The organism is Lactobacillus sp. B3795, assembly GCF_026535805.1.
Taxonomy (GTDB): Bacteria; Bacillota; Bacilli; order Lactobacillales; family Lactobacillaceae; genus Apilactobacillus; species Apilactobacillus kunkeei_C.
The window spans coordinates 57,672-115,342 of sequence record NZ_JAFNPE010000001.1 but is presented as its reverse complement, the minus strand read 5'-3'; the positions used below and the strand labels follow the sequence as shown (position 1 = coordinate 115,342).

Here is a 57,671-nt window from a genome sequence, read left to right as displayed (position 1 = left end):
ATGGCAATGTTTTCGTAATCAGCCAAGAAGTCTTGTAGCCATTCAATGGTATGGTTATCCAAACCATTGGTAGGTTCGTCAAGAAGTAGAATGTCTGGGTTACCAAATAAAGCTTGAGCTAATAAGACCTTCACCTTTTGTCCTTCGGAAAGTTCACTCATCTTTTCGTAATGTAGTGATTCATCAATTCCCACGCTTTGTAGCAATTGTGATGCGTCGGCTTCGGCGTTCCATCCGTCCATTTCGGCGAATTCACCTTCTAATTCAGCAGCCTTAACACCATCTTCATCAGAAAAGTCTTCCTTAGCGTATAAAGCATCCTTTTCCTTCATAATTTTGTATAGCTTTTCGTGTCCTTGAATTACAGTATCTAGAACTTCGCAATCTTCAAAGCCATAGTGATCTTGGTTTAAACTAGAAATTCGTTCATTCTTACCGATTGAGATACTACCACTAGTGGGTTCAATCTTTCCTTCTAGCATTTTTAGAAAAGTTGATTTACCAGCACCATTGGCCCCGATAACCCCATAACAGTTACCAGGTGTGAATTTTAGGTTTACATCTTCATATAGTTTTTTACCAGAAAAATGTAATCCCATATTAGTTACAGTTATCATTTCATACCTCCATCCAATCAATTAAGATAAAAAGGGCCCTTGTTTCTCAATTGAATCAAGGGCGTTTTTATTTATTGATTCTATTAATAACTCAGATAACCATATCATATGAAAACTACTTAGACAAGTTAATTATTATAGAACAGCGTTAATGTCGCTACTTCCACTTGTGATTTCATAAATGTGGTTAATGGTCTTGTCGTCGTGTAATACAGCAACAACGAAGTTAGCAACATCTCTTCTAGGAATGTTCATTCCAGCTACTCGTTGTTCGATTACATCGACCTTACCAGTTTCTTCATCGTTGGTTAAAGCTGATGGTCTAACAATGGTGTATTCTAGGCCACTATTTCTTAGTTCAACGTCTGCGTAGTGTTTGGCGATGTAGTAGCCATGCAAACCAGAATCAGCCCAGAAGCTTCTATCGTCAGCACCCATGGCACTAACCATGAAGTAGCGAGTAATGCCAGCTTGTTTAGCAGCTAGCATTGACTTTACGGCACCGTCTAAATCGATAATCAATGTTTGATCATCTCCGGTAGCACCACCTGAACCAGCTGAGAAGACAATCTTATCAATGGCGTTGTTAGTGTAAACCTTAGCCATGTCTTCAATTGTGCCGTTTAAATCAAAGATAACTGGTGAAACATTTTCCATATCCTTGTATTCAGCGAATTGCTTGTCGCTTCTTACTCCGGCAAAAACGTTATCTCCTGCTTTACCTAACTTTTCTACCATATGAATACCAACGTGGCCATGGGCCCCAATTACTAAAACGTTACTCATTATATTCATCCTTTCCATACTTACTTATTAATAGTAATTCTATCAAGAATGGTAATACTCATAAAACGATTTGCTCAAAAAAAGACGACCATCTAAGATAGTCGTCTTTTTACCATAATTGTTTTTTTAAGCGTTTTGTCTTTAATTAATTGTTTTTATTTTCTTTTATCAATAACTGGAACGTTACCATCAATCATTCCTGAGTCACCAGATAGGATTAATGCATTGTACATAACGTCGAATTTCAAGTTTTGTTCTAGGAATGATCCACTGTAGTCTTTGTAGTAGATAGGTCCTAAGTCTGAATCCATACTTGCGTTAAAGTCTTTGTCTTCTAAATCAGGGTCAACTGCAATCAAGTCAAAAGATGTATCAATCGCACATGAACCTGCGTCAGAGTAATTTCCAACACCATCATCTAAGCTCAAGAAGAACTTTGCGTCGCCTTGTACTTTGTTTTGAATCTTTTCTTTTGCTGCATCTGTAATAGTTAGTTTCATAAAAATGAACCCCCTTCATTTATATTACAAGTACCTATGATACTCGAATAAAATCTTGTGTCAATAGTTTGTACACGATTTAATTAAATTTTACGCTATTTTTTATTGGCGGTACCAATCATAAATCTTTTTAGCACCGTCATAATCAATATAATGAACTCCGGCAATTTGCGCAGAGTCACCTTTTCTAATCCTGATAACGATGTGGGCCAGGTTATTTCTCTTCATGAACACGCTAGATTCAAAGCGCATACTTTGAATTTCGTGCCATCCAACATAATAAGTCCTTTGTTTGAATAAAAAGCCGTTGGATACAATCAGGTAATCATCTTTAGTATCACCTGTTAACCCAATTGAACTAACCCGGTACTTAAAGTATGCATTACCTAAAGTGTAAAAGAAAGTAAAAACACCGATTACAACTAAGGAATCTGATAATGTTGTCCAACCAACAAAGTAAATCACGATTGGTATGATTAACAATATCCAATCAAAATTTCTGAAGAACAACCAGATTGATCGTTTACGGGAATTGAATTTTTTGACCGTTTTTAACGGTATCCATTCAAAGAAATCATTCATCATTTCAGTGTACTTGTGTGAATTTAGGATTGGTAATACCACCGCTTGTGATGATTCAGCGTCATTCCCGTCTGAAGCCATGATAATCTTGACGGTCATAATCTTTAGCAGCTTTCCCATCACATTTTGCTCTACCAAAACACTTTGAATTCTATCGGTGGATAGTCGAACCTTGTTTCTAGTAAATAGTCCCTTTTCGTATTCAAGATACTTACCCTCTTTTACCAGGGTAAAATCATAGAATTGAAACATCGTGTAGATAAACGATAGTAATAACGCGATTATAATCGCCATGATTGAGAAGGCAATCAAGCTAACCATGTTAGAGCCAAAGCCCTTTTGGTAGATGCTAATAGCGAAATCTAACACTGCCCCATGGGTAATGTGGGCAATCAAAAACATCGTAATGAAGACCCTAAAACTAGTAAAGGTATATAGCGCAATGTCCTTAGTAGAAATCTTGTATTGAGCATAATCACTGCTTTTAGTTGTTTCTTCTTCGGCCTTATCCTCAATCTTTGCAACCTCAGTCTTTTCTACTTCATCGTTATCATCAATATCTTGGTTTTGGTATTGTTTGTGCTTTTCTTCTAAAATCGCACCAACATAAGTCTTAACAGCACTCAAAATGATTTGATCGCGAGAACCACTCTTGCTAGCGTTGTTAATTTGTAGTTTTTCAACGTCAAAGGGTCTAAATAAAAAGAACTGACTGTGTTCAATCGATTGGATTCTGGCGTATGGAACGTGGATGACTTTTTTGAAGATAACACCCTTCTTGATTACGATTTGTTTATCTTCAATTGAATAGGTAAAACAAAGGTATGAAAGAATGTCCCATATTATCGTAACAATTACGAATATAATTCCTAATTTAAAGCTATTAATGTGTAATGGATTGCCAATAAAAGAAGCTAAAAACATCGCTAACAAGGTGTCTTCAAGACGACTCACTAAGTTTAATGGACTTAGGTGCTTATCTTGCATTTCTGGCCTCCATCGCTAATCTCATCACTTGGGTCTTAATGTTTTCTGATTCTTCCTTGGTTACTGCAGCAATTTCATGACTGTCAGCAGAAGTATAAATGCTAATCTCATACAGGTTCTTATGTCTTAGAATTGGGCCTTGTTCGATATCAACGTTTTGCACACGAGCAATCGGAACAGTGGCTTGTTCTCTAAAGATAAAACCTTTTTTTATTTCAACACGATCTTCATAGATGGCGTATTGATGAAAAGCATAACGGTATGGGATTGAAATCATGTCCACTAGCGCCAATAACACTAAAATGATTCCTAAGACAGGTAGGATGTATTCAACGTATTTCCAGTCCAAATACTTCACGACAATTGTGGCAATGGTGAAGATAATGATTTCGACAATAATAGTAATAATGGCTGAATATAACCATACTGTTTTGACGCTCTCAGGTAGTTTCTTCATTTATATTCTCTCCTCGATGTTGCTATTTTATTCTCTCTAAATCTAGTAACAAGTTGTTAAAGTCGGCTAACTTACGGTAGCCTTCTGAATAGTCGACGTTTAAAATACGATGGGTTGGAATAATCAGAATTAACGGATTAGTAACCACTGCATCTTGTACGTCTGACTCCTTAAAGCCATATGTATCACAGAACTCCTTGATATCCATGGTATCGCCATAATTGATATCATCAATCTTTTGATAGATTTGTTCGTTTAATTCGCTAGTTGATAAATCGACTGGTACCTCAAAGTGTCTGCGAGTTCCATCGATGTATTCGCGAAGTTGAATTTTGTATTCTTCTGTTTTCCTACGATTAAATACGAATTCAGCATCTAATTTAGGGTAAAAGTTATAAATATTGGAAATTCCTGTATTGGGGTTATTAATGAAGTTAATCCCCTTTCTGGTACAGGTAAAATAGATTTTTTGCTTTTTGTATTCGACTTGATCCCAGTATAGTTTTTCCATTGGTATCCTTCCTATCTCTAGTATTATTAATATCTTACCATAACTTAGTTTTGGTTTTAGACAAAAAAAGACACGACGCTATGTCGTGTCTTTTAAAGTATTAAGCTACTCGAGCGTAGCCAGCAACTGGCCACCAAGGTTCATGAATCTTTTCTGTAATAACACCACGGTTTTGTGCATCGATCATTCTGTCATGACCAATGTAAATACCTACGTGGTAAATTGAATTACGACTGTAACCAAAGAATACCAAATCACCTTTTTTGATGTGTTTTCTACTTACATGTCTGTTGGTGTTGTATTGCATTTGGGCTGTTCTTGCCAAGTATTTGTGCGCACCATGACGGTAAGCATATTGGGTAAAACCAGAACAATCAAAGCTATATGGACCCACGGCACCATATACATATGGGTGACCTAACTTACTTGAAGCTGATCTATATAGACTTGAGAATCCTGACTTACGAGCCTTCTTGTGTGTAACCTTCTTAACAACCTTACGTGCTTTCTTCTTAGCAGCTGGTTTCTTGTAGGCCACTTTTCTGGTTTTCTTCTTATGATTAGGCTTCTTTGCGACGTGACGCTTCTTAGCCTTCTTCTTTTTGTATACCTTGTGTGTTCTCTTATGATGAACTTTGCTAGCGCTTGCGTTGGTAACATCGGTTGCAAACAATGTAGCCATCGCCAAAACAGTCAACATTATTAACATGATTGTCTTTTTCGTTTTTGTTTTGTTCATAGCACTTTATTCCCCGCTTTTAAAAATTTTATACTTTCTTAACTTATGACTAAAGTATAGCTACAAAATGCTACATAACAGGAACAAAAGTATTTCAAAAACATGAAAAAATGTTACCTAAATGTTACATCCAATGGTTTTATAATATAAATCGTTCTATAATTAGAACTATACTTAACAACTTTTAAGAATAAGGTGATTTCATGGATTTATATTCATATGACTACTTAATCCATCCAAATACTATCGTTACATATTTGTTATTAGCACTAGCGGTAATTGTTGGATTAATGATTATTTTTAACGGTTTTAAATACATGCGCGATAGAACCAACTTAAAATATCGTGACATATTTATTACCATGATTTTGATTGCGATACTATCAATCAGTATCGGATTCAGTAATATTTTGCAACAACGCAACTCTTCGTCGCAAAATTCTCAAACTACTGAAATGGTTAAGGCCATTAGTCGAAGCAAACATATTTCTACATCAAAGATTTACGTTAGCTCCCCTCAATTAACTAATGGCATGACCGTTAAGGTTGGCGATAAGTTCTACCAAGCAACTTTCAACTCCAGTTTTAACAGTTACCAACTTCAACCAATCCAATTAATTCCTACCAATATTACTTATCACGACAAACCATCACTTCAAATTGGTGACTTGAACAAGGAATACTTGGTAATCCTATTTAAGTTCTTAATCGGATTCGTCGTATTAGTAATTCAAATTAACATTTCTGGTAAAGGAAACTTGGCTCCTTCTAACGCGGTTGATCAAATTCAAAACTATGTTCTTGGGGGTATCATCGGGGGTATGATTTACAACCAACAAATCAGCACACTACAATTCTTCATCGTATTGTTAATCTGGTCATTGGTTATCTTTACCAGTCGTATCCTTAGTCGTCAGTTCTCGATATTCCATCGGATTTTCAATGGTGAACCACAAAACATCATTACCAACGGTATCGTTAACGTTGATACTGCCCTAAAGAATGGTATGTCGGCAGCCGATTTAGCATTCAAACTAAGAACTAAGGGGATTAGCAATTTCCAAGACGTTAAGTCAGCTGTCCTAGAACAAAATGGACAACTTACTGTTACCACATTCGGTGATGAATCACTAAGCTACCCTATCATTACAGATGGGACAGTTAATGCCGAAGTCCTAGAAAAGATGGGCCACGACATGGACTGGATTGAACAATTAGCGAAGGATTCACACAAAGAAATTGCCCAAATTTACCTAGGTCAATATGTTGAGGATCACTTGGTAATCATTCCATATCCTACTCACAAGACTCGCCCTTGGTACTACGAATTGGGCGAACGTGTTGAAAACTTCTCCCACAACCACAAGCTAACACCTGAAAGCATTAAGAATGCGAAGGCATTACAACAACTTAAGGAACTTTCAAAGAAGCGTCATTTAGGTGATAAGTCAAACAAAGATGACAAGAAGCCTACTAACCAACGTGGTACAAAAGGAACAAAACAACAATAAAAAAGATAGGTCATACGACCTATCTTTTTTATTTATATTTTTATTTATTGGGATTGTTCTTACTTGAATACCTTGAAACGATCTTCGTCGTCCATGTAATCCTTTGATTGTGCAGGTGCTTCGATTGAACCGAATACCATTTCACCACGTAATCTCCAGCTAGCTGGAATATCGAATTCCTTAGCAACGTCTTCGTCGATTAGTGGGTTGTAATGTTGTAGGTTAGCACCTAGGCCGTTTTCAGCTAAACCAGTCCATACAGCGTATTGTGCGTTACCTTGAGCTTGTTCTGACCAGTCGTAGAAGTTGTCAGCGTATGCTGGGAAGTTCTTTTCTAGACCGTGAACAACGTCCATGTCAGTGAAGAATAGGATAGTTGCGTAACCATTCTTGAAACCGTTGATCTTGTCAGTAGTTGCCTTTAGAGCATCATCACTCTTTAAGTGTGGCTTTAAGTTGTCTAAAGTAATGTCCCATACCTTGTCTTGGTTGTCGTTAAATAGGATAACGGCACGAGTTGATTGGCTGTTGAAAGCTGATGGAGCTTCCTTGATTGAAGCTTTGATGAAGTTTGCTAATTCATCTTGGCTTTGTTCAACGTTACGACCTAAAGCGTAAATAGTACGACGGTTCTTTTGTAAATCTAGTAATTCTGTTTTCATGTTAAGTCTCTCCTTTTGTCATATCTGATTGATTAATTTATATTATATCACTTACTTTTAGTTAGTAAACCTTTTTGTTCAAATTTTTTAATGAACAAATAAAAAGTTAAGTGATATTATTTAAGTATCAGCATAATATTATTTTTCGATGAGGTAAATTAATATGTTTTATTACTTATTTCTAGCGCTCGCTATTATTGGTGAACTCATCGGTACAAACCTATTAAAGATGTCGATGGGTTTTACTAAGATACTGCCAACAATCGGATCGCTAATTTCATTCGCACTATGTTTTTACTTTTTATCAATTGCGATGGTTAAGATTCCGCTAAACATCGCCTACGCTAACTGGAGTGCATTAGGAATTCTTGCCACCACCGCAATCGCATCTTTAGTGTACAAGGAACAAATTAACGTCATGAGCATGATTGGTATTGTCTTTATCATCATCGGTGTCGTTTTGTTAAACCTATTCAGTGCAAAATAAAAACGCTAAGTTAGAATATCTAACCTAGCGTTATTTTTTATACATAGAAATAAATTGAGAAGTACATTAAGATGGTCCCAATCATTACAAAGACGTGCCAAATGACGTGGCCAAATGGAATTCTTGGAATACTGTAGATTAATGCACCCACAGTAAATGCGATGCCACCAAATAGTAGTAATAAGAAACCGTGAATTCCTAGGTAATCATATAGTTTGACGATTCCTAGTAGGCACATCCACCCCATTACAACGTAGATAACAGTAGAAAGTGTCTTTAATTTACCCATCCACAATGCCTTGTAGATGATTCCTAACACAGTCATAATCCAGATTACTGTTAGGATAACCCAACCTAGCCAACCACCAATTGCGATTAGGCAGTATGGTGTGTAGCTTCCAGCAATAAGTAGGTAGATTGCTGAGTGATCAAAGATTTGGAATAGCTTTTCGACACGCGTAAAATATAGACTATGAAACATGGTAGAAGCAATGTAGAAAACTACTAATGTGATTGAGTAAATGACAAAACTAGTAATTCTCATTGCCCCACCAACGTGAACACCATGAATAATCAATGCGACAGCACCAATTATAGCAAGTAGTTCCCCAATTCCGTGGGTGATTGCACTAAAGATTTCGTTTAATAGGTAGTATGTTTTATCCTTAATCCAGTTAAACTTTTGCTTAACTGAATCGGTAGTCTTTTGTTTTAAGTCGTTGTTCATAAATAAAGTACCTCAATTAATGTTTATTTAATTATATAACTATGTAATCTAGTTTTCAATACTAGATGTTAAAGAGTATAAAAAAAGAACCCTATTCGGGGTTCTTTTTATTAATACCAGTTATGTGATAACCAGAATGATTTGGCATTTACCCATGATCCGTAACGACTCTTAACGTAGTTGTTAGCAGTACGTTCTTGGTTCTTATGAGATAAGTTACCACCGTAGTAACTGATTAATAATTGGTATTTACCGTAACATGAACCGTTTGAGGCGGTGTATGATCCACCTGATTCATGGTTAGCAATCCATGCTTTAGCAGCAGCGTTTGCTCTTGATAAATGTTTTCTTACTTTGTAAGTTGAGTGTTTCTTGATACGTCTTGAACTAACAATTTTCTTTACGGCATGCTTCTTAACACGTTTTACAGTGTGTTTCTTAGCTGCTTTCTTGTGAGTTCTTGCTACTTTCTTAGCCTTCTTAGATACTTTCTTGTGTTTACGTACCTTTTTAACATGTTTAGCAGCTTTCTTCTTAGCGGTTCCTTGAACGGTCTTTGTTTGAGCTGGTGTAGTTGGTGTAGCAACTGAATCAGCTTTTGCGGTTTGTGGTATTAAAAACAATGTCGCAATCAATAATGATACCAATACTGCAAAGGTAATCATCTTATTATTCGAATGCATATAATGTTTTCCCTCCTTAAAATTACTTGAATAACATAACTAACCAGTTTTACTATCTTGTTAGAGTTATGTTACAGTAATGTTACATTTTATTTCAGACGTGAAACAAAACTACCTTTAAGTCTGATCTGAAAGCTCTTAAGACTTTTTTAAGATTCATGAAAAAGAATTGACTTTTAAAAGAAAAATGTATACAGTTAGTTACATAAGTAATTAACTATCATTATAAGGAGATGCACTATGAAAACTCTTGAAGTTCAAAGTTTAAACAAGTTCTTCGGAAGAAAACAAGCACTATTCGATGTTTCATTTGATATCGAACCAGGTACCATTCTTGGTCTAATCGGACCAAACGGTGCTGGTAAGTCTACTATTATGAAGAGCATTGTTGGTCTAACCGACTACAACTCAGGTAACATTAAAATTGATGGAAAAGAATTAACTAAAAACAAGCGTAGCAGTCTAGAAAACGTTGGTTCAATGATTGAATCACCTGCTCCATACTTGAACCTAACTGGTCGTCAAAACCTAAAGCTTTTCAATGACGGTTCTACCACCGCTGAAGAAATGCAAGAAATTATGGAAGAAACTCAAATCACTGAATTTGCCGATCGTAAGGCTAAGAAGTACTCATTAGGTATGAAGCAACGTCTAGGAATTGCCATTTCATTGCTTAACCACCCTAAGCTACTTATCCTAGATGAACCTATGAACGGTCTAGATCCTCAATCAACTCATGATTTACGTGACCTACTTGTAAAACTATCAAAACGTGGCATTAGTATCCTTATCTCAAGTCACTTACTTGATGAATTATCACGTATCGCTGATTACTATGTAGTAATTAACCACGGTAAGGTAATCAAGAAGTCAGACGCTAAGTCATTCCTATCAGAAGGTCCTAAGACTATTAAGTTCGAAGTTAAAGACACTGACGCTGCTAAGAGTGCTCTTGAAGCAGCAGGTTTTACTGCCACTATTTACGATAAGACTGTTGAAATCGAAGACAACAATGATTCAACTGCAATGAACGCTGGTCTATCAGCATTGAACCAAGCAGGAATCGAAATTGAAAATGTTTCAAGAAACCAAACTGACCTAGAAGAATCACTATTGAAGCTTCTATCAAGCGATAACAACAAGGAGGCTAAATAATGTTAACTTTAATCAGACAAGAACTATACAAACAATTACACGGTAAGTTTTACATTGGCTGGGGTATCGTTGTTCTAGCAATCACTCTACTAAGTGGATACTTCTATCACAACGGTGGAACTGCTCTTAGTGCTATAAATACCAGTGGACGAGTTTTTGGTAATGGACTATCAATGGTTTTAATCGCGATGATTGTTTTTGCTAGTTCATTATTAACTAAGGATTTCGCAAACAACACTGTTAAGTACCTATTTGCTCGTCAATTCTCTCGTGGTAAGATTTTAATTTCCAAACTAATCACTATGGTATTTATGTTTGTTTACCTTGTAGTAATCACTTTTATTTCAACTGCAATTGCAAATGTATTATTCAATGAAAACCGTGCATTCCTATGGCATGATATTTTCGGATACCTTATCGGAATGGCTTTCTACCTATTCTTAATGCTTTCTATCGTCCTATTAATCAGTAACATCTTTAAGAGTAACGCTGTTGCGATTGCTTTTGGTATCGTCTTCTACTTCGTATCAAATGTTATTAACGTATTCTTAAACATTCTTGTAGACAAGATGGAATGGATTAAGTACAACCCACTTAACTTCTTAAACATCCTAAGACAATACTCAATTCCTGAATACTCACAATTATCAAGATTGTCAGTAACTCAATTAGAAGTTGGATCAATCATTTGGGGAATTATCTTCCTATTAATTACTTACGTTGTTTACAACCGTCGTAATGTCTAATAATAATATAGTAGAAAAAAGCGACTTAATTATTGGTTAGTCGCTTTTTTTATTGGAATGAACGGCCTAAAAGTGATAAACTCTTGTTATTGATTAATTTCGAATAAAGATTTGGAGGCCAACATATTGGTTGATTTATTAAAACAAGAAATGAACAAGAAAAATCGTCTTATTTTTCTTGCAATGGCAGTTTTCTTAGTTATCGTTACTATCCTAATGGCTGTTATTGGTAAAGACACTAGAACCTTAGATGGTTACAAACTAATGAACTCATTTGGTGGAATTACTCCTGTAATCGAACTACTTGCTACTATCATTACTGCAACCAGATTTGCAGGTGTCGACAGTAACAAACAAGTTCGTAAAAATATGGAAAACCACAGCAAGATTACCATCTTCTTCTCGAAGATTTTCACTTGCATGATTGGATACTTCATCCTACTTGCCCTATCAGTTCTAACCATCATCTTCATGAAGTACCTTGTATTTCCTGAAAGTGCCTTTGCTGGTAAGCTAGCACAAGAATTACAATGGGCAACATTAGGTAACATTGCTTACGTATTCATTTTTGAATCATTCGTAATCATGGTTATCGGTTTTTGTAAGACTTGGTACGGTGCCATCGCTTTCGGTGTTGCATTAAACTACATTACAGAAATCATTGCCGGAATCTTCATGATCTTCATTTACAACAACCGTCAACTAATTTGGAACCCATTCAACTTCTTCTTCGTTGAAAAACAAATTCAAGATGGTATGAAGCACATGATGACTCGTCTAACATTGAACCAAATCATTGCCGGTTCAATTGTTTACGCCGGTATCTTCTTTGTAATTGGATTTATCATCTTTGTCTTTATCAGAAAGTTCAAAACAGATGATGAACTAATCGCAAAACGCCAAGCTAAGAAAAACAAAAAGCAAAAATTACAAACTGCATAATATTCCTTATATATTGCACTCAAATAGGCACCGTGAGTAAAATCACAGTGCCTATTTTGTTGACCAATTTCAATTTAGTGATATTCTTTAATATTGTATACAATATAATCATTTGCTAGACAAAATCCACCGAACGAAAGAAAGGAGTTTTGCATTATGCCAAAAGAAGTAACTCTAAACGATCAAATTTGTTTCCAAATTTCTCGTGCACATCAACTATTCAACAAGTTCTATCAAGAACCTCTAGAAAAATTCAACTTAACATACGTTCAATACATTACACTATTATCACTATGGGAAAACGACGGAGTGACTGTTAACTACCTAAGCCAAAAGCTAGGTCTTTCTAACGGTACTTTGACTCCTCTATTAAAACGTCTTGAAAAAGCTGGCTGGATTACCAGAAACCGTGATAAAGCTGATGAACGTCGCGTCCTAATTCACTTAACACAATTAGGTAAGGACAACAAAGAACCAATCTTGGAATCAGTTCAAGGTTGCTTAAACCGTCTAAACTACAGCGATGACGAATTCGCTGACGCAATGGACACCATTGTTGATTTACAACACCGTTTGGAAAAAACTAACGAAAACGACAAATAGTTTTGTCACTATTTAATTGACACCTGTCTTTTATGAGTATACAATATTAGTTGTTAAGAAAAGACATGTCTATTTGATGGTGCTTTCCAGAGAGGATTACATTTTTCTGTAAGTAATCTATCGCATTCAAATAGTTACCACTTTTCTCTTCTATTAAATCGATATTATTTTTAATGACTAATATGAGGGCATTATGGACTTAACCGTAGTGCTAAAGATGGGTGGAACCACGTTAATACTAACGTCCCTGACACATAAGTGTCAGAGGCGTTTTTTGTTTCCCCACCTCAAATAAATTCAAGAAGGTGGAAGTATTGTCAGAAAATAATGATAAGTTAGAAAGAAAGCTTAGCGCCCGTCATATGAAAATGATTGCGCTAGGTGGAACTATCGGGGTTGGCCTATTCATGGGTGCCAAGTCCACAATCGGTTGGACTGGTCCCTCCGTGTTACTAGACTACGCAATCGCAGGATTATTCCTATACCTAATCATGCGTGCGCTAGGTGAAATGTTATATGTACATCCAGTTACTGGATCATTCTCACAATTTGCCTCAGAATACCTACACCCCGTTTTCGGTTACTTAACCGCATGGAGTAATGTCTTCCAATACATCGTTGTTGGAATCTCAGAAGTAATTGCGATTGGTACATACATGCAATTCTGGTGGCCTCATTTACCAACCTGGTTACCAGGAATCATCGCCATTGTCTTCCTATGTATTGCCAACTTAGTATCAGTAAGTGCCTTTGGTGAACTAGAATACTGGTTCGCCCTAGTCAAAGTTGTTACCATCATTGCCATGATCATCATTGGTTTGGTCATCATTGTCTTTGGTTTTAATGGTATTCACCCTACTGGTATCTCAAACATTTGGAGTCATGGTTTCTTCGCAAACGGTTTTAAAGGATTCTTCTTCGCCCTAGCAATTGTAATTGCCTCATACCAAGGAATCGAATTAATTGGTGTGACTGCCGGTGAAGCTGAAAATCCTAAGCAAACACTAGTGAAGGCCATTCAAGATACCATTGGTCGTATCCTAATCTTCTACATCGGTGCCATTTTCGTTATCCTAAGTATTTATCCTTGGGACAAGATTAGCCAAATCGGTTCACCTTTCGTAGAAACATTCTCACAGGTAGGTATCACCGCGGCTGCTTCAATCATTAACTTCGTTGTGGTAACCGCTGCACTATCAGGATCTAACTCAGGAATTTACAGTGCTAGTCGTATGGAATTCTTACTATCTGAAGAAGGTCAACTTCCAAAGGTATTCAAGAAGTTAAACCGTCATGGTGTCCCATATGTCTCAGTAATTAGTATTTCAGCAGGGATTCTAATTGGACTATTCCTAAACGTCCTACTACCAATCTTCTTCCCATCAGCAAACCAAATCTTCGTATATGTCTACAGTTCGTCTGTACTACCAGGTATGGTTCCATGGTTCGTTATCTTGGTATCTCAAATTCGTTTCAGAAAGCAACACCCAGAAGAATTAGTGAACCATCCATTCAAGATGCCACTATCACCTATCAGTAATTACATTACGCTAATCTTCTTAGCAATTACCTTGGTGTTCATGTTCATTAACCCTTCTACTAGAATTCCTTTGATTATCGGAATCTTCTTCCTATTAATCATGACAATTCTATACTTCGTAAAATTCAATCAAAACAACAAATAGGATGTGAGACGTTTGTTGAATAAAATTCATCAATTGTTAAATTCCTTGACATTAATTTTAATATGTAATAACATTTCTTAAATAATAAACATTAGAATTATGTAAGTAAAAATCTTACTGGGGAATTTTTAACGATTGTCAGCAAGATCGTCGTGAAGTCAAACCCATGCAATATGCCAGCAATTTTAGCGATTATTTAAAGATTATTTAAATATATTGTATTGGTTATTCATTTTTATAAAAACCCTAGTACAATAGACAATGTAGTACTAGGTTTTTTATTACATAATTTCTTATAGGATGGTGAAATATATTGGCAGAAGAAAAGCAAGAAAAGAAACTAGAACGTAAATTAAGTTCTAGACAGATGCAAATGATCGCCCTTGGGGGAACAATCGGGGTTGGTCTATTTATGGGTGCCAAGTCCACAATCGAATGGACTGGTCCTTCTGTATTGCTAGCATATGCAATTGCTGGTGTGTTCTTATATCTAATTATGAGAGCTTTAGGTGAAATGTTATACGATAACCCAATTAGTGGTTCATTCTCACATTTCGCTTCTGAATACATGCACCCCGTGTTCGGTTACTTGACCGCTTGGTCTAACATCTTCCAATGGGTTGTTGTTGGTATTTCAGAAATGATTGCTATTGGTACTTACATGCAATTCTGGTGGCCATCAATTCCATCTTGGGTACCTGGTATTATCGCGGTAGTATTCTTATGTATTGCCAACTTAATCTCAGTTAGTGCCTTTGGTGAATTGGAATACTGGTTCGCTTTAATTAAGGTTGTTACTATTATCGCAATGATCATTGTCGGTTTAGTAATCATTGTTTTAGGTTTCAATGGTGTTGGCCCTACTGGTATTTCTAACCTATGGTCACATGGATTCTTTACTGGTGGTTTCAAAGGATTCTTCTTCGCACTATCAATCGTATTCGCTTCTTACCAAGGAATCGAATTAATTGGTGTTACTGCTGGTGAAGCTGAAAACCCTAAGAAGACTTTAGTTAAGGCTATCCAAGACACTATTGGTCGTATCTTAATCTTCTACATTGGATCAATCTTCGTAATGCTATCAATCTACCCATGGGATAAGATTGCAAACATTGGTTCACCTTTCGTAGAAACATTCTCACAAGTAGGTATTACTGCTGCAGCTTCAATCATTAACTTTGTTGTTTTAACAGCCGCTCTATCAGGTTCTAACTCAGCAATTTACAGTTCAAGCCGTATGTCATACCTATTAGCACAACAAGGTCAATTACCTGACAGATACAACAAGATTAACAAGCACGGTGTTCCATACATCTCTGTTATCTCAATTGCTACTGGTATTTTATTGGGAGTTGTTCTAAACGTAGTTCTTCCTCTATTCTACAAGGGAGCAAACCAAGTATTCGTATACGTATACAGTTCATCTGTTCTTCCAGGTATGGTTCCATGGTTCGTAATTATCATGTCAGAACTTAAGTTTAGAAAGCAACATCCTGAAAAACTAATTGGTCATCCATTTAAGATGCCACTAGCACCTTTCTCAAACTATCTAACATTACTAGTACTATTCGTTACTTTAGTATTTATGTTCTTCAATGATGATACAAGAATTCCATTGATTGTAGGAATCGTCTTCTTAGCATTAATGACAATCCTATACTTTGTTAGATTTAATAAGAAAGCAAAATAATTCATATTAAAACTAATTTAGCCACCCTTTTGCTATTCAAGGGTGGCTATTTTCATGTTAAAATATTAGTTACGTTTGTTTATTATTTACAAACAACATTTGACAAATTAACAAAAACGATTAAAATATAATCAATTTCTAATCATTTTTTAATAAACAAGATGCCATCTTGTTTATACATACGAAAAGAGGTAATTTTTATGGCGAATCTATTCAAACGAATGAATCGAAAAGAAGACCCTAGTGTCTATGAGCAAAAGGATTCTAACTTGGTCAGATCATTGACTACAAAGGATTTCCTTGCTTTAGGAGTTGGAACAATTGTTTCTACTGCTATCTTCACCCTTCCTGGTATCGTGGCTGCAAACAATGCAGGTCCTGCGGTAACTATTTCTTTCTTACTTGCAGCGATTGTTGCTGGGTTGGTTGCTTTATCTTACGCAGAAATGGCTTCAGCCATGCCGTTTGCCGGTTCTGCATATTCATGGATTAACGTTGTTTTTGGAGAATTCTGGGGTTGGGTTGCCGGATGGGCACTCCTAGCAGAATACTTCATCGCTGTTTCCTTTGTTGCAGCTGGATTATCGGCTAACTTCCGAGGTCTAATTGCACCACTTGGAATTAACTTCCCTACATACTTAGCTAACCCTGTCAGTGCAAAAGGCGGATTAGTTGATATTTGTACCGTTGTTGTAATTTTGATCGTAATGTTCTTAATTACACGTGGTGACAAGCAAACTTCTCGTGTTGAAAATGTATTAGTAATTTTAAAGGTAGCTGCCGTATTAGTATTTATCGTTGTCGGTGCTACTGCCATCCACTTCGCAAACTACGTTCCATTTATTCCTGCTCACCATGTTAATGCCGATGGTACTAACTTTGGTGGCTTCAGTGGAATCTACGCTGGTGTTTCAGTAATTTTTCTATCATACATTGGTTTTGATTCAATTGCTGCAAACTCAGCAGAAGCAAAGAACCCTCAAAAGACAATGCCTAGAGGTATCATTGGTTCCCTAGTAATTGCTGTTACACTATTCGTTGCCGTATCACTAGTCCTAGTTGGTATGTTCAAGTACACTAACTACGCTGGTAACGCAGAACCAGTTGGTTGGGCCCTACGTCAAGCTGGTCACCCAATCGTTGCTTCAGTTGTTCAAATTATTGCCGTTGTAGGTATGTTCACTGCCCTAATCGGTATGATGATGGCAGGTTCACGTCTACTATACTCATTCGGTAGAGATGGAATGCTACCTAAATTCCTAGGTAAGGTTAACAAGAAGAGTCACCTTCCACTAAATGCAATCATTACTATGACTGTTATCTCAGTTGTTATTGGTGCCTTCCTAACATTTACATTCCTATCACAACTAATTTCAGCTGGTACATTGATTGCCTTCATGTTCGTTTCAATTGGTATTTACCCACTTAGAAAACGTGAAGGAAAAGACATCAACATGCCTGGCTTCAAAGAACCATTCTTCCCTGTTATGCCTGCTCTAGGTTTCCTAGCATCACTAGCCGTATTCTGGGGTCTAGACAACGACGCTAAGATTTATGCACTTGTATGGTTCATCATCGGTATGGTTATCTACTTCGTATATGGTATGCACCATAACACTAGAAACCAACAAGCCGAAGTTAAATCAAATGATAATGAATAATTAAAACCACAAAAAAGAGGACTCGTTTGAGTCCTCTTTTTATTTGCTATTTTCTTACGTATAGGTCAATCCAACCTTCACTATGATCTTGATTGTTGAATCTCATGTGACGAAGTCTGATGTAGTGTTCCTTTAGGAATTTAGTATCAGCTTTCCATAGTCTCCAGCCCTTACGGTACTTGGTAACTACGAATTTGTATTTTAGTGAATGTAAGTAATCACGTTGTGCATCATACATTGGTCTGTATGTGATGTTATTTCTGATAAAGAAACGATTATCAGCATGGGTTCCTGTGTAGGTGTATAGACCCACGTCTAGGAAACGGTAGTTCAATAATGACTTATCCTTAGACTTATTGATGATCTTTGAATATTCATATTGATATGATTGGCTAGGCTTTGAGTAATGTAAGCTTGTACGGTAATTTCTGTTTGTAACAAAGATTCCCAATAAAGCAATTACGGATAATGCCCAGATTAAATACTTCTTGTTATATAGATACTTATCGACTAGTAATCCTAATTCGAACAAGTAGAAGATGATGAATGGTTCACACGCGAATAGGTAGTATGAAAAACTAGCGCCACCAACTTCGTAAGTTGCTAGGATATCGATGAAGACAATTAGGACAAGTAATACCTTGTTACTATCGTGCATCTTGGCTTCACGCATGTATCTAACCACCGCACAAATGAATAGTGCAATCATTAGGTAGTAAACAGTTCGAATAATCACTAGGTGATGTGAAAAACCAAATGTTGGGTATTCCATCTTAAAAAGCGTGTATGCGAACGATTCGTTTTGCACATGGTAATGTGTCAAGTTTAGGTAGAAGTAGTCGTTAAATAAGAATTTTAAGGCTCCTGTGGCCCAATAAAGAATAATGATTGGTAATGTAATGGATAAGAATCCGATTAACGCGTCTAAGATGATCACAAACAACTTTTTAAAGCGTTTAGTGAATAGACATGCTAAACCAACATAAATAAAGAAAATTACCCATGGAATAACTAATGAATATTTAATCCAAAATAGAATTGCAACAAAGCATCCATTAACTATGTAGTAACGACGTGGCATTTCAAACCAGTTGTATTGAATACATGAGTATAGCAAGATTAATACAAAGGTCATAGCGTATTCTTCTGGTAAGTCACCATAGTAGAAAATACGGCTGGTAAATGCCAATGGGATAAATAAGAAGCTACAGAACATTGCTGTTCTAGCACTTAATTTCATTGATAGAATTCTGTTAATGTACGCGATATCTAGGAACAACAACAATGATTCAATTACATAGATAAATGTAAAAGAGTTGTATGAAAAGATCGCATTCGCGGAATGAATTAAGTAAATTAATGGTCCCCTATTATCAAATAAATCTTTGTAGGGAAGTAATCCGTGTAGTAATCCTTTTCCAACAGTATACATTGTATTCGCATCTACTGATCTGTTAAATTCGTAGAACGGCGAAGCTGTTGTTAAAAAGAACATACAAACAAAACTAATCACTAACATCAAAATATTCTTAGCGGTTAGTCTATTTATAATTTTTTTCATTTTCTCACCTCATCTTGTAATAATAATCCAATAAAAATAAAATAGCTATAAAAAAATTCCCTAAAATGAAATTTTTAGGGAATTTTTCAACTTTAATTAAGAATTTTACTTTTCTTCTTGCGCTTGAGCAGCTTGACCCAAAATGTTTAGGTAGTGGAATGGACGGTCAAAGTTTGGTTGGAATAACATATCAACCATTGCTAAGTCATCGATTGTGTTCTTGTTTTGGATAAGAACTGATAATGTGTTAGCTGATTGAGAAATGTCGTAACGACTCATTAATGATCCACCTAAGATACGACGAGTGCTTGGGTCGTATACTAGTTCCATTAATACCTTTTCAGTTGTTGGCATGAATTCTGGACGGTAGTTATCTTCTACGACTACTGAGCTTGCCTTCATACCTTTTCTTTCGGCCATACCAACTGTCATACCAGTTGAAACTATTGCGTAATCGTATAGTTGTAAACCAGATGATGATTGAGTACCCATGTACTTAGTTGTTGGCTTTTCAATGTTTTGACCAACTAGAATACCTTGACGAACAGCGTTAGTTGCTAGTGGAATGTATTCGTTAGTTTCACTTGGGTTGAAGTGCACAGCAGCACTGTCACCGGCAGCGAAGATGTCTGGGTTTGATGATTGCATGTATTCGTTAGTGATGATAGCACCGTTATCCATCATATCAACCTTACCAGTTAATAGTTCAGTGTTTGGTTGGAAACCAACACATAGGATAGCCATGTCAGCCTTAATGTCGTGATCACCAGTTGATAATGTTAATTCGTCATCACCTGAGAACTTTTGAACACGAACACCTAGTTCTAGTTTTACGTTGTGGTCAGCGTATAGTTCTTCAATCTTGTCAGTGAACTTCTTGTCGAAGTACTTTGATAGTACGTGGCTGTCACTGTTAATCAAAGTAGTTTCGTGACCGTGGTTTGAGAATGCTTCTGCTAATTCAGCACCGATGTAACCAGCACCAACAACGGCGATACGCTTGTGGTCCTTAGCCTTTTCAAATAGGATTTGAGCATCGTGCCAGTTCTTGCAGAAGAATACGTTCTTGTTATCGCGACCTTCGATTGGAGGAAGAACGGGACGTGAACCTGTTGTCATAACAAGCTTGTCGTACTTATCAGTAAATACGTCATGTGAATCCAAGTTTTCAACTTCGATTGTCTTAGCGTCAGTATCTACAGACTTAACACTGTGTAGCATTTTAACGTTTGCACCTAAATCAGATAGTTCCTTAGGGTTTGAGTAGAATAAACCTTGAGGATCCTTAACCTTACCATCTAGATATAAAGCGATACCACATGATAGGAATGAAATGTTGTCATTTCTTTCGTATACAGTAACTTCTGCATCTGGGTGTTCTTTTAAAATTTGTTTAACAGCGAATGTACCTGCATGTGTACAACCAATAACAATAACTTTCATATTGTAATACCTTCTCTATTCTGTAATTTTTCGTTTATATTTTCTTTACACCTCTAATTATATGTATTGTGAATAAAAACACAATAATTTTATTTGTCCTTAAGATAAATTTAACATTTTATATATTAACAGTAGTTATAGAGCCTTCTAACTTTGTGTAACATCTCACTGATTTGACAAATGTATAAAAAAGCAACGGAATTATTCCGTTGCTTAAGCTTTTAAAATAGTAGATCTTTCTTACCTTGCTTACGATTATAGACAAGTAGTGATAGATATGATGATACAAGGCCAATTACAAAAATCGCAATTGATAAGATATCAACCGTATTGGATGTTGCTGTATTGGCATAGATTGAATGCATTGAAAAAACAAATGAGGAGTAATCCATCGCCGCATGAAGCAGGATAGATACCCAGATATTTTTACTTACATAGTAGACAGTCGCTAATACAAAACCTAACCCGGCTGCGTAAATTACTTGGTTGGTAGTGTCCCAGAATGGTGATACAAAGTAATTCAACATGTGAAGAGAGCCAAAGACAATACTTGAGAAGAAGATACTCTTCATAACTGGGTATTTCTTAAAGCCCTTTAACATGGCACCCATCATGACACCACGAATAGAGATTTCTTCAAACATCCCCACAAACAAAGCTTCAATCAATCCAATTGCAAACGCTAAAACGATGTTGAAGGCATTCATGTGGTATAAAAGACTCTTCCATACGATTGTGTCGCTGGCGACTGTGATGTTCATAACGGTTAGCACAATCATTAGCCAACCATCTTTAAACATGTGCATGTAGCCGCCCTTTTGATGTAAGACGTCAATCTTCCATTCACGTTTAGCATATATCAATAGCGCAATCGCAAATACCGCTCTTAGGATTCCTGGATCCATTTGACCAATCACCTTATGCGCGGTGGTATAAATGTTGAAATTGATTGAGGTCATCCCTACAAGATTCAATGCAATAAAATCGATCAGCAATACCCAAAAAGTGATTGCCCACATCTTTCTTAATTTCATATTATTTCCTCGCTTTAATTGATGAAAACATCATAACACACAAAAAAAGAATGCCAAAATGACATTCTTTTTTATTTTTAACAAATTAATTGCGATAAATTAAATGTTTTTTACTCTGCTCTTACTGTCTAAGAAATAAGTAGCGTCATCAGTTTTGATAGTCTTATTCTTAGCAATAATTTCACCCTTCTTATTGGCAACATAGTTAACACCATTAACTACAAACTTACCAGTTTGTAATGATGAGAATTGTCCACCATAATATGAAAGAGTTTTGTTCTTATTCACAACAAACTTGTCTTTAGCTTGTACTCCATTGTTGTAGAAGAAAACGTGGATTCCATCAATAACTTTGTATCCTCTAACAAAGTTACCGTTTTTATCTGCATAGTACCAGTTTCCATTATATTCGAAGTATTTGCTTATAGCTTCATTTCCAGAACCTTGTTCAAAGTACTTTTTGTGTCCCTTAATTACTTTAACAACATCCTTTAGTTGGTAACCATTATTATCGAAGAATTGTTTATTTCCATCAACAACAGTGTAACCTTTGGCACTCTTTCCATTTTTATCCAAATGAATGATTTGGCCATTATTGTTACTAAAGTAATATCCTTCTTCTGTAGCCTTAATTCCGTTAGATTGGTAATAGCTTTGAACTCCATTTTCATCCATTACGAATCCATCTCTTAAATTAACACCATCAGGTAAGAAGTAATAGTCATGTCCATTGATTACTTGATAACCAGTAACGAACTTACCTTGAGCATCAGCATAGTACCAATTTCCATTTCTATCTTTTACAAATGAATTTGTAGCAGTGTATCCACCTGTTGAAGTATATGATTTTTGATCATCAGAAAGACCATATTGGACATTTTCACCAAGGATTTCTTTTGGTAAGAATGCTGCATAAACATCTTTATTGTTAGAGTTAACAACAGTAAAGTATTCTCCACCAAAGGCATTACTTAAGACGTATTCTGCACCTTTTCCTTGAATGTTCATACCATTTAGATACTTAGCTTCCCAACTCTTAATTTTTACGGAAGGATCAATTCTCTTACCAGTAGAAATTTGCTTCATTTTGAAAATGCTTGGGTATTTTTTCTTTAGAATGTTCAAGAACTTACCACCATATTTAGCTTGGTAATCTTGACCATTTCCTTCTGAAAATACTTCATACATCAAGTTAATTAAATCAGAATTTGAACTAATTTTTCCAACACTATTAACTCTAGTTGCGTTTACAATTTGTTGGTTAGGCAATGAGTATAGTTGATCAGGAACAAAATCAGCTAAAACCTTAATTCCTTTAGAATGAAGTGAAGATATTGCTTTAACTAATTGATCAGCTGTTCCATACTTAGTTGGTTTATTAAATCCAAGATCGTATCTATCGTTAAACGCATAACCATTTTGAACAGTTGAGTCTAAGAAAGTTCCATCATCAGTTGATCTATATTGCGGTGCTAGTTCAACATTAGTAATACCTAAATTCTTAAAGAAATCACCCTTAGTTGAAAGAACAACATTAGTATATTGCTTTTTGTTCTTAGCAAAACTTTGGAAATTTGAGAAAGCTTCAAAAATAACATTAGAATCTAATGCTGCATTAGAATGATATGATTTGCCATCCTTATTAACCTTTGAACTTGGATCAGTTCTTACATCTTGTTTTGATGAAGCCCCGACAGGAACCCACATTGATAGATATCCAGATACTTGAGGGTTTGAGTAACCCTTAATCTTTGATCTAGTTAAAGTTAAGTATCCCTTTGAGTTAGTATGAACGACTTGCTTTCTAGCTTTCTTATCACTGTTATAAACAGTAATACCCTTATTTGTTGTATCTAGAAGAGGGCGATATGCTTGATTTTTATGAGCAGCACCCATGTAAATAACAACTTTATCTTTTTTACCTAACTTTAAGTTCGGATTATTACTTTCAACTACTGCAATACCGGATGTTCTGGTTAAGTTAGTTCCTTTTGATTTTCCTGAGTTAGCACCCTTACCAAAACGTACAGAAACTAAAACATCATCGTTTCCATTATTAACCTTAACGGTGCTCATTGATTGTCCACCAGAAACATATTTGATTCTGCCTTTTAGCATTGATTCAATAGAAGAATAATATGGTGTTTTCTTAGCCATAAATTGACCGTTATCGGTATACATATCACCATAGTAAACTCTTGGAATTGTATCCTTATTAGTTAATAGTAAAGCGTATGCGGCTGGAATATTGTAGAAAGTATATTGCTTATTAGCACTATTTTCATCAGCATTATAGTATTTAAAAGCTTTATTAATTTGTTCTAGATTTGGATTACCAGCACTTGGATCTACCTTATCTGTCACAATCTTACCAACAATAGCTTGTACACCGCTATCGTGGGCTCTAATTATTGAATAATTAGGTAAATTTTTATTGTATTTTGTATCATTGCTTCTATTTACAAGACCAGCATTAATTAAAGTAGATAAGTTTGTTCTCTTATCAGGAGATGCAGTCAATGCGTTTTCCATTGCATCTTTGAATCCAGCATCAATAGTAATTTGATCAGAACCATGATCCTTTAGGTAGTATGGATCATTGATACTCCAATCTTCAAGAATATTCAAATGTTGATTGGCTTGTTTATCACTCTTGTTAATGCCGTAAGCGTCTCGATAATATTTACCTAGTATGTTTAATATATCGGCATCCATATTATCTACGGCATCAACACGCATTCCATCAAAATTAGCCTTATTATTTTTCTTATAAATGCTACCGAAGTTCGTAAGGTAATAAATCCAGTTAAGAGTTTCAGCTTGAACTACAGGATTTGAGTTATCAACATCGTCACCTAGTAGGAATTCATATCCAGCATAACCAGTTTTTTTGTAATTAACTTTTCCGTTTTGTTGAGTAGGTGCTCTATTTAGTAATCTGTAATTAGAATTAGTCTTTGTATTTTGACTATTGTTATTAAATAGTAGAGTCCCACCCTGGAATCCATCGTTATAATCTAGATTTTCACTCTTAATATTCCATTGATCTTGACTTTTCACAAAATTGTTAAATAGAGTTTTAATCGAGTCAGTTTTACCATTATCAGCTTGAATCTTCTTTTCGATATTTAGTCGAATTTGTTGTGCAGCTGAATTTAAATCAGAGTCAGTACTGTTATTATCAAATGTTCCCGAAATTAAACCTTTACTGCTCATGTAATTCAAGTAATTAATTTCAACCGTTTTACTTGGCCACCAAACACTCAATAGAGGTCTTAAATCATTACTATTTGATGATCTCCATTCGTTTTGATTTACCTGAATTTTCTTTGGACGATACCAAGAATCAGCGATAATAAAACCATTTGTATTAGTTATACTACTTGAGTCTTGGTTATAAATGGATACATTATCTGAAGTTGTTATGTTACCACTATCCATACTAGGTTTATGAGTTGTTAACGCACCATCATTTCCAAAGTAATAATCCTTATTACCATCCCTAATTACTTGTGCTCTAACAGCAACATTGTTTTTATAGTAATAATCTTTTCCGTCAATTTCTCTTATGTGAGACTTGAAATCTTGTGATGCATCCATTCCTACTTTAGGATATTCCACGTAATTATTACTTTGTGGTTGGTTACTACCCTCGTTAGATTGTTCATTGTTTGAAGAAGTAACATTTTGCTGATTATTTACATTACTTGATTGTTCTTTATTACTATCATTTAAATTTTTTTGATTGTTATCAGCTTTTACTGAATTATCTGAAGCAACATTTTGTTGTTCATTATTAACTGATGAAGGTACTTCGTCAGAAGCCTTCGCATTAATATCCATGCTATTTGATTCCTTCACACCTAAAATAGCTAAGGTTAATGCAAGAACTGATGCAGAAATCCATTTTTGTCTCAATTTAGAATTTCCACTTTTATGGTCAGACGCGTTATGACTCATTAATAATCCCCCTAAAATATAATTAAATCCAAAAATCAAAGATACTATTATTTACGTTTATTGAATTTTGAAATGTATGAATTTAATTGTTTTACTGATGCTTTTAAATCTCTCAAAGTCTTTGAAGCTTTTTTGTATGTTGCTTTGTTTTTCTTAGAGTTGTATCTCTTAACTGCTTTCTTAGCAGCAGATACTTTCTTTGCTTCAGCCTTTACAGCTTTTTTCTTGGCACCTAATTGTTTCTTAACAGCCTTTAAATCCTTGGCACTAACAACTTTACCTGTCTTAAAGTTAATTGTTCCGTTCTTTCTTACATTATAAGTAACAGATTTAACTTTGGCAGTTCCAGATGTCTTCATCTTTCCACTACCGTCAAATGAGTAGTAACGTCCTGAAATTTTGTGAACTCCAGATTTAACTTGACTCTTGGCATTTAACAAGTATTTACCTGCAGGAGTAACAACTAACTTATTAGGAGCGTAAATGGTACCGTTCTTAATAGTGATATTCTTACCCTTGTACTTAAATGTCTTAGTTACTAATTGAGCATTTGATGAGTTGAAGTATGAAATTGTTTTATTTTTGTTTACAAGAATCTTATTTTTAGCTTGAATACCGTTGTCGTAGAAGAAGTACTTATTACCATCAATTGTTTGGCGACCCTTAACGATATATCCTGCCTTATTAGCATAGTACCAATTATTCTTGTAACTAAAGAATTGTTTCTTGGCAAGATTTCCAGATCCGTAGGCGAAGTATTGAGTACCCTTCTTTGTAGTTACCATACCATCTTTTAGTTGGTAACCATTTTGATCAAAGTATTGAGTAACCCCACCTGTGGTCAAAAATCCTTTGTATACATATCCAGTTTTATCAATGTATACAACTTGACCAATGTTATTACTTACATAGTAACCAGATGCTTGGGCTTTAACCCCATTTGATTGGTAATAAGTCATTGTGCCATCACTATTCTTAAGCATAGCATCTCTGACGTTCATACCATTTGGTAGGAAGAAATATTGGTACCCGTTGATAATTGTTGGCTTAGTTACAAAATTACCTTGAGCATCAACATAGTACCAGTTACCAGCATCATCCATTAAGAATGAGTTGGTAGCAACGTAGCCACTTGGTGTGATGTATCTTTGTTGACCATCAATAGTAGTTAAACCATAGTTAACACTTTGACCTAGAAGTTCCTTAGGTAATACAGTCGCTTGGATTCCAGGGTTATCTGATGTAATAACAGTGAAGTATCCAGCACCGTATGAGTTACTTAATACGTATTCAGCACCACGACCTTGGATGTTAGAACCGTTTAGGTACTTAGCATCCCATACCTTAATCTTAGTTGATGGATCAATTGTCTTACCGGTTGATACTTGTTTAGTTGTAAACAAGTCTGGGTACATCTTTTGTAGATCACTTAAGAATTCTCCACCATACTTAGCTTGGTAATCAGTTCCTGAACCTTGACTGTAAGAATCATATAGCATGTTAATTAGGTTAGTCTTGTTATTAAGAACACCTAATTGGTTTACACGAGTTGCAGAAACAACTTGTTGTTTTGGCAACATGTAAAGTTGATCTGGAACAAAGTCCATCAATACCTTTAGTTTTTGTGCATGCAATGCCTTAATTGCAGTAGTTAATTGTTCAGCAGTACCGTACTTAGTTGGTGTGTTAAATCCTAGGTCATATCTATCATTGAATGAGTATCCATTTTGAACAGTTGAATCTAGGAATGTACCATCAGTTGTTGAACGATATTGTGGTGGTAATTCGATGTTAGTGAATCCTAATCCACTGAATAATTTAGCATTTTTAGCAATTACAACGTTTGAATATTGTGATTCCTTAGTTGGCATGCTTTGGAAGTTAGAGAATGCTTCAAAGATAACATTTGAATCTAATGCGGCGTTTGAGTGGTATGACTTACCATCCTTAGTAGACTTTGTACTTGGAGCAGTTCTAACGTCTTGTTTTGCAGATGCGCCAACTGGTACCCACATTGATAAGTAACCAGATACTTGTGGGTTCGCATATCCCTTAATAGCTGAACCAGTAAGAACTAAGCGACCCTTTGAATCGGTGTAGATAACACTCTTCTTAGCACTCTTATCAGTAGCATAAGTAGCAATACCCTTCTTAGTTGTATTAACTAATGGTCTGTATGCTTGGTTCTTGTGGGCAGCACCCATGTAAATAACAACCTTATCCTTCTTACCTAACTTAAGTTTAGGATTGTTACTTTCAATCACAGCGATACCAGATGTTCTAGTGTGCTTAGTACCCTTAGCGGTAACAGAGTTAGCACCCTTACCGAAACGAACTGATACTAATACCTTGTTCTTACCATTGTTAACGGCTACGGTCTTCATAGCTTGACCACCAGCTACATACTTAACTCTACCCTTTAGCATTGCGCTAATTGAGTTGTAGTATGGTGTCTTAGTTGCCATAAATTGACCGTTATCAGTGTACAAGTCACCATAGTAAACACGTGGTGTTGTATCCTTATTGGTTAACATTAGGGCGTAAGCAGCAGGAATGTTGTATTGTGTGTACTTCTTATTAGTACTCTTTTCATCAGCATTGTAAATCTTAAATGCTTTGTTAATTTCATCCCAGGTTGGGTTCAATCCATTAGCGGTTGGATTAATCTTATCTTGAATAATTTGAGCAATAATAGTTTGTACACCAGCATCATGGGCTCTTACGATTGAATAGTTAGGAATAGCAGTATTGTATGTGCTATCTTTTCTTCTATTAACAACACCGGCTGTGATTAACTTAGCAATATCTGTACGGTTCTTAGGATCATTATTTAACACGCTTGATAGCGCATCCTTAAATCCACCATCGATGGTCATTTGGTTAGAGCCTTTGTCTTTTAGATACTGAGGATCATTAGCACTCCAGTCTTCTAGGATGGCTAAATGATCATTAGCATTTTTATCATTTTTGTTGATTCCATATGCATCTTTGTAGTAACCAGCAATGATGTCTAGAATATCTGAGTTCATGTTATCAACGGCATCAACACGAACACCGTCAAAGTTAGCATTCTTATCATGTTGGGTGATGCTACCGAAGTTCATCATGTAGTGTAGCCAGTTAAGCGTTTCGGCTTGAACAGTTGGGTTTGAATTATCCACATCATTAGCTAGTAAGAATTCGTAACCTATGTAACTAGTTTTGTTGTAGTTCAATACACCATTTTGTTGAGATGGGTTTCTATTGATTAGACGGTAGTTAGAGTTAGCATTTGGTGTTTGAGCATTGTTACCATATACCAATGAACCACCTTGAAAACCATCGTTTAAGTCGTAGTTTTCACTAGTCATGTTCCATTGTGATTGAGCATTTACAAAATTAGTGAAGATTGACTTAATCTTATCAACGCTACCGTTGTTTGCTTGAATGTTTTTTTCGATATTTAATCTTACAGTGGCAGCTGCAGCATTCAATTGATCAGAAGTATTGTTTGAATTGAAACTACCAGAAACTAATCCTTGTTGGCTCATGTAGTTTAAGTAATCAATTTCTACTTTTTGTGTTGGCCACCATACACTTAATAGTGGTCTAAAATCATTTGAATTTGAGTCTCTCCACTCGTTATCATTTACTTGAATTTGCTTTGGACGATACCATGAATCGGCAGTAATAAATCCATTAACATTGGTGATATTCTTATCATCTGCTGAATAGATAGCGGTCTTGTCTGATGCGGCAATGTTACCTGAAGCAAACTTACTTGTTACGTCAGTTAATGCACCATCAGGTCCAAAATAATATACAGTTGAGTTATCAACAACTACTTGTGACTTAAGCTCAGCGTTATTATCAAAGTAGTAAGTCTTTCCATCAACAACTTTTGTATGTGCCTTAAATTCATCTGAAGCATTTGAAGCAATAGTCTTATTGTTTTCAGATGATTCGTCAGTAGCAGCAGGTGCTTTTGAATTTTGTTGTTCATTTGTACCAGCAACTGTTACAGACGATGAATCAACTGTTGACTTAGTTGTTGCATTAGAAGTTGCTGTAGATGATGGCGCAGCTGAAGAAACTACAGTTGAACCGCTTCCACTATTTGCGTTTGCATTAGCACTTGAAGAAACAACTGAAGATGCGACTTGTCCTGATGTACTTGGTACTGAATTGCTACCTGATTGAACGTTAGCGTTACTTCCCAATTGAGTAACAGCACCACTGCCTTGTTGAGTCACTGTTGGAGTTGTGTCAGCTTTAGCAGATACATTACTGTTAATTCCTGTTAATGTAATAACAACGGCTCCTGTCATAATTCCGGCAGTAATCCATTGTTTTCCAGATTTATACATTTTAAAATGTAATTTTCTTTCATTGTTACTGAAATTCATATTTATCCTCCATATAAATTTTGATATACGACAAGGGAAATTATATCAAAAAAAAATCAAAAAAATAAGGCGTTTTTAATATTCTTTTAAGTTTTTTAATATTTGGCTCTAACCAAAATAATCTTCTTATAATAAGATTTATGAACAATCTGTCTAAAAAACCTCTTAACGAGATTTCGTTAAGAGGTTTTTTATTTTTTTATTTAACGTCTAGGTTTACATCGCTAAAGCCTTGGTTAAAGGTTGCTCGCCACTTTCCTTTGGTTAGGTGTGGAGGTAACAGGAATGTTCCTGATGATACCCTTTGACCTGCCTCTAGTCTTAGATCTTGTTCATCTAGTTTTTTGACTAGCCATTGAAGAGCATTCAGTGGATTACTTAGCACTTCTGATGAAGTTCCAGTCGCCACCTCTTTACCGTCATGGGTTAGAGTAGTTGTCACGTTCTCTAGGTTTTCCAGTGAGAAACTGTTGGTATCGAATTCCTCTCCGTAGACTACGTATCCGCCGACCGCGGCGTCTGACATGACCATGTATTTAGACAGTGATGGGAACCAGTCAGAAAATCTTGAGTCTGGAACCTCGACTCCTGAGGCTACAGTGGTCTTATTGGCCAAGTCCTCTAGGCTATCTGTTGGTAATAATGGCTCTTTGGCCTTAAAGACCAGCTCTACTTCCGCCAGTGGATCCATTAGTTCACTGTTCAGTGATAATGATACCGGTGATTGAACAAAGTGTGATTTAACTTGAGCTCCGTATAATGGTTCATTTGAATCGAACATGTCTTGGGTTTGCTTACTGGTCAAACTGACTTTGTATCCTCCCAGCTCCTCATTTTTTAGCTCCATTAATCTTCTTTGAACTCTATATGATGCCTCTTCGTCAGACACCATGTCTTCCCATTCATCCATCTTCAATGGCTTCTTGGTCTTGTATGCTTCAAATAATGCGTTTGCTAATCTTTCTTCGGTTGCGGTTAATTCTAATGTTGTAGTTGTCATAATAATACGCTCCTTTTCTAGCAGCGTACCTTATCTGGTGACGCTGCAATCCAAAATAAAATATTAATCTGTCCATCATCTAATTCACTAATCGGTAATTGCATTGTCACCACTTCCTTTCCTAATCCAGATTGATAAATAAAAAAAGCGTCCTCAAACCCATACTTAATATGGGTCTAAGGACGCTTCCGCGTGTTACCACCTTTAATTTAATAGTCTAAAAAGACTATCCTCTACGTACGGATAAAAATCGATACGCTGTCAACTTAACGGTTGCTACCGGCGCCACTTACTGTTGTTTCAGTGGGCTAACTAAAGAATGATAACTTTTGATCAGCTTCGTTATGCTGTCACATCAACCCAGCACTCTCTTGAAACGATTCTGATTAGTTGTTCTTATAATCGCTATTTATTTATCTAATTGACCCTTATTATAAGAGCTCAATTAGAAAAGTCAACACTTTTTAATTATTTTTTAATAAAAGTTTTCGTATAGTTCCATTGAGGACCAGCAGTGTTGTGAATAACATCTTTTACGTAGCTCTTTTGTAAGTAGTAAGTTCTTACTTGATATAGTGGAGAAATTCCTTGATCATCGTTCAGTTCCTTACTTGCATCGATTAGATCTTGCCAACGCTTGCTTGCATTATTTGCATCTGTAGTGCCGGCCTTCTTCAATAGTGCGTTGAACTTAGTATCGTTGTACTTACCAAAGTTGTAAGGTGTGTTTTGTTCAGGAATTTGTAGGAAAGTGATTGGATCTTTGAAGTCACCACCCCATGATGATAGGGAGATTTCAAAGTTACCCTTGGTTAGGTTATCGTTTGCTAACTTACCAGGGATTGTTCTTAGGTTTAGAGTGAAACCAGGAAGAACTGATTCAAGTTGAGCCTTCAAGTATTGAGTCGCAACCGGAGTGTTGGAATCGTCAGTTGATGCCATTAGTGATAATGACACGTTCTTGATGCCTAATTCCTTTAATCCCTTTTCGTAATATTGCTTAGCTAACTTCTTGTTGTAGGCTAATGAGTTCTTGTCACCTTGTTGGTCAGCGAAATCCTTGCCTGTCTTCGGATCATTAGCTAGACCATAAGGAACGAATCCAGTAATCTTCTTGGTGTTAAAACCTAGAATACTTTCATTTAATTGATCTCTATCGATTGCTAAAGAAATCGCCTTACGAATGTTTTTGTTATTGATAATCTTTCTGTTTTGTTCGTCAGGATCATTAAAGTTGTAACGTAAGAATGTAGTCATTGAGTATGAGTAATCATGCAATTCTGAATTATTCTTGAAGTTCTTTAATTGTTCTGATGATAATGCAGTCACGTCAATCTTACCTTGGTTGTAAAGGTTCAAACTAGTAGTTGGGTTAGCTACAACGGTGTAGTTAATCTTCTTTAGTTTGATATCCTTGGCATCCCAGTAGTTATTGTTCTTTACATATGACCAAGTATCATTGGTTCCGTTCCATCCCTCAATTGAGAATGGTCCAGAGTAAACCATGTACTTAGCGTTAGTTCCATACTTGTCACCATACTTCTTAACAGTAGCTTGATCTTGTGGTCCAAATAAAGGATATGCCATCAAGGTCTTGAAGTATGCGATTGGTTTAGTTAACTTAATTTGAACTGTATGTTTGTTAAGCGCCTTAATCCCTAACTTATCAGGACTCATCTTACCGTTAGTAATAGCTTCACCATTTTCAACATCGTTAAATAGGTATGAGTATTCGGCCTTAGTTGCTGGTTTGACAGTACGACGCCATGAATATACGAAGTCATTGGCGGTAATGTCCTTGCCGTTGCTCCACTTGGCATCCCTTAGCTTAAATGTCCATGTCTTACCATCCTTACTAGTCTTAGCACTTTGTGCTAAATCTAGTGTTGGTTTCCCATCATCACCAAGTTTGTAAAAACTACTAAACGCATTTCCAGTTGATCCGTAACCGGTAGATGTTGAAATATCTAAGGTACTTAATTGTGATGTGGCTGCTAAATTCAATGTTTGTGTCTTGGCATCGTTGCTACCTGAATTATTACCACATGCTGCTAGCGTTACCCCTGCTAACGCCGTCATTGCTGATGCTACTAATAACTTTTTCATATTTTTCACTCCTATGTGTTTATATGTGTTCAATCAAAAGAAAAAGACCACTGCCCGAGGTTAACAATAATGTTAGCCTCAAACAGTGGTCTCTTATTCGTATAACTCAATTTTTATTAATTTCTGTCAAACTATCTCGAGTTACACGATTAAAAAGGTTACCACATTTGTGCTAACGACAGTTTGACAACAACATGAAATTAAAAATACGTTCTTCAAATGGATAACCTTCTTTCGTACAGATTGATTACCTTGAATAATACACACTTACAAATGAGAAGTCAATGATTAATTCTCATTATTTTTTAATATAAAGTGAAAGCACCTACTTTTTCATTGCTCTATCAGTAAAAGTTGTATACTATGAAGTAGCAAAGTAAACATGAGAAGGAATGAAAAAAATGAAAAGTACATTTTCAAAAATTGTAATCGTCATTATCTTGTTATTCATTGCTATCATCGCTGCTATTAGTATTGCTACCAAGAATAGTAACGTTGATTCCACATTGAAGGCAGTTAACCAAACCGTTGCTGTAACAAAACAAAAACACGATGGTAAATACGAACTAGTTGTCAAAAATGATCAAACCAGTCAATACAGTTTCCCTCGTCTTGATTCATTGAAAAAGGATACCTATAAAAAGGGAACTAAACTAACATCTACCAAGTTAGTCCAAGATGAACAAACAAACTTCTACAAAATTAACGATAATACTTACGTGTTATCTTCCGATGTAGACGTTAAATAAAAAGAGACCTCCAAAGAGGTCTCTTTTTTAATTATGGATTAATAAACGTGGGACAAAGTCCCTGGAATAAAGTAATCTATCTTCTCTTACCTATTCATCAATTAATATAACATCTGTTGATTAATTCCCTAAAAAACGTCGATTATTTTAGGATTAGTTTTTAATGCTACTTTATAAATTTAAGATAATAGTTTTAAATGTTTTAAAATAAAAAGCTAATGTAACAGCAACATACGTAATGACGTATGCCATCAGGCTAATCCAGATATTACTGATGTGGCTAATGACAATGAATGCAAAAGCCATGATCATCAAGTAATAGAAATTCTTAATGAACTTCACTCCAGATTCCGCGTTCATAAACCATTCGAGTGTTAGATACCATATCATTAATAATGGAATTGATAATAGCGCAATCTTAAGCGTACTATGACTCAATCTAAATCCAATGTAGTAAACAGCAAAATCAAATACTAAGTTGGCTAATGAGATATAGCAGAAGTCCTTAATTTTCTTCGCCATGATGTAGTCATTGAATATATAAGACTGCACAATACAGGTAATCCCGACTCCCGGAAAGACGATACTTAAATATTGAACAGATTCACTATAACTAGCAATAAAGTTGTTAACAATCCAAGCGATTGGATAGTATGAAGCAATGACGAAAAAGACAATTGCGTTCATGACTGCCATGTTGGAATCATGATTAGATACAACCGCTGATTTCCCCGCCTTTTTCATGTACGGTAACATTACCGAAGAAACGGCGTTAAACACTGTTAATAACAAGGCAGCTAATGAATAAGCAAATGCATACTTACCGTATTCACTAACCTTAAAAAACATTGAGATAAATTGATTATCAGCGTTAACCATCACCATCGTAATTTGATACGATATCATAATTGCGAAACCAACTCTGAAAAATACCCGGATATTTTTAAATTGGCTACCCATTGTTTTTCGTTCACCCAATATAATTTTCTTATATCTGACGAGATAGTAGCAAAGTAATATAAACACAGCAAAGTTCATGTAAAACATGTAGTAAGTGACGTTTACATTGAAAGCTGTAAATTTATATAGGTACAAAGCTAATAGTAAAAAGAATAGATTGATAAATGATTGAAGTCTTGCGATAGATGCCAATTCACTGAATCGCATAATACACTTAGAGAAGAACTGAAAGTATGTTAGTGCGTTCAATAAGAATGAATATATAGCAATCGCAATAATGATTTCTCGATTAATTTGCGGGATATTGATTAAGCATGCAAAGATACTCATCACAATGCTTAAGAACAACTCAAATATTAACAAGAACAACGTATAAGTTCTAAACTTCTTAAACGAGATATCCTCTAGTCTTTTACCAGCATTTCGAATTAAAATCCCATCGATAAAACCGATGTGAAGCAATGGTACGTACGTCGTATATAGTGAGAATATTTTATAGTAACCATATCCATCATGGCCCAAGATAACAGGCGTAATAAATGATGATAAGACACTAATCATCAGTGATATTAAGTTACTGATCATTAGATTGATTATATTTTTAACAAATCCCTTATTCATTTATCCTTTTACACCTACATTCTTAATGAAAAATACTTATTCTGCGTTTGAATCTCTCAATTCCGGTACTTTAATCTTAACTAGGATAAATGTGACTAATACCACTAAGGCACTAACGTAGAAGACCACATTGTAATCCCAGATAGATGAAATAATACTTCCCATTAATGAACCAATACAAATACCAACAGCTTGAGCACCTTGGTTTAGACTAAATGCCATCCCTGTAGATTCTGATGGTGTTCCTTTTGCCAACAATGTTTGTACAGATGGAAAAATTGCTGCATTTGAAACCCCAGTTAGGAATCTGAATACACCAAAGAATAGTACTGTTGGCGCAAATCCTTGAGGAAAAATAAATAGAATTGCCAAGATGAATCCAAGCGTTAGGATTTTGTTGGTACCATATCTGTCCCCTAGTCTTCCGAACCAAGGAGAAACCAGTACCATCCCAATACCTGGCATAGCAGCAACAATACCTGATACAACTGATACATTTCCAGAGTTATTCATTAACTCCTTAACGTATAAGGTAATCAATGGATTAATTGAGTTGTTCATAATTTGAAGCGCAATTGAGATAATTAAAATCCACACAACAAAGTGTGTGTTTGGAAAACGCTTGATGATTTTAACAAACGATTCCTTCTTTTCTTTTAGCTTAGCTGGATCTGGCTTGAAGTGTTCTTCTACGAAGAAGTAAGTTAGTAAAAAGAACGAAAATAATAGTAATCCCGTTACCATAAATGAAACACGAATACTCAATAATCGTACTAATAAACCACCAAAAATTGGTCCAACTAAGAATCCACTTGTGTATCCAGTTGATAGCCAACTTAATGCGTAACCTGTCTTATTTCTAGGTGTACTAGTTGCAACCAAAGCGATTGAGTTAGGGATAACTCCGTCAAAGAATCCTTGTAGACACTTTAGGATTAGAAGTTCCCAAACATTAGTACAAAACGCCATTAAGAATAACGTAACAGCTGAACCGAATGATGTTTGTAACACCATTCTTTTTCGACCATGACGATCCGCAAATCGTCCCCACATGGCCGATGTAAAAATTACGACAATAAAAGATGAAGCATAAACAATTCCACTAAGTAGTGAAAGTTGGCTCTTACTAAAATCTCCTAGTTCCGAAATATATAGCGGTTGAAATGGAATAACTTCACTAAAGGCAATTCCAGTTAGGAAAGTACCAAATAGCAATATCCAAAGATTCTTACGCCAGTGTTTATTATCGTCCAAAATTATTCCTCCTCTGTTTAAAGCAATTGTCTATAATAACATATACCCAAAGAAAAAATAATACCCGATTATTGTTTCATGCTAATTTTATTTACCATGAAGAATGAACAGATAATTGGTAACAATGCATAGTAATCAATTAGTGTTGATTCAAAGCTACCCTTGAAGATTAGCGCAATTAAAATGATATACAAAATATAGCAATTAGCCTTATGTGCGTTAACGAATGACTTTGCGTATATATATGTATAAATTAGAGAACCGATAATACCAGTCGAAATCAGGTTATAAACGTATTGGTTATCTACCCATATTGGATTTCCCTGTGCAAAATCACTAACGTTGAATAGATTAAATCCGAATATCTTAAAAGCCTCATTTTGGAGGAATAAACGGTTGGAAGTTAAATCGTTTAACTTCACGAAAAAGGTACTGAATTGATCATAGTAGAAAACCACCATGACCGAGGTTAAAGTCATAATTAATAGAATGAAAATTCCCAATAATGGCTTAAATGATTTGATATTCTTGTTGAATACAAGCGGAATAATTAGTAACACCATTAAGATAAATGCTACTTGTGAACTTCTTGAATCTGCATATACGAATTCAATAAAGAATCCTGTGATAAACATAAGTAAGAACCAGAATAGATTACTGATTTTCTTTAAGTTTTGTAGACGTCCCGTACTATAGAAGAAAAGTAAAAATGAAATCAGAATGTATAGGCAGTACCCACCAAATGAATTAGGATGGTTAAATCCTAATGAACTTCTGATGGTGTCCCCTCTTGGAACATATACATCATATTGACTGGGAAAAATACCACAGAAAAACATTATTAAAATCGAAGCAATACAGGCAAGTCTGGTGACAAAATCGACCTTAATAAATTCCTTAAAGCTGACCGATTCACTATTCATGATTAAAAATGACAGGCAAATAATCTGAAGATTAATCGATTTAAAACCAATCATATCAAGCAAAAACAAACCAGCTAAAATGATTAGGCAACTCATTTTGAGTCGATCGTTGATGTTTAACAATAAAAGCGTGGCTTGCAAAACAATAAAAATGGCAATTCCAGCCCACCAAATCATTTTTACATATCCGGGTTCTGGAAGTTGATCAACACTATTAAATTCACTGTACATATATAGCATTGATGTAGCCATTAAAACTATATACGAAAAAAGATATAATCGTTGTTTTATTATGTCTATCGTACCCACGTTTATTCTCCTTTATTAGCTAAGTAGTCTTTAAAGGTGTCTGTGATTACCGCTTCATCATCAATCTTTCTACCAAATGCATACTCGGTATTAACGACTTTCTTTAGACGATCAACGTCATCAGTAGTAAAGACATATGGTTTACCATGACCATTAAGCCAATCGATATAACGGCTAGCCATCGCACTTGATCGAGTCATTCTGTAATCATCAGAATAGTAATCATACTTTTCAGTAAGACCTTTTGGCTTCAAATCACGCAAGATGGTTTGAATAAAGAATTCATCACCAGTAAATGTGTTCTTAAACATCTTGAAGTCCTTGAAATCAAGCACTCTTTTGACGTATTTAATGTCCATTGAGAACCAGTTACATCCCTTTTCCAATATTTTGTGCTTCAATCTATCAACACCTAGGATTGTATTGATATATTCAAGATTCTTAATAATCATGTAGAATCTAACACCGGTCTTTAGTTTCATGTATCTAATTGGGTAATAGTACTTGGCACGGTTATAAATTTGTCTGTCGATATAATCTAGAAAACCAATTGCATATGGTTTCTTTTCAAAGTATGACTTGAAGTAATCTGGGGTCATTAATGGCATGTCGTTTGATGAAATTAGGTGGACATAATCGTAACGATGAGTATTGTAGACTTGTTCTAACATCATACGTTCAACCATTGTTTGGGTATCTGTACCCCAATAAACCTTGCGGCGATTTTTAATAAAGTAGATTTGAGAGTGAACACTCTTAAATTCTGGAATATCAAATTTCTTATCCCAATGGATAAAAAAATCAATTTCTGGATCATCTAATACATCGATGGTGTTTTGAACAATCTTGCCGTCTCCGTATCCCATAATCATAACTGCGTGTTTCATAGTTTCCTCCCAATCTTAATCTTTCAATAATGACGCTAAGTCGTCACCGTCGGTTACATTGTGCGCAAAGGCATAGTCTGAATTAACAACTTTGCCTAGTTCGTCTCTGTCTTCATCAGAGAATTGATAAGCATTTTCATCGAACCAATTAATCTTTTTAGTTTTTACATAGTTAGCGTATCTAGCTGAATCACCGTAAGCTTTCATCAAGTTAAATCGATTAGAATTCATTGTGTATTCAGGATTGTTAGTCTTTAAGTTCTTCAATGCGGTTTGCGCAAAGAAGTTCTTTGGATTAATGGTATGACGATAGTTATCAACCTTTTGTTCATCTAGTTCGGTTACATATTCTCTTGGTAGTGAGAAGTAAGGACATCCCTTTACGACATCTTCACTAGCAATTCTTTCAACACCAAACAAGTGGTTTAATAACATGCATACTTTAACGAATGGAAAAGCAGTCCATACTCTTTGGTAGTTAAAGTTGTTAAATGGGTAGTAGAAAGCTAATGAATGTTGATCTTGAGAATCGGAGAATTCTACAAACCCTAATTTAACCGGTTTACTTGCGAAGTAATCCTTGAAGTATTGTTTGGTCATCAATGGAAAATCATTGGATGAAATTAAATGAAAGTATTCATAATCACCCTTCAACGCTTGTTGAATTAGTAATTTTTCTTCTGCTAATTCAGCAAAAGTTTGAGCATGTACCTTCTTATTGCATCCCACAAAGGTTAACTTGGAGTTCTTGGCGGTTAAACTACCGTTGTTTTTAGCGTAAATATAAAAATCGATATCTTTATCATCAAGTAGATTGATTGTTTGTTGTAAAGTATCAAATCCACCATTATTCATAACAAGAATTGCTTGTCTCATTTCTTAATCAAATCCCTCTTACTATATAAGTCTTATTAATCTCTTCAATTTAGCTGGCACCAATAACTTGGCGGCTGTTAGTACATTAATATATTCATAGTAAATTGGTAAGTTAAAGTCATAAATATATTGATGCACTAATCTAATGGTATTCTTGCGATCTAAAAATCTAGTGTTAGTAAATGACTTGCTATATTCCACTAGCGGTCTCTTGATGTTGGCACCCTTATAGCCATTCTTGTATAGACGCATCCATAGTTCGTAATCTTCCACTCTTAAGTGGTTAACAGCTTCAGAATAGCCACCAACAGCTTTGATTACTGAAGCTCGCATCATAATTGATGGATGTACATAGGGATTTCTCTTAATCAAGTCGAATTCGTCTGGATGACTTGGTAAATCAGTGACTAGGCTATGATCATCAAACACTTCATCAGCGTTTGAGCCCACAAAACTATATTCAAGGTTATCTTGTAAAAATTTCAATTGAGTTTCAAATCGATCTGGCAATGAGAAATCATCATCGTCCATTCTAGCGATGTAATCACCATTAGATATGCTAAGACATCTATTTAAAGACTTTTGCAGTCCCATGTTGTGCTCGTTTCTGATTAACTTCACACGATCATCTGACTTGGCAATCTTTTGTAATGTGGCATAGGTATCGTCGGTTGAACAATCATCACAAATGATAAATTCGATATCTCTGACTGTTTGTTGCAAGATTGATTCAACTGATCGACTAATCTTCTGACCACGATTATAGGTAGACATAATTACTGAAATCATTTCGTTCTCCTTAAAACTATCCCTCATAAATTCTGCTGTATCCCTGTACGAAGGAATCCTTTGAATATAGACATTCCACGTCTTTGCGTGCCATTACACCCTTATACGAGTTTTCATCTCTTTTGACGCTTGCGCATTGCTCGTCAAATTCATCAACGGTGTTAAATTTAAAACCATTAGTGTCATTAATCACTTCTGAATTACCACTAACATCGGTGACAAAGCATTTTTTTCGTAAGGCCATGGCTTCCAATAACACGATTGGAAGACCTTCCCACTTAGATGTCAAAATAAAGTTGGCATATTCTTGAATGCTTTTCATCACTTCTTGATTGGAAAGCCACCCTGTTACTTTGATATTGGATGCTGATAGTTCATCTCTCATTGGTCCATCACCGATCCAAATAAATTGCCATTCAGGGTGTCTTAAAGCGATTTGATTAAACAATTTTGGATTCTTTTGTTCGTTGATTCTACCAACTGTGTAAAACACGTTCGTCAACGTGTTAGAATCACTATTCACAAATGAATCAATGTAATCCAAATCCACACAATTATTTACATACTTAGAATTCTTATCAATCTTTTTGGCATACTTATATTCACCACTACCACAAGCGATTGTCGTGGTATTTAGCTTACTCAACAAAGATTCAATGGCGTAGTATATATTTCTTTTTAAAGGCGATTCATTACCCATCAAAAAAGAGTAACCATGTGGTGTATAGAAGAATTGGATGTTTTTCAAACTACGGAAATTGAATAGTTTGATCATTCTACCAATGGCACCAGCTTTTGATGAATTCAAGTGGACGACATCTGGTTTGACGTCCAATATCTGCTGTTTAACTTCACAGTATGCCCTGTAATCGGCAATTGGACTAACAGCACGTTGGAAATTCTTTACTTCGATTAAGTTAACTCTGTTATCAAATAGCTCTCTCAAGTTATCAGGAGTTTGTTGTCTAACTCCATAAAGCAATGTAATATCATTGCCCTTTTTCGCTAGTTCATTGCATAAAAGTAGTAGGTATGAGAGGACTCCTCCGCCGAGTGACTCTACAACATACATAATTTTCAGTTTTTCTTTCTCTCTTCGCATAAAATCTCCCTGTTACTAATACGCTTCGTTTGGATAAATCATAATCCAAACCGTCTTAAAACAAATCTTCATATCTAACAAAAGACTTGCGTGTTCAATGTAATCAATATCTAGCTCTACCATTTCATCAAAGTCTAATGAATTTCTTCCGCTCACTTGCCATAGACCAGTACAACCAGGCTTGACCTTTAGGCGCTCCTTATCATGTTCACTGTATTGAGCGACTTCTTCTGGCAAAGGTGGTCTTGGACCAACAACTGTCATATTACCCAATAACACGTTGATTAATTGTGGTAATTCATCGATACTATGGCGTCTAATGAAGCACCCTACCCTAGTGACTCGAGGGTCATTGCTCATCTTGAACATGGCACCGTTAACTTCATTTTGTTCGGTTAATTCTCTTTTCTTAGCATCAGCATTTTGACACATTGATCTGAATTTGTAGATTCTAAATGGTTTTCCATCCTTACCAATTCTTTCTTGTGTGTAAAAAATGGGACCTCTATCATCTAAATAAATACAGAGTGATACCACCAATGTTAGTGGCAACGTAATTAGTAACGCAAATAAACTAGCAGCAATATCAAATAATCTTTTAACAGTAAGGTAAAAATTACTATAAATATTTGAATGCTTTTCCATTTCTATTTAACCTACCTTCTCTATTTCCCAAAAAGCTTCTTAAAGAATTTAGAAGCTGTGCTTTCTTCCTTGACTCTATCTATATTCCCTATTTCAATTGTTTCGCTGTTCCAAACCTTTTCGGCATTTTGTTCATATTGCATGGCAAAGTCTTTGCCCTTCTTTTCTGCCAAACGGTCAAAGGCTTCCTTCATTCTAAAACGACGACCTTCCATGTTATGGGCATCGGATGAAAACATGAACCCAAGTCCAGCATCGACAATCTTGTCTGTAAAACGTTGAATTGTTGAACCAAAGCCACCAACATAACTGGTAGCGGTGATTTGAGTTAGGCATCCCTGACTAACCAAATCAAATAAGATGTCTGGATCTTGTTGAATTCCGTGATTACGTTCCGGATGAACGATGATTGGAATAATCCCCTTCACCTTTAATTCAAAAATCATGTCTTCTGCATATTCAGGCACCCCACTATGTGGGAATTCAAGCATCATGTACTTCTTATTGATACCGTCAGCATATAACACGTCGTCTTCATCAATGTCTTTCAAAAGGTCACCATTGATGTGAACCTCTTGACCCGGACGTAACTCAATGCCGATATTGTTGTCGTTAAAAGTCATTTGTAAGTTAGCGACTTCTTTTTCGATTTCTTTTCTGTGATTTATATATTCGCCATCCATGTGATGGGGAGTTAGTAGGATTTTATTGATTCCCTCTGATTTGGCTTCCCTTGCCATATCCAAAGCCATACTAATAGTCTTTGCCCCATCATCTACAGATGGCAACATGTGACAATGTAAATCAATCATTTAATAACTCCTACTTTGAATAATAGTAATAGTAATCGTTGGTGATGTTGTCCTTAGACATGTTCATCACACCACCTAGGATGTTGGCGTTAACCTTCTTTAGTTGTTCTACGGCCATCTTGGCACGTTTCTTTTCTGCCACGCCTTGTGGTAATACGAAAATAGTACCGTCAACAGTAGTAGAAACGATTGATGCATCAGTCATTGTGTTAACAGGTGGTACATCAACAATTACCAAGTCATTTGGCTTGTTAAACTTGTTGATAATATCAATAATCTTGCGGTTTCCTAGTAATGCAGATGCATTAGGTGGAATCGGACCACTGGTAATTACGTTTAAGTTATCAATTGAAGTGTATTTGATAGTGTCTTCAATTGTTGAGTTACCAGATAAGATTGTTGATAATCCCTTTTGGTTGCTGACGTTAAAGCTTTTGTGAACCGTTGGTCTTCTCATATCAGCATCGACTAAAACAACGTTTCTACCTTGCTTGGCGTAAGTAACGGCTAAGTTAGCACTGAAAGTAGACTTACCTTCTGAAGGATCACTTGAGGTCACCATAATGCTCTTTAGTTCACCATTGATGTTGGCGAATGAAATATTAGTCATTACAGTTCTGAATTGTTCAGATACTGATGAAGTTGGGTACAATTCAGCAACCAAATTAACCCCGAATTTGGAACTGTCATCATTTAATTTTTTCTTTGGACTCTTATTAAATAATCCCATTACACTCTTCCTTTATTTCTTAATTTGTTTACTGATGGTTTGCATGTCAATATCACTGATTGTTCCTAGGTTAATAAGACCCAAGTCCTTTTCGATAAAGTCAGTCGTAGATATTGTCTTATCGTTGAATTCACTTAATAGTGCTAAGAACATTCCTAAGATAATACCAACCAGTGCACCGGCTAGTAGGCTAATCCCCTTCTTAGGGAAGATTGGCTTCTTAATTTCTCTAGCCTTTGAAATAATTGAGACGTTATTGACATTCATAATGTTCTTGATTTTTGATTTGAATGTAGAAGCAGTAACGTTAGCGATTCTAGCTGCTTGTTTTGCATCGTGAGAAGTAACGTTAATATTAATAACTTGTGAATTTGTGTCAGTTGAAACGTTTAATTCACTGTCCTTATAAATCTTGTTACCAACCTTATGCTTTACTGAATTACCAACTGTTTGACTGCTCAAAATACTCTTATATGTATTAACTAGTTGCAAGTCGGTAGATTGAATTTGTTGTTGTTCAGCTGCTTGAGCGTCACGATCCAATCTTTGGCTAACGATAATTTCTGATGTCGCTTGGTATTTTGGTTTAACGACAAAAAATACTCCGATTGCAAAAACCAATACTGTAATTACAACCGTAGTAATTATCAATTTGATATGTTTAGACAAAATGCGAAAGATTTTGTTTAATTCTTCTAAAGAATTAGTTTCTTGTTTCTCCACTATAAAGCACCCTTCTATTAGTTATTTTAAATGTCTTCATTAAGTAAACTATAAACAATTGTTCATTATATCACCTTAAAATCGCTAGAAAAGGGAACTTGACAAATATAACTGTAGTCTAATTAAGATTTAAACGTTTTATAACTCAATTTAAATTTTCCCTTTTGAACAAATGTACAAAAAAAGATACGACAAAAATCTCGTATCTTTTTTATTTTTTATTTAATCTTTTAAACTTTCGTTGATTAGGCTAGAAATTCTGTTTTGTTCAGTACCAGAAACATCTTGGAATGATACGCCGTCTAGCATTTCACCAGTTCCATGTGCGTAATCACTCTTAATGTTTTTATTAGTCCCTCTGTAATGCAATGCTAATTGAAGCATGTCGCTCATGGTCAAATTAGTTTTCAAGTTATGAGAAATTGAGTTCAAAAAGTCAGAATTAATCACTGTTTTGTATGAGATAGCCTTCTTCATTAGGGCCTCCAATACTAATCGTTGTCTACCTTGGCGACCATAATCACCTTGTGGATCTTGATATCTCATGTTGGAGAACCACATTGCTTTCTTTCCATCCATGTGTTCTAACTTACCCTTAGTGTAGTGTTGACCTTCATAGCTAAAGGTTAACGGAGAAACAACATCAACTCCACCAACTTGATCGATGGCCTTCTTAAGTCCACCTAGACTCAAAGTAACGTAATAGTCGACTGGAATGCTGAAGTGACTTTCGACAGCATTAATTGCTTCTTTGGCACCACCATAAGTGTAGGCAGCATTAATTTTTGATGGTGAGTATTGTGGGAAATCAGGTAAATTAACCTTCATATCACGTGGGATACTTACCATTGTGGTTGTATCGGTCTTTGGATTTAAGGTCACAATCATCATACTATCTGTACGACCCTTGTCACTTCTACCATCAAAATCGGTATCGGTACCCATAAATAGTAATGATACTGGTTTTTCAGACTTCAAAAGTGAATCGGCATCCCTAACCGTCTTCGCTCCAGAAGGTTGATATACTGCATCGGCAGTCTTCTTAACTGTATGGTAAGCAGCAAATGCACCTACTCCCAATAATACAATCAATAATCCAACAATCCATAAAACAACTTTTTTCCAAGTCTTCATGTGTTTCTTGGATGTGTTTTTGTTGTTTCTTCGACTCATGTTTTCGTCGTTATTCAAAACACTCACTCTTTTCTTTCATAATTAATATTCATAATTTCCGTGAACAATTATACATCAATAATTTTTGCATAATCCACTTAACTCTTAATTCTATATGCCTATAATTACAAATTCAAGACTGGAAAAATCATGTAGATACCAAAAGCCATGACAATTAATGAAAGAATAATTACGATTTTTTTGTAAATTCCCTTCATTTTGTATCGATCTGGCAACGCTTTGGTTTCAAGCATTAATAAGAAGCCAAGCACAATTGGTACCATCAAGGCGTTAATTACTTCGACTGTAATCGCAATTGAAACTAAGTCCTCGTTGAATAATACCAACAAGGCACTGATGATTAATACTAATGAGTACATTGAATAAAAACCTAAGTTGGAACGATTAATTCGTTCGTTTAAACTGTGTTTCCAATCCAATACCTCTGTCATCCCCCATGTTCCGGCTAAAACAACAACGATGGCAGCAACCAGTGCCCCACCTAGGATACTAGATCCCATAATCGCTTTGGCGGGTGCCATTCCGATATATCTACCGATTGATGTTACCAAATCACCAACGGTTTCTTCGGTGGCATGAAGTTTACTATGAAACACGGTCGCGGCAAATAATACGATGAACCCAATCATAATCCCCTGGGTAATGAATGTTCCCACCATTGTATCTGTCTGTTCCTTTTTAATCATGTGACGTTTTAGGCCCTTATCGACTACCGCACTTTGTTGGTAAAAAATCATCCATGGCATAATTACCGCACCAACGTTTGCGGCTACCAAATATACATAACCATCATCATGGATTGGAATTGATTGAATCCCAGTCATGATGGAGTCCATGTTTGGATGAACCATGAAAATTCCGATGATAAATGTTAATTCAAACAAACCAAAGATAATCCCAATCTTTTCAACACGACGGTAACTACCTAAGAAGGCAATTAAGATGAGAACAAACGTACTTAGTGGAACGGTAATCCATTTGGAAATACCAAACAATTCACCAACTCCGGCAATCCCGATAAACTCGGTCAAAAGCGCTCCAATGGTTGAAATCATTAAGGTAATCGCCGAGACATATGCCCAGAATTTACCAAAGTATTCGCGGATCAATTCACCATGACCCTTCTTTGTGACAATTCCCAATCGAACCGTCATTTCTTGCACCATAAATAGAATTGGAATTAACAACAACTGAGGTAAAATCATGGAATAACCATAACTAGCACCGGATTGTGCCGCCGTAATTAAGCACCCTGCATCGGTATCGGCTAGCATAACAATCAACCCCGGGCCAATCACAATTAACCACTTTTTCAGCTCCAACCAGAACCGTTTCAGACGGTTGCTCGAAGTGTCGTTAATTTCTGAATCTATTCTTTCTTTCATCAATAAGTATCCTTTCAATTTATTTATCTCTCTCAACAGTCAGGGTATTCAATTGTACAAAAAAATTTTCCAATAAAAAAGGGTTGTTATTTTTCATAACAACCCCTTTATCTATTTACTTGAACTTTGATCAACGTTATCAAACAATCCATAGAATAGCTTTTGATTATCTTTTCCTAGGATTCTTGCAACATTGAAATTTTTTATATAAACACGTTTATTAATTGATTTAATATAGACAGTTTTTTCAACAATCGAATTTGGACTTTGGTTTGGATTTAGGTGAATCACATTATTTGGATTTTCCTTATATTGTTCAACCGAATCCGCTAAATTGTAGCTAGGCATGATGTAATTATTAAACTGATTACTGCCTAGGAAACCAACATTCATTCCGATAATGATGGTTAGTCCCACTGCTAGTATCGATGTCGTGAAGTAGTTGGACAAACGACTAAGTGGCTTCTTCATCATTTGGGACACAATCGTCATCATGAAGAAGATTGCCACTGCGTATGCTGGATAAGCGTATCTAGCAATGTAAATTGGTCTTACCGCCACTGAAATCGCAATTCCAGTCAAAGTGGTTAGAACAAATGTCAACAGTACAATGGTTAGTGTTGATTTAAACTTCTTTGACATATTTAGATATGCCCAAATCGTTGGATAGATTAGCAATACCATAAAGGCAATCGCATAGTATTGGCCACCATTATCGGTAAAAACATCCGCAAATAAGTTCACAAAATTATTGATAATGTTTTCGACGTTTACTGGTGGAATCCAGTAGGAAGATGACACCTGTTGGGCTTGTGCAAATGCGACAACTCCCCATGGAATAAACATCACTAAAAACACGATAATCCCACGTAAGATGGCGTTTCCGTCGTATCGATTAAATTGAAATTTAACGAAGTATAAGAACAGCATCCATCCTGCTGCCACAGCCGCAAAGTAATGGGTATACGATGCAAACGATGCAAAGATAACCGCTAAGAAAATGTGACCAATCTTCTGCGAATTATCGTAGTGCTGCAATTGATTCAATACTAACGCTAAGAACAACGCTGCTAAAGCGTACATTCTAATCTGCGTAGAATATCTCATAATACTTGGTGCTAGGAAGAATCCCGCCCATTGAATGGCGTTGGCACCTGGAACGCCCAAGTTTTTCACCGTCTTGGATAGTGTTAAAAACGTTAATATTGCTAATATGTATGAAAATAATCGCGCAATAATGACCTTCGTGAAGAACGAATTCGTCCAAAAAGCAGTAATGCTCAAGAAGAATCTTAATGCTATATAGTAAAACGGTGGATGCACATCCATCGAATCCAGTCTGATTATATCCCCGTAATTATGTCCTACCAATGCCATCGTGAAACTTTCATCACGCCAAATTGTTGGGTGCATAAAAAATAACATGTATGCAATTGATATTAAAAATAGACCCAATGTAAGTTTGGCCTTCTTGTTCATCAGACAATCACACCTCTTTATTTATTACTACTAATTATATCAGAGCTTAGAAGGTGTGTCTTTTTTTGCCGCATAATTATTGCACAATCAAAATCTGTTGAATGGATAATACCATTTCACCATCTTCAGTCATAATCGTAACCTGGCTAGGTTGTAGGTTCATTACAAGTCCGTTTATTACGCTCTTGTTTCCATCATCATTAACATAGGTGATCTCTGTTTTAGCATGGTTTTCGCCCTTATGTTCCAATTCCTCGTGAACACTTTGAAAATCCATATACATAAAGCTATCATCAAAGGCTTCCTTGTGCTCTTTTCTAAGAGCACTGACGTGATCAGAAAGCATGAATCCTTGCCACTTTAGCATCCCTCTGTCGTGATAGTAATAGTCAAAGAAGTTTTGCACTGTATTGTCGTCAATGTGGTGATTTAACAACTTTATCCGACCTTTCTTTTGGGACGTTGAATGTAGGAATTACGACTGTCCCATTTAATGCCTTCGAATCCAGTGAACACGATGGTTAACTTTAGGTCCTTTTCGATTAGGTTTAAGATTTCCTCCAAGTCAGCAATCCAAGTACTTTCCACGTGGTGCAATGGTGTTACTCGCGTGATGTGACCTGGTTTGTATCTAATCATGTAGAAATTAAATTGATGGTCGTAATGATCAAATACGACTTTAATTCTGTATTGAACGTTATATTCACGCTTAAATAATGGTTCTGCTCTATCTAGTATTAATTTTGCTGTTTGTTGATTAGTCATATGCATTTCCTCCATTGTGACCACCTACTAATCCGGAACGTTTTAACATTGTGCCACCCTTTTCTAGACTGTGACCTTTAAAGATGGCAGTGGCGCCAAACTTGTCCCTGATTTCATCTGCTACTTTATCGACTTTTGATTTCTTAATTTGCACCTCTGGATCGGCAAAAATGTCTAATTGTTGAGCATTACTGCTGCTTAATCTGGTATATGAGACACCGACATTTCTGACCCTTTCGCCGTGCCAATACTTATGGAATAAATCCATGACTGCTCCAACCAATTCACGGTTATCCGAAGTCGTGGTAATTTTTTGTTCGTGTGAAATGCTGGTTCGATCGCTGCCTTCACTTTCCGCGTACGAAAAGCCGAGGTAAAGATGAACACAGCTGGTTTGTTTCTTTCTGTGGCGTAAACGAGATGCCACTTGTTCGGCGATTTCAGTAATAACGACTTCTAGTTCGTGTTGGTCCTTGTAGTCCCTTGGTAGTACCTGGGAATTGGACAAGCCCTTATCCTTGATTGGCACCTTTTGATCTAATTGAGCACGGTCAATTCCCCACGCAATCGCAAAAAGTTGGTAGCCCATCACACCTAAGTGCGCCTTTAATTGATATGGATCTGTTCTCGCCAATTCACCTAGGTTATGAATCCCTAGTTTGGCTAGGTTTTCAGCGGTATGTTTACCAATACTCCAAATCTTATCGATGGGTTCAATTGGCCAAACATTCTTGGCAAAAGTGTCATAGCTTAATTGGCCGACTAGGTCCTTATTGTGTTTAGCAAACAAGTCCAACGCTAGCTTGGCTTGCACTGGATTGTCACCAATTCCAACTGTCGTGTATAGACCAAGGCGTTGTCTGACCGTCTTTTGAATTTTTCTGGCTACTTGGGCAGGACTATCGCCGAACAATTGCCATGTGTGGGTCAAATCCAAGATGGTCTCGTCGATTGAGTATGGAAAACAGTGTTCTTCATCGGCGAACTCATGGAAAATTTTATTGATTGCCAAGTTCTTTTGAATGTACAAATTCATCCTTGGAGGAACCACAATTAATGAATCATCCCAAGGCAAATCACGCTTTCTAGTCACGTTCGTAATGTGGAATCGTCTCTTAGCTGTCGGAGACGATGCTAAGATTAATCCACCGTTGGTATTGTCTTGATCAGACATCACCACTAAGCTAGCCGTCAGTGGATTTAAACCTAATTGAACGCACTCAACACTGGCATAAAACGACTTATTATCAATGACCATAAAGACCCCTTTGGGTTCATTTGAATAATCCATTTTGGGTTCCTCCTTTCAGTAAAATATATTATACGAACAAATGTTCTTTTTTGCAAACAAAAAAACAGACCGTTTTACGATCTGTCGTCATAAGCCTTTTTAATGAATAAACACTGTAACAAGTGTTATTAAACCAAAAATAACTCCCGGAACATTTGAAATAATTAAAGGCCAATCTTTGTAGGTCTTAAACCAACCATATAGGGTCCACAAGGTAGCGTTAATAGTGGCCACGAATGGTTGGATTGGGCTAACTGGGTTACCAGAAAAGTTTTGCATAATTTCTGGAATGTAAGCAATGTACATTAGTGATGAAGTAAAGATAGCCACTTTACTCATAATTTTTAGATTACGAATTCGTTTGTCAGAAACTTCTCTTCGTTGATTTTTTGGAACATAATTATCAATCTTCATTGTATATATCTCCTCTATGCATACTGAAAAATTGACAGCTATTATTTGGTTTATAGTATATTAATATTATATCACTGTCGTTTCAAGAGGTTTATTAAGAAAAGTATAAAATTGGTTAAGCTTCTTTACCAATTTTATTTGACTTTTTTCTAATCCAGTTTTAATATAATGACAAATAAACGATTGCGATGAGAAAGTTGAGTAATAACTGACGTCAACCAAAGCGAGCTTCGTCTGGTGAAAGGAAGCGTTGATTAAGTTACGAAAATCCCTTTCGAGCGATGTACTGAACAAAAAGTAAAGTGCATGGGGAGCGCCCCTTACAGCGTCAGCGTATGTTAGTACGTCAAGGTAGCTTTTTTAAGCTACGAATGTAAGGTGGTACCGTGTCGAATGACGCCCTTAGTCTAATTGTGAAGTTAGATTAAGGGCGTTTTTTTGTGCCCCGCAATCAGTTAATTAATACATAAAAAAGGAGATGATGGCATGGATAGTCCGATTGACATTTTACACATAGCGATTCAATTCAAACACATACAATTTTTAAAGGAGATTTATTATGGAAGACTTAAACAAAAAGCCATTATCAGTAAAACAATATTTAGTCGTCAGTTCACTGTTATTCGCACTATTCTTTGGTGCTGGTAACTTAATTTTCCCACTTCACTTAGGCCAACTAGCTGGTGCTCATTGGTTCACCGCCATGCTTGGTTTCTTATGTACAGGAGTGGTATTACCCTTACTATCAGTTCTAGCCATCAGTGTGACTCGTTCAAAGGGTGTCTATGACATTGGAACCCCACTGGGATCAACATTTGCATTGGTATTCATGGTATTAATCCACGCTACCATCGGACCTTTATTTGGTACCCCTCGTACCGCTACCGTTCCTTTTGCAGTCGGTGTTCAACCATTACTACCAAGTAACTTTATGCACTATGGTTTGCTAGTATTCTCATTTCTATTCTTTCTAGCCGCATTCCTTCTTTCATACAAGGAATCATCAATCATGGCTAGTGTTGGTAAACTATTGAACCCTATCTTTTTAGTATTACTATTCGTAGTATTCTTCTTGGCATTTCTACATCCAATGAGCTCAGCGGGTAGCCAACCGGTCACCGCAGCTTATCAAAGTGGATCATTCTTCAATGGTTTCTTGGAAGGTTACAACACCATGGATGCCCTAGCCGGACTTGCCTTTGGTGTTACTGTCGTAACCGCCGTTAACCAACTTGGTAAGACTAACCCACTTAGCAACGCCAAAGTAACTGCCAAATCCGGTTTCCTAGCCGAAGCACTAGTCGGATTAATCTACGTTGTCCTAATCTGGTTGGGTGCCACTACCCTAGGTCATTTCAAGGCATCAGCAGATGGTGGTGTCGCCTTTAACCAATTAATGACTTACTACCTAGGTGCAACCGGCCACGCCCTACTAGCAACATTGCTAACCCTTACATGTCTAACTACTGCGATGGGATTAGTTGCCGCATTCGCCCAAGATTTCCACAAACATTTCCCAGTATTAAGCTACGTTCAATGGTTAGGACTAATGTGTGCCGCATCATTTCTAACTGCTAACTTTGGACTAGATACCATCATCCAATGGTCAACTCCAATGCTAATGTTCCTATACCCATTCGCAATGGTATTAATCCTACTATCAGTATTCTCACCACTATTCAAACGTGATTCAGTCGTCTACTTCTGGGTCGTATTATTAACCACTGTGCCAGCATTGATGGACATGCTAGCATCATTTCCACCAGTCGTATCACAAAGTGCATTTGCCAAAATGGTCGGCAACTTTCAACAAAGTTATCTTCCATTGGCATCAATCGGAATGGATTGGGTACCATTTGCGGTCGTAGGTTTACTACTTGGCCTAATGTGTCACTGGTACAAAAATAAAAAATATTTACAAACCGTTACAGACTAACGTTTAAACAAACAATCAGAGTTGAGCGAAATGTTCAACTCTTTTTTTATTGTTCAAGAGTGATAACATACTTAAGTAAGAAAGGAAGTGCTATTTTGAACAGTAAAAAAGTAATCATTTCTGTTATATCAATTGTTGCTGTTTTAATCCTAGGAACAGTGGCGTTTGCATCCGTTAAACATAACGATCAACCCCATAATACTGCTGAATCAAGCAGCTCAAAGGCAACAAGTTCTACTGTATCAACTAGCAGTAGTTCATCTTCTATGTCATCTAGTTCAAGCAGCAAAAAAGAAACTGCTAAGAAAAAAGAACAACCAAAGCAATACACTATTCCAATTCCTGCTAGTCCAATCTACAAACCAATCACCCGTGATTTCTACGGTGACTGGTACTACGGTAATCAAGCCAAGATTCAAGTCGGCGACTACATCTTTAGGGGTGATCATCCAACCGACCCAGTATCTGGTCCAGGTCCATTGGTAATGGAAAGATACCGTACAACTAACGCCGTGTACATCAGATCATTATATGAAATCAACACATACTGGCCTGCTACACTTAAGGTTAATGGTGATGAAAGTTATAATGTCATGGTCACAAGTAACGCCGACAAGTTCACTGATTTCAAGATTTACACATCGGTTCCTACCAAGCAACCAATTAAGGAATACGTCTTTAAACAAAGTCATCCTGAATTAGTAGACAAGAAATTCATTTCTACCGATGAATTAGATTCTCTAAAATAAAATTTGACTTTCATAAATTTTGCTGATATATTTTTTATATTCAATAAATCTGTTTAAAAAAGCGATGAAAAAGCAGAGTAACAATTCGGCTAGTTCAAGAGAGTCCCTACTTTCTGGAAACGGGATAACTACTAAATTGCGAAAGTATCTTTGGAGCTATATACCGAAATCCGTTGGAGAGTAACGTATATTGGGTACACCCATTACAGTGTTAGCGTATGTTAGTACGTGAAGTGGCTAGACTATTTGTCTAGCAATTAAAGGTGGTACCGTGCACAAAGCACCCTTGGTTCAATACGAGCTAAGGGTGCTTTTTTATTGCTTTAAAAAAAGGAGATGATGGTTATGAAAAACGTTGTGAGTAGTTAGCACATATAACAAATCAAGAACACAATTATTAAAGGAGCGCTTATTATGCAAGACGAAATCAAAGACATTAATACAAAACCATTGTCAATCAAACAATATCTAATCATCGGTTCAATGCTATTCGCACTATTCTTCGGTGCGGGTAACCTAATCTTCCCAATTCACTTGGGTCAATTATCAGGTGCCAACTGGGTACCTGCCATGCTAGGTTTTCTAGCTTCTGGGGTATTATTACCACTACTTTCAGTTCTATCAATCAGTATCTCTCGTGCCAAGGGAGTATACGACATTGCCAAACCACTGGGACCAGTATTTGCAATCATTTTCTTGGTATTAGTTCATTCAACATTGGGACCATTGTTTGCCGCACCTAGAACTGCCAGCGTTAACTTCACAGTTGGGATTCAACCATTCATCCCTGATCACTACATCAAACTAGCAATGTTTATCTTCACCGCACTATTCTTCATTGCTACATTCTATCTATCATATCGAACATCAAGTATCATCGATAACCTAGGTAAGATTTTAAACCCATTATTCTTGGCACTATTGTTCCTAGCCTTCTTATTGGCATTCTTACATCCAATGGGTGCTGCTTCAGCACAACCAGTTACCCAAGCTTACCAACACCAATCATTCTTCAATGGTTTCTTGCAGGGTTACAACACCATGGATGCATTGGCTGGTTTAGCCTTTGGGGTTACCGTTGTTTCCGCTGTTAACCAACTAGGAAAGACATCTCCTAAGTCAAATGCAAAGGTAACTGCCAGAGCCGGTCTAATCTCCGAAGCATTGGTTGGAATCATCTACATCATCCTAATCTGGATTGGTGCCACTTCATTGAACCTATTCAAGATTAGTACTGATGACGGTGGAACTACTTTCAACCAATTCATGGGTCACTACTTAGGAATTACCGGCCACGCCTTACTAGCAACATTGATGACTCTAACCTGTGTTACCACAGCCGTAGGACTTGTTGCTGCGTTCGCCCAAGATTTCCACGAACACTTCCCTCGTTTCTCATACCACCAATGGTTAGCATTTAACTGCTTCATATCATTTATCATTGCAAACGAAGGTCTATCACTTATCATCACTTGGTCAACTCCAGTATTGATGTTCCTATATCCATTTGCGATTGTATTAATCATCCTAGCATTATGCTCACCACTATTTAACAAGGATAGAAACGTTTACCTATTCACCATTATCTTTACTCTAATCCCAGCATTCTTCGATATGTTGGCAGCCTTTCCACCAGTTATCTCAAACATCTCTTTCATCCGTACATTAATCAATGCGGAACAAAAGATTTTACCGTTTGCCTCAATTGGTATGGACTGGGTAATTCCAGCTATCGTTGGTGCCATCATCGGATTAATCATCTACAAGACTTCCGGTCATAAGGAAGCCAAAATTTAATAAAAACTTAACGGCTATCCATTGGGGGTAGCCGTTTTATTTGTGTTGAAAAGTGCTAAAATAAAGTTGTATAAATTACGTGGAGGCGCAATATGAAAAAATTATCAATTATTGGATTTGCTTTATTAGCAGTTGTAACACTTAGCGCATGTTCAAATTCCAAGACTAAGCAAGAAGCGGATCAATCAACTAAACCCACTAAGTACGTTAAATTAATAAACGAAAACAACCAAACTAAACTGGTCACTAAAAAAGGTAGCATTACTTTCTACAAGACCTATCGTGGTACTAGCTACGATAACAATGGTAAGAAACGTTTCGACATGGTTCTATACAGTTTCAAAGCCACTAACAATTCAGATAAGATGTTAACCGCCGGCCAAATCGTAAACAACACTAAACTACTAGCTTCAGCCAAGGTTGATGGTAAGGACAAGAAGCTAGATCAACCACTTGCCTACTCATCTGCTTACACCAACAAGAATGCCAATGAACAAGCCAAATTGAATCGCTATGAACAAAGTTGGGAAAACGAACCAATTCGCCCACATCAAACAATTATCGTAACTAGTCCAGATGCCTTTCAATTGGTCGATAAAGGTAACAACGAAGATATGCTGTTAGTTACTCAAGACAACTACACTAAGAAATCCGTTATCAGTCAAAAGCACAACAAACTATCACTATCACAAATTCACGCTAAGAAAGTTAATAAAGCTATCGACATCGTGAAGTAATAAAAAAAACGTTGAGAAATTAATCTCAACGTTTTTTATTTTTGCGTATATATAATTAGAAGTTAACTGATGGTGCGTTTTGAGCGTTTGAATCAGCTGTGAAGTAGTTAACCTTCTTGTGACCAGTCATTCCAGCAACAATTGAACCTGGGAACTTAACAATCTTGTCATTGTAAGCCCTAGCTGCTTGGTTGTATCTGTTTCTTTCAACACTGATACGGTTTTCACTACCTTCTAGTTGAACCATTAATGTTTGCATGTTTGAGTTAGATGCAAGGTTTGGATATGCTTCCTTAATTGATCCAACCAAGATGTTCAATGAACGTTCTTGAGTATTCAAGGCGTTTACCTTATCGGAAGTTGAACTGGCATTATTGTATTGGTTCTTGGCGTTGTAGTATTGAGTACGCGCCTTAGTGATGTCGCTGTATACTGATTTTTCTTGTTTTTGTTGACCCTTAACGGCGTTAACCAAGTTAGGGATTAAATCAGCACGACGTTGTAGGACTGTTTGGACTTGACCTAATTGTTCTTCAACGCCTTGTTCACTGGTAGCCATGCTGTTAGCAGACTTGATGAATCCACCAATTAAAGCAAATAATAAAACGACAACAACTGCTAGTGATATGAACCAGCCTTTTTTGTAAAATGGTTTATTTTCAATCATAATTTATCTCCTTAATTTAAATTGAGGAACCTCCGCCCCCAAAGTTTCCGCCGCCTCCAGACGAGCTAAATCCACCTGATGATCCACCACCAAATGAACCGCCTCTACCGGAGCCACCTAATCCACCGAGCAATGCGCCTAATAAGAATGCATCTCCGGAATCATAGCGACCACCGCTGCCACCGCCATTACGGTGGTTATCGTCGTCATCGCCATTACTCTTTAATACCCAGATGGCAGTTCCAATAATAACTAAAATCACGAGTGCCAATAAAACACCGGCAAATGTGTTGTTATTATTTTTCTCTGCCTCTGCTTTGGCGTCATTTAATGACTTGTTGGCATAGCGCTTGTCTAGAATAGTGGCTACCTGGTTAAAGGTATTTTGCAATCCTTGGTTAATCTCATCGTTGCTGCTTGATTTCAACAACGACTTGTTAGCCTGTAGGATTTGGTTGGTGGTAGCATCTGGTAGGATGTCTTCAACACCGTATCCGGTGGAGATACGGACATTGTTCTTACCACCGTTTTGGGCAAATAAGATTAATACCCCATTGTCCAAACCCTTCTTACCAAATTTCCATCTAGCGTTGTCTAGCAAGCTATCGGAATAACCGTCAATATCTTGATTCCCGGTACTTTTCACGGTCATCATGA

The 57,671-nt window shown here is 36.3% G+C and carries 51 protein-coding genes and 2 other annotated features (2 of these 53 cut by a window edge); of the genes, 14 read left to right on the top strand and 37 right to left on the bottom strand.

Going from position 1 to position 57,671, the window contains the following annotated elements:
• From J3U50_RS00540 to J3U50_RS07320, 7 genes are all read right to left on the bottom strand, one after another.
• Positions 1-617, bottom strand: the start of a protein-coding gene (locus J3U50_RS00540) for an ABC-F family ATP-binding cassette domain-containing protein (protein ID WP_034532404.1). Its footprint begins 1,006 nt before the window's first position; the window shows 617 of its 1,623 coding nt (coding positions 1-617); its start codon is at positions 615-617; its stop codon lies beyond the left edge, outside the window.
• A 135-nt stretch (positions 618-752) separates the two neighbouring features.
• Positions 753-1,403 carry an SDR family oxidoreductase gene (locus J3U50_RS00535; protein ID WP_301945348.1) on the bottom strand — a complete coding sequence of 217 codons (651 nt, stop codon included), beginning with the start codon at positions 1,401-1,403 and terminating at the stop codon, positions 753-755.
• 155 nt (positions 1,404-1,558) lie between these two features.
• On the bottom strand, positions 1,559-1,903 hold the full coding sequence (locus J3U50_RS00530; protein WP_034532401.1) for an iron-sulfur cluster biosynthesis family protein: 345 nt from the start codon (positions 1,901-1,903) through the stop codon (positions 1,559-1,561).
• A 102-nt stretch (positions 1,904-2,005) separates the two neighbouring features.
• A complete protein-coding gene (locus tag J3U50_RS00525) occupies positions 2,006-3,472 on the bottom strand; it encodes a PH domain-containing protein (RefSeq protein ID WP_301945347.1) in 1,467 nt (488 codons plus the stop codon).
• A complete protein-coding gene (locus J3U50_RS00520; protein ID WP_301945346.1) occupies positions 3,462-3,929 on the bottom strand; it encodes a PH domain-containing protein in 468 nt (155 codons plus the stop codon). Before J3U50_RS00520 ends, J3U50_RS00525 begins: the two co-directional genes overlap by 11 nt.
• A 22-nt stretch (positions 3,930-3,951) precedes the next feature.
• Positions 3,952-4,440: an MGMT family protein gene (locus J3U50_RS00515; protein WP_301945345.1), complete on the bottom strand. Its 489-nt coding sequence runs from the start codon at positions 4,438-4,440 to the stop codon at positions 3,952-3,954.
• A 100-nt stretch (positions 4,441-4,540) separates the two neighbouring features.
• A complete protein-coding gene (locus J3U50_RS07320; RefSeq protein WP_368042529.1) occupies positions 4,541-5,179 on the bottom strand; it encodes a C40 family peptidase in 639 nt (212 codons plus the stop codon).
• Between the two features lie 203 nt (positions 5,180-5,382).
• On the opposite strand from J3U50_RS07320, the gene J3U50_RS00505 reads away from it, so the two are divergent.
• A complete protein-coding gene (locus J3U50_RS00505; protein WP_301945344.1) occupies positions 5,383-6,690 on the top strand; it encodes a DUF3290 family protein in 1,308 nt (435 codons plus the stop codon).
• Positions 6,691-6,749: 59 nt separating this feature from the next.
• On the opposite strand, the gene J3U50_RS00500 is transcribed toward J3U50_RS00505, so the two are convergent.
• Positions 6,750-7,352 carry a nitroreductase family protein gene (locus J3U50_RS00500; RefSeq protein WP_301945343.1) on the bottom strand — a complete coding sequence of 201 codons (603 nt, stop codon included), beginning with the start codon at positions 7,350-7,352 and terminating at the stop codon, positions 6,750-6,752.
• Between the two features lie 163 nt (positions 7,353-7,515).
• On the opposite strand from J3U50_RS00500, the gene J3U50_RS00495 reads away from it, so the two are divergent.
• Entirely contained in the window at positions 7,516-7,839 is a 324-nt protein-coding gene (locus tag J3U50_RS00495) for a multidrug efflux SMR transporter (protein ID WP_041153081.1), read from the top strand.
• A gap of 37 nt (positions 7,840-7,876) precedes the next feature.
• Here J3U50_RS00495 and J3U50_RS00490 read toward each other — a convergent pair whose 3' ends face one another.
• Both J3U50_RS00490 and J3U50_RS00485 read right to left on the bottom strand, forming a co-directional pair.
• Positions 7,877-8,566, bottom strand: coding sequence for a hemolysin III family protein (locus J3U50_RS00490; RefSeq protein WP_301945342.1), 690 nt, complete (start codon positions 8,564-8,566; stop codon positions 7,877-7,879).
• Between the two features lie 110 nt (positions 8,567-8,676).
• On the bottom strand, positions 8,677-9,249 hold the full coding sequence (locus J3U50_RS00485) for a hypothetical protein (RefSeq protein ID WP_301945341.1): 573 nt from the start codon (positions 9,247-9,249) through the stop codon (positions 8,677-8,679).
• Between the two features lie 240 nt (positions 9,250-9,489).
• On the opposite strand from J3U50_RS00485, the gene J3U50_RS00480 reads away from it, so the two are divergent.
• From J3U50_RS00480 to J3U50_RS00450, 7 genes are all read left to right on the top strand, one after another.
• Complete coding sequence (locus J3U50_RS00480) at positions 9,490-10,404, top strand: ABC transporter ATP-binding protein (protein WP_301945340.1); 915 nt, start codon at positions 9,490-9,492, stop codon at positions 10,402-10,404.
• Positions 10,404-11,150: an ABC transporter permease gene (locus J3U50_RS00475; RefSeq protein WP_301945339.1), complete on the top strand. Its 747-nt coding sequence runs from the start codon at positions 10,404-10,406 to the stop codon at positions 11,148-11,150. Before J3U50_RS00480 ends, J3U50_RS00475 begins: the two co-directional genes overlap by 1 nt.
• Positions 11,151-11,276: 126 nt before the next feature.
• Entirely contained in the window at positions 11,277-12,092 is an 816-nt protein-coding gene (locus J3U50_RS00470; protein ID WP_054608451.1) for an ABC transporter permease, read from the top strand.
• A gap of 156 nt (positions 12,093-12,248) precedes the next feature.
• Positions 12,249-12,695 carry a MarR family winged helix-turn-helix transcriptional regulator gene (locus tag J3U50_RS00465; RefSeq protein WP_041153085.1) on the top strand — a complete coding sequence of 149 codons (447 nt, stop codon included), beginning with the start codon at positions 12,249-12,251 and terminating at the stop codon, positions 12,693-12,695.
• Between the two features lie 362 nt (positions 12,696-13,057).
• On the top strand, positions 13,058-14,380 hold the full coding sequence (locus tag J3U50_RS00460; protein ID WP_301945440.1) for an amino acid permease: 1,323 nt from the start codon (positions 13,058-13,060) through the stop codon (positions 14,378-14,380).
• Between the two features lie 367 nt (positions 14,381-14,747).
• Positions 14,748-16,070 carry an amino acid permease gene (locus tag J3U50_RS00455; protein WP_301945439.1) on the top strand — a complete coding sequence of 441 codons (1,323 nt, stop codon included), beginning with the start codon at positions 14,748-14,750 and terminating at the stop codon, positions 16,068-16,070.
• A gap of 200 nt (positions 16,071-16,270) precedes the next feature.
• Entirely contained in the window at positions 16,271-17,731 is a 1,461-nt protein-coding gene (locus J3U50_RS00450; protein ID WP_054608452.1) for an APC family permease, read from the top strand.
• Positions 17,732-17,777: 46 nt separating this feature from the next.
• Here J3U50_RS00450 and J3U50_RS00445 read toward each other — a convergent pair whose 3' ends face one another.
• From J3U50_RS00445 to J3U50_RS00415, 7 genes are all read right to left on the bottom strand, one after another.
• On the bottom strand, positions 17,778-19,292 hold the full coding sequence (locus J3U50_RS00445; protein ID WP_301945338.1) for a hypothetical protein: 1,515 nt from the start codon (positions 19,290-19,292) through the stop codon (positions 17,778-17,780).
• Positions 19,293-19,397: 105 nt separating this feature from the next.
• A complete protein-coding gene (locus J3U50_RS00440; RefSeq protein ID WP_054483835.1) occupies positions 19,398-20,735 on the bottom strand; it encodes an FAD-dependent oxidoreductase in 1,338 nt (445 codons plus the stop codon).
• A gap of 221 nt (positions 20,736-20,956) precedes the next feature.
• Positions 20,957-21,769, bottom strand: a complete 813-nt coding sequence (locus J3U50_RS00435) for a CPBP family intramembrane glutamic endopeptidase (protein WP_263506552.1) — start codon at positions 21,767-21,769, stop codon at positions 20,957-20,959.
• Positions 21,770-21,868: 99 nt separating this feature from the next.
• A complete protein-coding gene (locus tag J3U50_RS00430; protein ID WP_301945337.1) occupies positions 21,869-25,729 on the bottom strand; it encodes a glycoside hydrolase family 70 protein in 3,861 nt (1,286 codons plus the stop codon).
• A 47-nt stretch (positions 25,730-25,776) separates the two neighbouring features.
• The gene (locus J3U50_RS00425; RefSeq protein ID WP_301945336.1) at positions 25,777-30,114 is read right to left on the bottom strand and encodes a glycoside hydrolase family 70 protein; all 4,338 of its coding nucleotides are present in this window, start codon (positions 30,112-30,114) and stop codon (positions 25,777-25,779) included.
• A 199-nt stretch (positions 30,115-30,313) separates the two neighbouring features.
• Complete coding sequence (locus tag J3U50_RS00420; RefSeq protein WP_053796927.1) at positions 30,314-31,114, bottom strand: 2-keto-4-pentenoate hydratase; 801 nt, start codon at positions 31,112-31,114, stop codon at positions 30,314-30,316.
• 468 nt (positions 31,115-31,582) lie between these two features.
• The gene (locus J3U50_RS00415) at positions 31,583-33,220 is read right to left on the bottom strand and encodes a peptide ABC transporter substrate-binding protein (protein WP_301945335.1); all 1,638 of its coding nucleotides are present in this window, start codon (positions 33,218-33,220) and stop codon (positions 31,583-31,585) included.
• Positions 33,221-33,621: 401 nt separating this feature from the next.
• Between J3U50_RS00415 and J3U50_RS00410 the strand changes: the two genes are divergently transcribed.
• On the top strand, positions 33,622-33,969 hold the full coding sequence (locus J3U50_RS00410; protein WP_053792079.1) for a hypothetical protein: 348 nt from the start codon (positions 33,622-33,624) through the stop codon (positions 33,967-33,969).
• 171 nt (positions 33,970-34,140) lie between these two features.
• On the opposite strand, the gene J3U50_RS00405 is transcribed toward J3U50_RS00410, so the two are convergent.
• The 18 genes from J3U50_RS00405 to J3U50_RS00320 all read right to left on the bottom strand — a co-directional run bounded on the left by J3U50_RS00405 (position 34,141) and on the right by J3U50_RS00320 (position 51,128).
• Complete coding sequence (locus J3U50_RS00405) at positions 34,141-35,550, bottom strand: oligosaccharide flippase family protein (RefSeq protein ID WP_301945334.1); 1,410 nt, start codon at positions 35,548-35,550, stop codon at positions 34,141-34,143.
• A gap of 36 nt (positions 35,551-35,586) precedes the next feature.
• On the bottom strand, positions 35,587-36,804 hold the full coding sequence (locus J3U50_RS00400) for an MFS transporter (RefSeq protein ID WP_053792082.1): 1,218 nt from the start codon (positions 36,802-36,804) through the stop codon (positions 35,587-35,589).
• Positions 36,805-36,872: 68 nt separating this feature from the next.
• Complete coding sequence (locus J3U50_RS00395) at positions 36,873-37,979, bottom strand: O-antigen ligase (protein WP_301945333.1); 1,107 nt, start codon at positions 37,977-37,979, stop codon at positions 36,873-36,875.
• Positions 37,980-38,038: 59 nt separating this feature from the next.
• Entirely contained in the window at positions 38,039-38,923 is an 885-nt protein-coding gene (locus J3U50_RS00390; RefSeq protein ID WP_301945332.1) for a beta-1,6-N-acetylglucosaminyltransferase, read from the bottom strand.
• Positions 38,924-38,938: 15 nt separating this feature from the next.
• Positions 38,939-39,799: a hypothetical protein gene (locus J3U50_RS00385; protein WP_054608471.1), complete on the bottom strand. Its 861-nt coding sequence runs from the start codon at positions 39,797-39,799 to the stop codon at positions 38,939-38,941.
• Positions 39,800-39,820: 21 nt separating this feature from the next.
• Positions 39,821-40,588, bottom strand: a complete 768-nt coding sequence (locus J3U50_RS00380) for a glycosyltransferase (protein ID WP_054608472.1) — start codon at positions 40,586-40,588, stop codon at positions 39,821-39,823.
• A gap of 16 nt (positions 40,589-40,604) precedes the next feature.
• Positions 40,605-41,690, bottom strand: coding sequence for a glycosyltransferase (locus tag J3U50_RS00375; RefSeq protein ID WP_301945331.1), 1,086 nt, complete (start codon positions 41,688-41,690; stop codon positions 40,605-40,607).
• Positions 41,691-41,705: 15 nt separating this feature from the next.
• Entirely contained in the window at positions 41,706-42,335 is a 630-nt protein-coding gene (locus J3U50_RS00370) for a sugar transferase (protein ID WP_054608474.1), read from the bottom strand.
• A gap of 20 nt (positions 42,336-42,355) precedes the next feature.
• A complete protein-coding gene (locus J3U50_RS00365) occupies positions 42,356-43,147 on the bottom strand; it encodes a tyrosine-protein phosphatase (RefSeq protein ID WP_301945330.1) in 792 nt (263 codons plus the stop codon).
• A 10-nt stretch (positions 43,148-43,157) separates the two neighbouring features.
• The gene (locus tag J3U50_RS00360) at positions 43,158-43,877 is read right to left on the bottom strand and encodes a CpsD/CapB family tyrosine-protein kinase (protein ID WP_054608476.1); all 720 of its coding nucleotides are present in this window, start codon (positions 43,875-43,877) and stop codon (positions 43,158-43,160) included.
• A 12-nt stretch (positions 43,878-43,889) separates the two neighbouring features.
• On the bottom strand, positions 43,890-44,600 hold the full coding sequence (locus tag J3U50_RS07315; RefSeq protein WP_054608477.1) for a YveK family protein: 711 nt from the start codon (positions 44,598-44,600) through the stop codon (positions 43,890-43,892).
• Between the two features lie 222 nt (positions 44,601-44,822).
• Positions 44,823-45,800 (bottom strand): LCP family protein, encoded by a 978-nt coding sequence (locus J3U50_RS00350; protein ID WP_301945329.1) that lies wholly within the window; start codon positions 45,798-45,800, stop codon positions 44,823-44,825.
• Positions 45,801-45,898: 98 nt separating this feature from the next.
• On the bottom strand, positions 45,899-47,155 hold the full coding sequence (locus tag J3U50_RS00345) for an NRAMP family divalent metal transporter (protein ID WP_368042531.1): 1,257 nt from the start codon (positions 47,153-47,155) through the stop codon (positions 45,899-45,901).
• A 135-nt stretch (positions 47,156-47,290) separates the two neighbouring features.
• On the bottom strand, positions 47,291-48,658 hold the full coding sequence (locus J3U50_RS00340; RefSeq protein ID WP_301945327.1) for a hypothetical protein: 1,368 nt from the start codon (positions 48,656-48,658) through the stop codon (positions 47,291-47,293).
• A gap of 76 nt (positions 48,659-48,734) precedes the next feature.
• Positions 48,735-49,094, bottom strand: a complete 360-nt coding sequence (locus tag J3U50_RS00335; protein WP_301945326.1) for a hypothetical protein — start codon at positions 49,092-49,094, stop codon at positions 48,735-48,737.
• Positions 49,095-49,096: 2 nt separating this feature from the next.
• Complete coding sequence (locus tag J3U50_RS00330) at positions 49,097-49,423, bottom strand: hypothetical protein (protein ID WP_054608482.1); 327 nt, start codon at positions 49,421-49,423, stop codon at positions 49,097-49,099.
• Positions 49,416-50,714 carry a Y-family DNA polymerase gene (locus J3U50_RS00325; protein ID WP_301945325.1) on the bottom strand — a complete coding sequence of 433 codons (1,299 nt, stop codon included), beginning with the start codon at positions 50,712-50,714 and terminating at the stop codon, positions 49,416-49,418. Before J3U50_RS00325 ends, J3U50_RS00330 begins: the two co-directional genes overlap by 8 nt.
• A 99-nt stretch (positions 50,715-50,813) precedes the next feature.
• On the bottom strand, positions 50,814-51,128 hold the full coding sequence (locus tag J3U50_RS00320) for a SemiSWEET family transporter (protein WP_054608484.1): 315 nt from the start codon (positions 51,126-51,128) through the stop codon (positions 50,814-50,816).
• Positions 51,129-51,307: 179 nt separating this feature from the next.
• Positions 51,308-51,535 (top strand) — a binding site (T-box leader).
• A 152-nt stretch (positions 51,536-51,687) separates the two neighbouring features.
• On the opposite strand from J3U50_RS00320, the gene brnQ (J3U50_RS00315) reads away from it, so the two are divergent.
• The 4 genes from brnQ (J3U50_RS00315) (at position 51,688) to J3U50_RS00300 (ending at position 56,347) form a co-directional block, all read left to right on the top strand.
• Positions 51,688-53,064, top strand: coding sequence for a branched-chain amino acid transport system II carrier protein (gene brnQ, locus J3U50_RS00315; RefSeq protein ID WP_301945324.1), 1,377 nt, complete (start codon positions 51,688-51,690; stop codon positions 53,062-53,064).
• 95 nt (positions 53,065-53,159) lie between these two features.
• Positions 53,160-53,813 carry a hypothetical protein gene (locus tag J3U50_RS00310; protein ID WP_301945323.1) on the top strand — a complete coding sequence of 218 codons (654 nt, stop codon included), beginning with the start codon at positions 53,160-53,162 and terminating at the stop codon, positions 53,811-53,813.
• 55 nt (positions 53,814-53,868) lie between these two features.
• Positions 53,869-54,104, top strand: a binding site (T-box leader).
• Positions 54,105-54,227: 123 nt separating this feature from the next.
• The gene (gene brnQ, locus J3U50_RS00305; RefSeq protein WP_301945322.1) at positions 54,228-55,610 is read left to right on the top strand and encodes a branched-chain amino acid transport system II carrier protein; all 1,383 of its coding nucleotides are present in this window, start codon (positions 54,228-54,230) and stop codon (positions 55,608-55,610) included.
• Positions 55,611-55,702: 92 nt separating this feature from the next.
• Positions 55,703-56,347, top strand: a complete 645-nt coding sequence (locus tag J3U50_RS00300) for a hypothetical protein (RefSeq protein ID WP_301945321.1) — start codon at positions 55,703-55,705, stop codon at positions 56,345-56,347.
• A gap of 55 nt (positions 56,348-56,402) precedes the next feature.
• Here J3U50_RS00300 and J3U50_RS00295 read toward each other — a convergent pair whose 3' ends face one another.
• The gene (locus J3U50_RS00295) at positions 56,403-57,014 is read right to left on the bottom strand and encodes a LemA family protein (protein ID WP_051592219.1); all 612 of its coding nucleotides are present in this window, start codon (positions 57,012-57,014) and stop codon (positions 56,403-56,405) included.
• Between the two features lie 16 nt (positions 57,015-57,030).
• Positions 57,031-57,671, bottom strand: the 3' portion of a protein-coding gene (locus J3U50_RS00290) for a YgcG family protein (protein ID WP_301945320.1). Its footprint extends 214 nt past the window's final position; only the last 641 of its 855 coding nucleotides appear in the window; its start codon lies beyond the right edge, outside the window; the stop codon is at positions 57,031-57,033.

Bases quoted from the DNA above. Each gene is read 5' to 3' on its own strand.
- J3U50_RS00535 (WP_301945348.1), bottom strand. From the start codon at position 1,403: ATGAGTAACGTTTTAGTAATTGGGGCCCATGGCCACGTTGGTATTCAT.
- J3U50_RS00530 (WP_034532401.1), bottom strand. From the start codon at position 1,903: ATGAAACTAACTATTACAGATGCAGCAAAAGAAAAGATTCAAAACAAA.
- J3U50_RS00525 (WP_301945347.1), bottom strand. From the start codon at position 3,472: ATGCAAGATAAGCACCTAAGTCCATTAAACTTAGTGAGTCGTCTTGAA.
- J3U50_RS00520 (WP_301945346.1), bottom strand. From the start codon at position 3,929: ATGAAGAAACTACCTGAGAGCGTCAAAACAGTATGGTTATATTCAGCC.
- J3U50_RS00515 (WP_301945345.1), bottom strand. From the start codon at position 4,440: ATGGAAAAACTATACTGGGATCAAGTCGAATACAAAAAGCAAAAAATC.
- J3U50_RS07320 (WP_368042529.1), bottom strand. From the start codon at position 5,179: ATGAACAAAACAAAAACGAAAAAGACAATCATGTTAATAATGTTGACT.
- J3U50_RS00505 (WP_301945344.1), top strand. From the start codon at position 5,383: ATGGATTTATATTCATATGACTACTTAATCCATCCAAATACTATCGTT.
- J3U50_RS00500 (WP_301945343.1), bottom strand. From the start codon at position 7,352: ATGAAAACAGAATTACTAGATTTACAAAAGAACCGTCGTACTATTTAC.
- J3U50_RS00495 (WP_041153081.1), top strand. From the start codon at position 7,516: ATGTTTTATTACTTATTTCTAGCGCTCGCTATTATTGGTGAACTCATC.
- J3U50_RS00490 (WP_301945342.1), bottom strand. From the start codon at position 8,566: ATGAACAACGACTTAAAACAAAAGACTACCGATTCAGTTAAGCAAAAG.
- J3U50_RS00485 (WP_301945341.1), bottom strand. From the start codon at position 9,249: ATGCATTCGAATAATAAGATGATTACCTTTGCAGTATTGGTATCATTA.
- J3U50_RS00480 (WP_301945340.1), top strand. From the start codon at position 9,490: ATGAAAACTCTTGAAGTTCAAAGTTTAAACAAGTTCTTCGGAAGAAAA.
- J3U50_RS00475 (WP_301945339.1), top strand. From the start codon at position 10,404: ATGTTAACTTTAATCAGACAAGAACTATACAAACAATTACACGGTAAG.
- J3U50_RS00465 (WP_041153085.1), top strand. From the start codon at position 12,249: ATGCCAAAAGAAGTAACTCTAAACGATCAAATTTGTTTCCAAATTTCT.
- J3U50_RS00460 (WP_301945440.1), top strand. From the start codon at position 13,058: ATGAAAATGATTGCGCTAGGTGGAACTATCGGGGTTGGCCTATTCATG.
- J3U50_RS00455 (WP_301945439.1), top strand. From the start codon at position 14,748: ATGCAAATGATCGCCCTTGGGGGAACAATCGGGGTTGGTCTATTTATG.
- J3U50_RS00450 (WP_054608452.1), top strand. From the start codon at position 16,271: ATGGCGAATCTATTCAAACGAATGAATCGAAAAGAAGACCCTAGTGTC.
- J3U50_RS00445 (WP_301945338.1), bottom strand. From the start codon at position 19,292: ATGAAAAAAATTATAAATAGACTAACCGCTAAGAATATTTTGATGTTA.
- J3U50_RS00440 (WP_054483835.1), bottom strand. From the start codon at position 20,735: ATGAAAGTTATTGTTATTGGTTGTACACATGCAGGTACATTCGCTGTT.
- J3U50_RS00435 (WP_263506552.1), bottom strand. From the start codon at position 21,769: ATGAAATTAAGAAAGATGTGGGCAATCACTTTTTGGGTATTGCTGATC.
- J3U50_RS00430 (WP_301945337.1), bottom strand. From the start codon at position 25,729: ATGAGTCATAACGCGTCTGACCATAAAAGTGGAAATTCTAAATTGAGA.
- J3U50_RS00425 (WP_301945336.1), bottom strand. From the start codon at position 30,114: ATGAATTTCAGTAACAATGAAAGAAAATTACATTTTAAAATGTATAAA.
- J3U50_RS00420 (WP_053796927.1), bottom strand. From the start codon at position 31,114: ATGACAACTACAACATTAGAATTAACCGCAACCGAAGAAAGATTAGCA.
- J3U50_RS00415 (WP_301945335.1), bottom strand. From the start codon at position 33,220: ATGAAAAAGTTATTAGTAGCATCAGCAATGACGGCGTTAGCAGGGGTA.
- J3U50_RS00410 (WP_053792079.1), top strand. From the start codon at position 33,622: ATGAAAAGTACATTTTCAAAAATTGTAATCGTCATTATCTTGTTATTC.
- J3U50_RS00405 (WP_301945334.1), bottom strand. From the start codon at position 35,550: ATGAATAAGGGATTTGTTAAAAATATAATCAATCTAATGATCAGTAAC.
- J3U50_RS00395 (WP_301945333.1), bottom strand. From the start codon at position 37,979: ATGGCTACATCAATGCTATATATGTACAGTGAATTTAATAGTGTTGAT.
- J3U50_RS00390 (WP_301945332.1), bottom strand. From the start codon at position 38,923: ATGAAACACGCAGTTATGATTATGGGATACGGAGACGGCAAGATTGTT.
- J3U50_RS00385 (WP_054608471.1), bottom strand. From the start codon at position 39,799: ATGAGACAAGCAATTCTTGTTATGAATAATGGTGGATTTGATACTTTA.
- J3U50_RS00380 (WP_054608472.1), bottom strand. From the start codon at position 40,588: ATGATTTCAGTAATTATGTCTACCTATAATCGTGGTCAGAAGATTAGT.
- J3U50_RS00375 (WP_301945331.1), bottom strand. From the start codon at position 41,690: ATGCGAAGAGAGAAAGAAAAACTGAAAATTATGTATGTTGTAGAGTCA.
- J3U50_RS00370 (WP_054608474.1), bottom strand. From the start codon at position 42,335: ATGGAAAAGCATTCAAATATTTATAGTAATTTTTACCTTACTGTTAAA.
- J3U50_RS00365 (WP_301945330.1), bottom strand. From the start codon at position 43,147: ATGATTGATTTACATTGTCACATGTTGCCATCTGTAGATGATGGGGCA.
- J3U50_RS00360 (WP_054608476.1), bottom strand. From the start codon at position 43,877: ATGGGATTATTTAATAAGAGTCCAAAGAAAAAATTAAATGATGACAGT.
- J3U50_RS00340 (WP_301945327.1), bottom strand. From the start codon at position 48,658: ATGAACAAGAAGGCCAAACTTACATTGGGTCTATTTTTAATATCAATT.
- J3U50_RS00330 (WP_054608482.1), bottom strand. From the start codon at position 49,423: ATGACTAATCAACAAACAGCAAAATTAATACTAGATAGAGCAGAACCA.
- J3U50_RS00325 (WP_301945325.1), bottom strand. From the start codon at position 50,714: ATGGATTATTCAAATGAACCCAAAGGGGTCTTTATGGTCATTGATAAT.
- J3U50_RS00320 (WP_054608484.1), bottom strand. From the start codon at position 51,128: ATGAAGATTGATAATTATGTTCCAAAAAATCAACGAAGAGAAGTTTCT.
- brnQ (WP_301945324.1), top strand. From the start codon at position 51,688: ATGGAAGACTTAAACAAAAAGCCATTATCAGTAAAACAATATTTAGTC.
- brnQ (WP_301945322.1), top strand. From the start codon at position 54,228: ATGCAAGACGAAATCAAAGACATTAATACAAAACCATTGTCAATCAAA.
- J3U50_RS00300 (WP_301945321.1), top strand. From the start codon at position 55,703: ATGAAAAAATTATCAATTATTGGATTTGCTTTATTAGCAGTTGTAACA.
- J3U50_RS00295 (WP_051592219.1), bottom strand. From the start codon at position 57,014: ATGATTGAAAATAAACCATTTTACAAAAAAGGCTGGTTCATATCACTA.